Here is a 57,671-nt window from a genome sequence, read left to right as displayed (position 1 = left end):
ATTATCTATTTCGCGTATTCGTTCTTCACTGGTTTCGGGAGTTACGAGCATTATTGTTTTCAAATCATATTGCTCGGCTATAGAACGATAATATTCTTGATATTCTCTGAATGGGAGGTCGGGAATAATCATACCGTCTATTCCACAGGCTACACATTCGCTACAGAAACGGTCGAACCCGAATTGCAGAATAGGATTGAGGTATCCCATAAACACCAATGGTATCTTTACTTTTTGGCGTACATCGCGTAGTTGTTCAAAGAGTAGTTTCAATGACATACCATTACGCAGTGCTTGTGTGGCAGCTTTTTGAATAACTACGCCATCGGCCATCGGATCACTAAACGGTATTCCTATTTCAATCATACCTACCCCGTTCTGTTCGAGAGTCTTTATAACCTCCACTGTGTTATCAAGCGTGGGAGCACCCGCACAAAAATAAATAGAGAGTACATCTTGGGGGGTGCTACTGAATAATTGATTGATTCTGTTCATCTTTATTGTTTTTAGTTTATTATTTAGATAATTCATGCAGAAACTGCGCTACCATTTTGGAATCCTTTATGCCGGGTTCTGTTTCAAAGCGGCTATTTATATCATACCCCGCCAGTTTGGGGTGCCGAAACTCTTTTAGTGCGCAGATATGACTAAGATCTATGCCTCCGCTAAGCAAGAAAGGAGTGTTTCCTTTGTAACTGTTTAGAATACCCCAGTCGAACTGACTGCCCGAACCTCCATAGCCTTCACACTTTGTATCGAATAGAAGGTAATCGCATACGCCTTCGTATAGTGCTGCTTGTTCCAAGTCCTCTTCATGTGCTATAGGTAGTGCTTTTATCAACTGTAACCCTTCTCGCATCAGAGCCTTGCAGTATTGAGGTGACTCGCTTCCGTGTAGCTGTACCGCATTCAAGGAGAAACAATTGGTAAGTGTCAATACATTTTCTTGTTCTTCATTTACAAAAACGCCTACCCGTTTTGCTGTGCGTGGCAGATACGTCGGCTGCTCCCGAAGGTAACGTGGCGACTTAGGGTAGAAGATAAAACCCATAAAGTCCACACCCAAATTCTCTATGTCAAGGATATTTTGAGTTTCGCGCATCCCACATACTTTTATCAATTTATTATTAATCATTATGCCCTTATTGTATTTTCAGTTGTGTCACAAAATCAGCAAGAGCAATAGCTGGTTTATCGGTTTTCATAAATGTTTCGCCAATAAGAAACCCACGAAAACCATTTTTACGCAGTTGCTTAACAGTATCGGGCTGAGATATTCCGCTCTCCGAAACCAATACTATATCTTTGGGCAACAATGCTGCCAGGCGAAAAGAGTTCTCCACATCCGTATGGAATGTACTCAGGTTACGGTTGTTTACACCAACCATATCAATATGGGGGTTTACATACACAAGTTCCTTTTCGTTATGAATTTCCAGCAATGTTTCCAATCCGAGTCCGTGCGCTTTCTCTGCCAATGCATTACATTCTTCTTGCGTCAATGCCGAGGCTATAAGAAGCACTGCATCTGCACTTATTATTTTGGCTTGATATAGCTGATATTCATCCACAACAAAATCTTTTCTTAAAATAGGTATGTTAATCAAAGGACGAACAGAGCGAATATCTCTCAGATTGCCACCAAAATATTTTTCATCGGTCAGAATAGAAAGAGCGGCAGCGCCCGCTTCCTGATAAGAAGGAATTATATCGACAGGTTGCGCATCTCTGTTTATCCATCCTTTTGAAGGCGACCTCCTTTTAAACTCGGCTATAATGCCTGTATCAGAATTTATTAATGCAGCGCGCATTGAATGTTTTTTAGAAACGTCGGTAAGATTCTTTTCTAATTGAAGCGCAGAGACAGAGCGTTTTTGCAAGTCTATCTCAAAGCGTTTATTGGCAATGATTTCGGATAAGATGTCTTTATCTTTAGAATTCTTATTCATACTTCTTGTTATTGGTTTATTTCAATGAATTTCTTTAGTGCTAACTTTGCCTTTCCACTTTCAAGCGATTCTTTGGCTATTGCTATACACTCTTCTATGGTTTTTTCTGGTTGGACAACTCGAATAGCGAAAGCCGCATTCGCCACTACCACATCTTTCTGGGCTGAAGTAGCACAGTTGCTCAACACATTATCGAATATACAAGCTGCTTCCTCCGGAGTTGCCCCACCATCTAAATCGCTTTCTTTGTAGCGCGGAAAGCCCAAGCTCTCGGGCGAGTAAATCTTTTCACTGTCATTGGTAGCAGCCTTAAACGAGCTTGTAAGTGAAATCTCGTCATAGCCATCCAGACTGTGGATAACAGCAAACTTACTTTCTGTTTTCTGAAAAGTATAGCTGTATAGTCGCAGCAGAGGCAGATTATAAACACCCAGCAGTTGATATTTGGGCGAAACCGGATTGACTAACGGACCCAACATATTGAAGAACGTGCGAACGGCAAGCGACTTCCGCACAGGAGCAACCGCTTTCATAGCGGGGTTAAACAAAGGAGCGTGCAGGTAAGCTATATGACAGCTTTCCATGCTGCGACGAAGCACATCAATATCTGTCGTAAATTTCACACCATGTTGCTCTATCACATTACTGGCTCCGCTTACAGATGTAGAGCCATAATTCCCGTGTTTAACCACCGGGATTCCTGCTCCGGCAACAGTAAAACAGGCTGCGGTAGATATATTGAAGGTATTCTTTCCATCCCCTCCTGTACCCACAATATCAATTGGTTCGAATTCATTCAAATCTACCGTTGTGCGCATTTCCATCAGTGCATCACGAAATCCACACAACTCGTCTACGGTTATATTTCTCATTAGAAATACAGTAATAAGAGAAGCTACTTGTGCATCGTTGTACTTTCCTCCAGCTATATTTTGAAGTATCTCGCGTGCCTCTTCTCGCCCCAGATATTGGTGTTCAAATAATTTATATAATAGTTTTTTCATCGTTTCAAACATTTAAAAAGTTAGCAATTATTGTTCTCCCTTGTGGGGTTAGTATAGATTCCGGATGAAATTGGATGCCATGTACATCGTATGTCTGATGCCTGATAGCCATAATCTGCTTTTCTTTACTCTCGGCAGTAATTATCAATTCACCCGGAAGCGTCTCTCTGTTTATAACCCAAGAGTGATATCTACCCACAAGTAGCTGTTTATTCAAGTCCGAAAAAATGGTATCATTCTCTATGATATCAATGGGAGTTTGCACACCGTGATAGACATCTCGCAAGTTCTCTAATGTTGCGCCGAATGCTTCTCCAATGGCTTGATGCCCCAAACAAACGCCCAATATGCTTTTCGTTGGTGCATAACAACGAATAATAGATAGTAGCAGTCCGGCTTCTTGTGGTATTCCGGGACCGGGCGACAGTATTATTTTGTCAAACATCGCAACTTCATCCAAGGTTATTTTATCATTGCGATACACTTCTGTTTGAGCATTGCCTAACTCTTTTACCAAATGAAGCAAATTGTAGGTAAATGAGTCGTAATTATCGAGTATCAATACTTTTTTCATAATCTATCATTGTTAGTTTTTTAAGGATGAAGCCATATCAATTGCCTTTTTCAGTGCACCGAGTTTGTTGTTTACCTCTTGTAGTTCAGATTCATCTTGACTACCTGCTACAATCCCTCCTCCTGCCTGAAACCACAATTCGTTGTTGCGGCTAACAAACGTACGAATGGTTATAGCCTGATTTAATTCTCCATTTAGTCCGATGAACCCGATGCATCCTCCGTAAGCTCCTCTGTTATGTGGTTCTATTTCGCTGATGAGTTGCATAGCACGTACTTTGGGCGCGCCACTCAGTGTTCCTGCCGGAAATGTATCTATAAATGATTTTATAGAATCGGCTCCTTCGTTTAGAGTTCCGCTAACACGCGAAACAAGATGAATAACATGACTATAATATTGAGGTTCTTTGTAGAATGTTACACGTACATCGTGGCAGTTACGGCTTAGATCATTTCGTGCCAAATCTACCAACATTACATGTTCAGCATTTTCTTTTGGGTCATTGAGCAATATTTCGGTTAGTTCCTTGTCTTTCTTCATATCTCCGGTACGGTGGGTAGTTCCTGCAATGGGGTCGATATATGCAGTAGCACCCTCTATTTTGCAATGCGTTTCGGGCGAAGAACCGAAAATACGGTATCCGCCAAAGTCAAAATAGAACAAATAAGGAGATGGATTAATGCTACGCAAGGCACGATACACCTTAAAATCATCACCCTCGAATGGTTGAATAAACCGACGAGAGAGTACAATCTGGAACACATCGCCCCGCAAACAATGAGCAATACCTTTGCGTACATTTGCTTTATGCTGCTCATCAGTAATCGTACTGTATACTGCCCCTGTAACAGCGAAGTTGTAGGATGCGTAGTTACGATTGTCGATAACCGATTCAAGTTGGTTTAGCTGGCTCGCTTCGCCATCAGATAGCACTTCTACAAGTACCAATTCGTTCTTAAAATGATTGAAAATGATTACATACTTATATAAAATGTATAAGATATCGGGGGCATCATTTAGCTCGTCATGGCTCTCTTTTATCTTGATTTTCTCGAAGTATTTCACGGCATTGAAAGTGGTATAACCATATAATCCGCATACATCGGCATTGTCGCCGGTTATATTGAACTGCCCTATAAAGCTGTTAATTGCTATTTCTACGGTAAACTTATCTGTTAGCGCTGTTTCTTTACTGCTACCGTCGGGATAGGTAGTTGTCACCAAATCATTGTTGACGCCTATGCTTGCCAATGGGCAAAGAGCTATAAACGATAGGCTATTCTCGCCTGCATGATAATCCGAACTCTCCATAAGAACGGATTGCGGATATAAATCGCGCACTTTCAGATAAATACTGACCGGTGTATGTAAATCGCCTAATACCTGCTTGCTATTTGTGGCGTAATCGTATTTTTTTAGCTTGTATCTATTCATATTCTATCGAGATAAGTGTTAATATCTTTATCGCCTCTGCCGGATATGGTAAGAACAATTACCGCATCCGGGGTCAGAGAAAGTTTATTTAATACTCCTACGGCATGTGCCGATTCGAGTGCCGGGATAATCCCCTCCAGCTTGGTTAGTTCGTATGCAGCCTCTATCGCTTCGTCATCATTGACAGGTATCACTGTTGCACGATTCTTCACAGCCAGGTTAGCATGTATGGGGCCAATTCCCGGATAGTCTAACCCTGCCGAAATAGAATAGGGTTCTTCTATTTGTCCATCTTCGTTTTGAATAACGTATGTGCGTGTACCATGAATAATGCCGGTTTTCCCTAATGTGATAGTAGCTGCGGTCATGCCGGTTTCAACGCCTTTGCCTCCTGCTTCTGCCAATATAATCTGTGTGCGCATGTCGTCTATAAAGTGATAAATTGTTCCGGCAGCATTGCTTCCCCCACCCACACAAGCAATGAGATAGTCGGGATGTTCGCGCCCTTCTTGTTCTAACAATTGTTTCTTTATTTCTTGACTGATTACAGATTGTAGTTTCGACACCATATCTGGATATGGGTGTGGCCCAACCACTGAACCGATGATGTAAAACGTATCGGAAGGATGACAACACCAATCGCGAATAGCCTCGTTGGTAGCATCTTTTAGTGTCATATTGCCAGATGTTACAGGAATAACCGTTGCACCCAACATGTTCATCTTTTCCACATTTACCACTTGGCGTTCTACATCCGTTTGCCCCATATAAACGACACATTCCATATCCATCAGAGCGCACACAGTGGCTGTTGCTACGCCATGCTGTCCGGCTCCGGTTTCGGCAATAATACGTTTCTTACCCATTCGGCGTGCCAGTAATATTTGTCCGATGGTATTGTTTATCTTGTGAGAACCGGTATGGTTCAGGTCTTCTCTCTTCAGGTATATCTTATATCCGTATTTTTCAGAAAGACGCTTTGCATGATAGAGAGGTGAGGGACGCCCCACATAGTCGCGCAATAGTTGTTCGTACTCCTGCCTGAAGCTATCACTTTGCATTACTTTTAAGTAAGTATTTTGTAGTTCTTCAACACATTGATGGAGTATTTCCGGAATATAGGCACCACCGAACTCTCCATAATAGCCATTTTCATCGATTAGGAAACTTTTCATAAATTACTTGGTGTTTATTGATTTAAAAACGAAAGAGCCCCGTCGCAGGCGCGACAGGGCTCTTATAATATTATATTCTATTAGTATAGTATATACACGAGACTGCTACCTTACGACTTTCGAAGTTGTAAGTAGCGCCACCAACATGTATTTACTAATAACATTCTCATTTGTTCTTTTGTTACGTTTACGAGGCAAATGTAGACATAATGTTTGAAAAAGCAAGCGGAGAGTGATTTTTTATTAAAAAACGCCACAAACTATTTGATTCTTATCTTAGCAAAAACGGCTACCATCCACCACCTTAAACCCACGAAGCAACTCCCCGATACTCATCCGTTTTTTTCCGGCAACTTGCAAAGAGTTTACAGATAAAGCACCATCAATCGTAGCTACATGTAAAAAGGTCTTACCATCAGTTAGGAGTGTGCCAACAGGTAAGTGATGCTCCGGCTCTACCTTCTCACTTTCAAAGATTTTTACGGTAACACGTTTCCCATCGGGTGTTTCCATCTCTGTCCACGCCCCCGGATAGGGAGAAAGTCCTCGTATAAAGTCAAATATCTTTTTTGTAGGCTGGTTCCAATTTATCGCACAAGTCTCCTTAAAGATTTTTGGTGCCGGACGAAGTTCTCCTTCTACCTGCATCTCTTCTTGAGGTATTGATTTAATCGTGTTATTAATAATAGCATCGACCGTTTCTACTACTAATTCACCTCCCAACATCATGAGTTTATCGTGCACAACACCCACATTGTCTGTATCGGCAATAGGGATACGCACTTGTTGAATTACTTCGCCTGTATCTATTTCGTGCGTCAGGAAGAAAGTAGTAATTCCTGTTTCTGTTTCGCCATTGATTATGGCCCAATTTATGGGAGCAGCCCCACGATATTGAGGCAATAAAGAAGCATGCAAATTAAATGTTCCTAACCGTGGCATATCCCATACCACTTCGGGCAGCATACGAAAGGCAACAACTATCTGAAGATCGGCTTGCCAAGCACGCAAAGCATTCAGAAACTCTTCATCTTTCAATTTCACAGGTTGCAATACCGACAGTGCGTGAGCTTCTGCATATTGTTTTACCGGAGATGCTTGTAATTGATTATGATGGCGACCAACCGGTTTGTCGGGCATTGTAACAACGCCTACCACATTATACCCTCCTTCTACCAAACAGCGAAGAGGTTCCACCGCGAAATCCGGTGTACCCATATAAACAATCCTTAATTCTTTCTTATCCATAATTTATTCTGTCGAGAACTGAACCAGCACCTCACGATATGAACTAAATATTTTAGATTTGGACACAAAGCCCAAATACTTACCGTCTGTACTTACTACAGGAAGATTCCACGCTTTTGTTTCGTCAAAGGTACGCATCACTTGCTCCATATTATCGGTATCATAAAGACGGGCAGGTAATGCCGTCATTAATTTACCCACAGTAAACCGATGGTAAAGCTCCTGTCTGAACATGATGTTCCGAATATCATCCAGCAACACAATACCCAAAAGCACACCATCTTTATCTACCACAGGAAACATATTACGTTTGGAGTTAGAGATAACCTTTACCAAATCGCCCAAATCCATATCAGGGGCAATGACGGTAAAGTTATTCTCCACCACATTTTCCATCTTCATAAGTGTAAGTATGGCTTTATCTTTGTTGTGAGTAAGCAGTTCTCCTTTCTTCGCCAAACGCATGGAGTAGATACTATGCGGCTCAAAAACAATAATAGTAAGGTAAGAACAAACAGAAACAATAATAAGGGGAAGCAGCAGATCGTAGCCTCCGGTAAGTTCGGCAATCAGGAAAACACCGGTCAACGGAGCATGCATTACACCACTCATTACACCCGCCATTCCCATAAGAGCAAAGTTCTTTTCGGGCAAAGCAGGAATAAATTCGATTGTGTTACTCATGAAAGAAAAGATAAACCCCACGATGCAACCCAAGAACAAAGAAGGAGCGAATGTCCCACCCGTTCCACCTCCACCGTTGGTAGCACTGGTAGCAAACACTTTGAATATTACTATCAAGAGCAAGAACAGCACCAGCAAGCTACTGTGTCCATAAAAGAATGAATTGTTCAAGATGATATCCCACTCTACTGCAGAGTTTCCGTTAAGTAGCAGTTCAATCGTATCATAACCTTCGCCATAAAGTGGGGGAAAAAGGAAGATGAGTACACTCAACATAATAGCTCCTAACATAAATTTCTTATACGGATTCTTCAATTTACCAAAGATACCCTCTACCCAGATCATAGCGCGGGTAAAGTAGAGAGAGACCAAGCCACATACTATACCCAACAATATCACGTATGGGATGCGTTCCATCTCAAAAGCACTATCCTGATTAAAGCGGAACATGGCTTCGGTGCCCGTGAGCAAATAAGAAACTGTTGTTGCCGTAACCGAAGATATCAACAATGGAAGCAATGAGGTCATAGTTAGATCGAGCAACAGCACCTCAATGGTGAATACCAATCCGGCAATAGGTGCCTTAAAGATACCGCCAATAGCTCCTGCCGCTCCACAACCAACGAGTAGCATTAGTGTGCGGTGTTCCATTTTGAAAGCACTTCCTAAGTTAGAACCAATAGCCGAACCGGTAAGCACAATAGGTGCTTCGGCTCCTACCGACCCCCCGAAACCAATTGTTATAGAGCTGGCAAAGATAGACGACCACATGTTATGTCGCTTAATACGTCCTTTGCGACGAGATATGGCATAAAGTATTTTGGTTACCCCGTGACTGATATCATCCTTCACAATAAGCCTGACAAACAATCCGGCAATAAAGATACCCACAACCGGATAAACCAAATAGAGGTAGTTGGCACCTGTTGCACTAAAATTATCGGTTAAGAAATTCTGAATGGTATGTATGAGCATTTTAAGTACATACGTAGCGATAGCTGTAAATACGCCAACAAACAAGCTCAATATCAGAATGAACTGCTTTTCCTTTATCGTTCTCTCACGCCATAACAGAAAACGCTGAAACCAACTTGCACCTTTATTGTTCATGCTTCAAATTATATTCCTTTGCCGGAAAACACTTCGCGAATCGTTCCTATCAATATCCTAAAGTCCATCAGCAACGAGCAGTTATCTACATAATAAAGTTCGTATTGCGAACGTTCAATCATTGCGTCAATAGAACTTGCATATCCATACTTCACACTTCCAAGTGAGGTCACGCCGGGTTTTACCGTAAACAAGCGAACACACTCCGGTTTCCGCTCTATCAGTTGTTTGGAGAAATAAGCACGCTCGGGACGTGGACCTACCATCGACATTTCGCCACGCAACACATTCCACAACTGCGGAATTTCATCTAAATGATATTTACGGAGCACACGACCAAAGGGAGTAATCCGTTTATCGCCCAAGACTGCCAATTGCGGAGTGTCTTGCTCTGCTGCTTCGTACATCGTGCGAAACTTGATTAACTTAAACGGAACACTGTTTTTGCCCAGTCGTTCTTGTATATAGAATATGCTTCCTGTGTTTTCTAAACGAATACGAATGATAATATACAGCAATAGCGGCAGGCATACTACCAGTCCAAGAAAAGCAACAATATAATCCAACAAGCACTTTATCATTCTCTAATAACCTTTATCACTCCACCTTTTCCCAATTTAATAATACCCGAAGGTCTGGGGTGGCTCGTATCTTCTTGTTTATATGTTACAATGTAATCAACAGCGGCTTTTATCTCTTCGCTTATTTCACTAAAATTACTTGGAGAAGGCTGTCCGCTTACATTGGCAGAGGTAGAAACAATCGCTTTGCGAAAACGTTGACATAGTTTGCGCGAAAAGTCTTCGGATGTTACACGTATACCCACACTGCCATCTTCAGCCAATAAATTGGGTGCAAGATTTCGGGCACCGGAGTAAATAATAGTGAGTGGTTTATCCGTCAATTCTATTAAATCCCAAGCTACATCGGGCACTTCATCTACATAGAAATCTACTTTCACCGAACTGTCAACCAACACAAGCAGTGCTTTGCTATCTATTCTTTTCTTTATATCGTACACACGTCGAACGGCTTCTTCATTTGTAGCATCGCAGCCAATACCCCATATCGTATCGGTAGGATAGAGAATAACCCCTCCCTTATCCATTACTTCGCAGGCTTTTTTAATATCATCTTGCATACGTTTGTTTTTACCTTACATAGTATTGTCGCGCAAAAATAGTCATTTACAACGAGTGGAAAAACCAAAACAGTACATTTATTTGTTATACTTCCATTTTCATTAACAAGTTAAGAAGCTGTTTTGAATTTCCACAGAATAATTACTATAAGCTTCTTATTTGTTAAACAGCCAATAAAAAGTTACTTTTGCAGCCAATAAAATAAAACCCTATGGAAGATTTAAGATTTTATCATACGTTACCTATCCAATTACGTTTCAACGATTTCGATAAGTTTGGACATGTAAACAACACCGTTTACTTTATGTATTACGATTTAGGAAAAGCGGAGTACTTCAGCACGGTTTATCCTCTCTTGGACTTAGAGAAAAATGGTGTAGTTGTGGTAAACATAGAAGCTAATTTCCTTTCGCAAATTAAGGCAAGCAGCAATGTAGCAGTAGAGACAGCAGTAGTAGAGATAGGGAATAAAAGCATGACATTGGTACAACGCGTAATAGATACAGATAGTAAAGAGGTAAAATGTATCTGCAAATCAATACTTGTTGCGTTTGATTTAGAGAAGCACGACTCAAAAGAGATTCCCGAAGATTGGAAAGAAGCTATTTGCGCGTTTGAACGTAGGGACTTGAGAAAGAAGAAATAACCATCCAAACGGAGTTTATCGAAATAGGTCTTCACCTTCACAAAACGCTATAACTACATAGCTGTAAGTAGGTTATGTGTGAAGACCTCCTCTTTTATCCTTCACAAGGTCTTCACAACAAATTTTCTGACTGATTTTCGCATCATTTCTCAGTGTTTTTTGCACTAAAAACCAGTGAATTCAGCACCAAAAAACACTGAGAAATTAAGAGCACTTAAGTAGCTTATTTACAAGACTCCAGTACCTTTCTTGCCATCTTTCCGTCTACATTGCGTCCTTCTCCAACCTTTATACCACGTTCTGTAAAACGACGTTCAACTTCCGCGATGATATCTTCGCCAATGCCGGCTTCAGACAAGTGGGTAGCCAGTCCTAAGGATTTGAAGTAAGCCTCGGTTGCTTCGATTGCTTTATCAATACGTTCTTCTTCGCTACCGGTAGTTATTCCAAACACACGTTCGGCATATTGAAGTAGTTTGTCATGCTTCTGCTCTTTCAATACACGCAGCATAGCAGGATAAACAATAGCCAAAGATGCACCATGAGCAATACCGGTTAGCGCAGTCAACTCGTGTCCCAACATGTGTGTAGCCCAATCTTGAGTCACACCCATCTGGATCATATCGTTCAAAGCCAACGTTGCCGAAAGCATAAAATCGGCCATTACATCATAGTTTTTTGGGTCTTCTTTGATTTTCGGGGCGATATCCAACAACGTAAGCAAGATTCCTTCTGCCCAACGATCCATCACACGCGACTGTCCCGGAGTAGTCATATACTGTTCCACCACATGTACAAACACATCCGATAGTCCATTGGCTATTTGTGTAGATGGCAGCGAGTAGGTTGTTTCAGGATCCAAAATGGAGAACTCCGGATAATTTCCTCCGAAAGCATACTTTTCATTAGTCTCCTTGCGAGAAATAACCGCACCGCTATTCATTTCCGATCCGGTTGCCGGGAGTGTCATGACCGAGGCAAACGGAATAGCCTCGGGTGCAAAACCTTTCTGTACAATACTCCATGGGTCTATTTTTTCGCGTGCTCCCAACGTTGCAGCAATCAGTTTTGTGCCATCAAGCACAGAGCCGCCACCCACAGCGAGCAAAAAGTCAACACCATGCTCTCTGCCTAACGCTACTGCTTCGCGCACTGTTTCTACCGATGGATTGGGCTCTATTCCCCAAAATTCAATATACTGATGGCCGGCTAAAGCTGTCGCTACCTGATCATACACACCGTTTTTCTTAACACTACCGCCTCCAAAAGTAATCATGACCTTCTTCTCTTTTGGGATGAGTTCACTTAACTTGGCTATTTGTCCTTTTCCAAACACCAACTTGGTAGGGTTTTGATATACAAAATTCTTCATAATAGCTGTTTTTTAATAGAAACAAAACCACAGACGCTTGTTTCGCCCGGGGAAGCAAATATAAGTATTATTAATTATTCCACAGAATGAAAATCATATCTTCACAATTGCGAGCTGATTTTGATTGAATAAGGAGATTATCCAAAAAAACATTATCTTTACGCCCCTAAAACGGAATTAAAATGAATACAATCAACAGTTACAACGAGTTTGAACAATACGTAGGCAAAGAGCTGGGAGTATCAGAGTACATAACTATTTCTCAAGAGCAAATTAATCTATTTGCCGATGCAACACACGACCATCAATGGATACATGTTGATGTGGAACGCGCTAAGGAAGAAAGCCCCTTTAAGAGTACTATTGCGCACGGTTACCTCACGTTATCTTTGCTGCCACACTTGTGGGAACAAATCGTAGAAGTAAAAAATGTTAAGTCATTAATAAACTACGGTATTGACAAGCTTAAATTCAACCAAGCGGTAGTTGTTGGTAGCGAAATAAGGCTGCGTGCCAAACTCATGTCTATTGTCAATCTGCGTGGTGTAGCCAAAGCCGAGATGAAAGTAACCATGGAAATCAAAGATTCTCCAAAGAACGCATTCGAAGCGACAGTAATTTTCCTATACCACTTCGAAGAGGGTTTTAAAGGATAGATATCACCGTTATTAATTAAATCTTTTTAATTATATAGTCCGCTCCTATTATTCTATAGTTTTTTTCGTACTTTTACAAGCCCTCTTTAGAGGTTTGCCTTTACAGGCCTAAGAAAAGGAAAGAAAATACACTATATAATGAACCACAGATGGAATTATCTGCCCATTACACACGAACAAGAAGAGATAAGCCGGGAACTGGCATATGAGATAGGGGTCAGCCCTATCTTAGGAAAGTTATTGGTTCAACGTGGGATTACAACGCCCACTGAAGCCAAGAAGTTTTTCCGTCCGCAATTACCGGATCTGCATGACCCATTTCTGATGAAAGATATGGATATTGCAGTGGCTCGCCTGAACGAGGCTATGGGAAAGAAAGAACGAATTTTAGTTTATGGAGACTATGATGTAGATGGAACAACTTCGGTTGCTCTTGTTTACAAATTCTTGCAACAGTACTACTCAAACATTGATTACTACATACCCGATAGATATGAAGAGGGTTATGGAGTCTCTTACAAAGGCGTAGATTATGCGCTCGAAACAGGAGTAGGACTTATCATAGTACTTGATTGTGGCATTAAAGCAGTTAATGAAATTGCTTACGCAAAGGAAAAAGGAATCGATTTCATTATCTGCGACCACCACGTGCCCGACGATGTACTGCCTCCTGCAGTAGCTATCCTTAACCCCAAACGTTTTGACAACACCTACCCCTATCAACATCTTTCGGGATGTGGCGTAGGTTTTAAGTTTATGCAGGCCTTTGCCATGAACAATGGCATAGAGTTTCATCACCTTATCCCACTGCTCGACTTAGTGGCGGTAAGTGTGGCTTCGGACATTGTCCCAATTATGGGCGAGAACCGCATCCTCACCTATCATGGGTTGAAGCAGCTGAACAGCAACCCGAGTGTAGGACTGAAAGCTATTATAGATATTTGCGGACTAACCGACAAAGGTGACATTACCGTAAGCGACATCGTCTTCAAAATAGGTCCGCGCATCAATGCATCGGGACGTATTCAGAATGGGAAAGAAGCCGTAGACCTTCTTACCGAAAAAGATTTCTCCATTGCCTTGGAGAAAGCTGACCAGATAAACCTCTACAATGAAACACGCAAAGACCTCGACAAGAGCATGACCGAGGAAGCGAACAAGATTGTAGAAGAGCTGGAAGACTTGTCAGACCGCCGCTCCATTGTTATCTTTAATGAGACATGGCACAAAGGAGTTATTGGAATTGTGGCATCACGTCTTACCGAAATCTTTTATCGCCCAGCCGTAGTACTTACCCGCACAGACGATATGGCTACCGGTTCGGCACGCTCGGTATCGGGCTTTGACATCTACAAAGCCATAGAACATTGTCGCGACCTGTTAGAAAACTTTGGTGGACACACTTACGCCGCCGGGTTATCAATGAAAGCAGAAAATGTTCCCGCTTTTACCAAACGTTTCGAGGACTTTGTTGCCGAGCATATACTGCCCGAACAGACCAGTGCCGTGATTGACATTGACGCGCTGATTGACTTCAGAGATATAACACCCAAGTTCTTCAATGACCTGAGAAAGTTCAATCCATACGGGCCGGACAACAACAAGCCAATCTTCTCCACGCATCATGTATATGATTATGGAACGAGCAAAGTGGTAGGACGCGATCAGGAACATATCAAACTGGAGTTGGTCGACAATAAATCCAACAATGTGATGAATGGTATTGCCTTCGGACAAAGTTCGCACGTTAGATACATCAAAACCAAACGTTCCTTTGACATTTGCTATACCATCGAAGAGAACACCCACAAACGAGGCGAAGTACAATTACAAATAGAAGACATCAGACCAGCAGAATAGGAACCTCACCCCAACCCTCTCCAAAGAAGAGGGAGGAGAGACCTGTGGCATGAACTTCTTCTCAGGGTATATTAATTACGGTATGAGTAGTAATATAGATAAAGAGAACATCCCGAATGGTTCTTCCCCCTCTTCTTTGGAGAGGGATAGAATGAGGCTCATACTCAAACAATACTGGGGTTACGACACCTTTCGCGACCTGCAGGAAGAAATCATTGAGAGTATTGGTTTGGGTAAGGACACACTGGGCTTAATGCCTACGGGTGGCGGAAAATCCATCACTTTCCAAGTACCCGCGTTGGCAAAAGAAGGAATCTGTATTGTGGTAACTCCACTCATCGCCCTGATGAAGGACCAGGTACAGAACCTAAGAAATCGCGGAATCAAAGCCATTGCAGTTTATTCGGGCATGACACGGCAGGAAATCATCATAGCGTTAGAGAACTGCATCTTTGGAGATTATAAGTTTCTCTACGTTTCGCCCGAACGAATCAACACCGACATTTTTCGCGCCAAGCTACGCTCCATGAAGGTAAGCATGATTACCGTGGACGAAAGCCACTGCATTTCGCAATGGGGATACGACTTTCGCCCGGCGTACCTTAAAATAGCCGAACTAAGAGAACAACTCCCCGGCGTACCGGTGTTAGCACTAACTGCCACCGCCACCCCCGACGTCGTAAAAGATATACAGGACAAACTTCTTTTCGCACAAGAGAATGTGTTCCGCATGAGCTTTGAGCGAAAGAATCTGGCATACATCGTTCGCAACACGGACAATAAGCAAGGAGAGCTATTACATATTCTAAACAGCCTGCCCGGAAGCGCCATTGTATACGTACGAAACCGCAAGAAAACCAAAGAGATTACCGAACTGCTACAGCGCGAAGGGATATCCGCCGATTTTTATCATGCAGGTGTAAACAACGACGCTAAAGACCTTCGGCAAAAGAGATGGCAAAGTGGCGAAAGTCGTGTAATGGTTGCCACAAACGCCTTTGGTATGGGAATAGACAAACCAGATGTACGTTTAGTGGTTCATATGGATTTGCCCGATTCTATCGAAGCATACTTCCAGGAAGCAGGGCGGGCAGGACGTGACGGACAAAAAGCATACGCGGTTATTCTGTATGCCAAGTCGGACAAGACCACCCTCAGCAAGCGTATTCCCGACACTTTCCCCGACAGAGAATACATTAAGAACGTGTACGAACACCTCAACTATTATTTTGAAATGGCAATGGGCGACGGACGAGGCTGTACGTTTGAGTTTAGCTTGGAAGACTTCTGTCGCAAGTATAAGCACTTCCCCGTTCCGGCAGATAGCGCGTTGAAGATTCTAACGCAGGCAGGATATATTGAATACACCGAAGAGCAGGACAATGCTTCGCGGCTTATCTTCGTCATTGCTCGCGAAGAGTTATATCGTCTACGAGAGATGGACAAGGAGGTAGACCTGCTTATTCAAACCATTCTACGTTCCTATACGGGAGTATTTACCGACTATGCCTACATCAACGAAGAGTCTCTTTGCATACGCACAGGCATCAAGCGCGAACGTATTTACGAAATACTTAAGTCGCTCTCTAAACAAGGCATTATTGATTACATTCCACACAAGAAAACTCCTTTTATTATCTATACGTGCGAACGTATGGAATTAAAATACCTCTCCATAAGTAAAACAGTTTACGAAGAGCGCAAAGAGCGATACGAAACACGCATTAAAGCCATGATTGAATATGTTTCTTCCGAAACCAATTGCCGCAGCCGTATGTTACTGCGCTACTTTGGCGAGAAAAACGAAAACGATTGCGGACAGTGCGACGTTTGCATATCCAAAAGAAAAGCAGGCAACCTATCGCAAACGGAGTTTGATCTTGTCAGAAAACAGGTACTGGCTCTATTACAAGAGAGTCCGCGTACCCCGGCAGAGATGGGTTTACACATTGAATCGGACAAAGAGATTCTTGCCAAAGTATTAAGTTTCTTGCTGGAGAGCGGAGAGGTGGAAAACGTCAACGGAAAATTACAACGAAAATCATAATCAAACAATAGAACAAACATGGGAAACTTTTTCAAGAACCTTTTTAAAGGCAAAGAGAACGAAAACAACGAAGAGAAAAGCAACAAAAAGAACTTTGACATCCTCAAGTACGATGGGCTTCGCGCACAACGCATAGGTCAAATAGCGTATGCGAAAAAATGCTTCGAAAGCGCCTTGGAGCTTGAAGAGGACTTCGAGACAATGGGCTACCTCGCACAGCTCTACCTGCAACAAGAGGAGTTCGAAAAGTGCGAATCACTCCTCACCCGCATGATTGAGATGGAACCCCACATGCTAAGTAGCTACCTCACGCTTGCACAGGTTTATTTCATACAAGAAGCTTACCAAGAGATGGCGAACATTAGCACCAAAGCGTTGGAAGTTGATGCCGAAAGTGCTGCCGCCCACTTCTTATCCGCCAAAGCCCTGCACGGATTAACGAAAGAATCCGAAGCCATTGCCCAACTCACAAAAGCCATTGCCTTAAAAGAAGAGTTTGTGGAAGCGCACCTGATGCGTGCCGAAATACTTGCGGATACACAACACTACGATGATGCTATGGAAGATATAAAAATCATTCTCGATATTGTTCCCGAAGAAGAAACCGCTTTGTTACTCTCTGCTAAAATAAAAGAAAACACAGGTGCCACCGAAGAGGCCGAACAGTGCTACCGGCAAATAACCGAGATGAACCCTTTCAACGACAAGGCATTCATTGCTTTGGGGCAACTCTACATAATACAAAACAGGCTAGCAGAAGCTATTGAGCTCTTTGACGAAGCCATCGAGTTAAACCCCAGTTCTGAACAGGCATACCATCAGCGTAGCCGGGCGAAGTTGCTAAACGGAGATAAGGACGGTTCCGAAGAAGACGAAAAGAAAGCCATGGAGCTAAGCCCCATTAAAGGTAGCCATGCACAGGCAAAGGACTTGATTCATGATGCAGGAAATACGTTAGGCTTGCCGTTCAACTAAGTACAAATTTAATCTTCACTCACGCTAAAACCTATCATTATGAAAAGAAATAGGCTCACTCCTACCCGGCTATTAAAAGCAGCGACACTGCTGTCCATTCCTCTTCTATTTTGCTTAGGCTGCAAGAGCAAGCCCAATAGCAACAAGTTTGAAGAGACTCTTGATAAGAACATAGAGTTATGTGCCAATATTTTTATCGAGCAGGGATTAGATTCTACAGGAGCTATCGCTATATGTGCCTGCTTCCTGGAAGAACTTTATCAGAAGGACTCTACATTTGCAGCCATGAACGAGTTGGATTTGCATGCTTTCGTAGAAGAAAATATGGAAGAAATAACCAACACCTGCATTGAAAAACTAAAAGAACAAAAGAAAGAAGAATAGCTAAAAACAAATCTTTTTAATACTTATTCCTCATCGAAAGAAGCGTTTTGATATTTTCAACGCTTCTTTTTTTTGATTACCAACCTTAACCACCCCCTTCATACGACGTATAAAAGGGATTGGCTCCTCATTGAAATTGAATTCCTCTTATTTTTCTTCACGATAGCTTCGAAAATGGAGTCATTTTTTCGAAAAACTCACTTCAAAAGCAGGAGAAACTGACTGCAAACCCATATGAAACTGACTGCATTCTTATGAGAAATAGGCTCAAAAGGTAAATGCTTATGGAAGAAAGGGTGTTTGCTTATGGCTGAAGACTCAAATGCCATAAGCAAACAGTAAAAGAAGTACTAGCTCATCTACCAAGAGTGAATAACTTTGCAGGAACAATGCAAAAGAACACATTTTAACGCCTTGCCTTTCGCAAATCAAAAACAAGCACATCGACAGCAATAGCAAGCAAACAACATCGATATGACGTTATTATCAATATATACTACCGTTATGTTTATTATATAGAGAAATCATCATCTTTCTGCATACGCAAAACCGCAATGGTTGCGTTTTTTTGAGCACACGCGGATCGTTGGCTATATTTTCTCAGTAGTGAGCAAGTAACATTTTGTCATTTTGACAATCGTTCGTTTATTATTCAAGAGAGTTAAGAAAGCGGAACAGACAAGGTTTTTTGCCTTTTTCTAAATAATTATCACAAAATTCTTGCATTTATCAAAATTATATTACCTTTGCCCACGAATAACAAACAAAACGTTATCCAGATGAATACATTTTCTTTTACATACAACTTCTTTTATTACTTTTACTTTAGCCAACAAGTGAGAGCGGGGGTTCGTATGTAACAGTAGTCATACAGCATTAAATAAGAAACAGAAATAAATACAAGTCCCGCTCCAATTATGGAAGCGGGATTTTTTTTGCAAATAATTATGAAGAGAGTAGCTATACAAGGAACATTGGGGTCGTATCATGATATTGCCGCACACAACTATTTCGGAGAGGAAGAAATCGAACTCGTTTGCTGCAATACGTTCGAAGACATCTTTGCGGAAATCAAGAAGGATGCCCGGACACTGGGGATGCTGGCAATAGAAAATACCATTGCCGGTAGCTTGCTGCACAACAATGAGTTACTCAAAGAGAGCAATACGCAGATTATTGGAGAATATAAACTGCGCATTTCGCACTGTTTCGTATGTCTGCCCAATGAAGATTGGGAAGATATTACCGAAGTAAACTCCCACCCTATTGCCTTGATGCAGTGCCGCGATTTCTTGAACCAACATCCGCAATTAAAAGTAGTAGAAGGCGAAGACACTGCGCGAAGCGCCGAGAAAATAAAGCTCAATAACCTGAAAGGTCATGCAGCCATCTGCTCAAAAGCCGCTGCCGAGCTATATGATATGAAGATTCTGCAAGAGGGAATTGAAACCAACAAACGAAATTTCACCCGTTTCCTCGTTGTAGCCGACCCTTGGATGGCAGATGAGTGCGGATGCAAACAAGCGGTAAATAAGTCGAGCATTGTCTTCTCACTTCCACACACAGAGGGTAGCTTATCGCAAGTGCTTTCTATCTTTTCGTTCTACAACATCAACCTCACCAAAATACAATCGCTTCCTATCATCGGTCGCGAATGGGAGTATTTGTTTTATGTAGACCTGGCTTTTAGCGATTTGCTACGCTACAAACAAGCGCTTAGCGCCATCACACCACTGATTAAAGAATTAAAAATACTGGGCGAATATGCAGAAGGAAAATCAAACGTATAACATTACACCGGCAGAACGATTGTCGGGAGTAAGCGAATACTACTTCTCGAAGAAATTGAAAGAAGTAGCACAAATGAATGTTGAAGGAAAAGACGTTATAAGTCTGGGTGTAGGAAGCCCCGACTTGCCACCTTCTGCCGAAGCAATCGAAACACTTTGCACCGATGCGCACAAAGCCAATACACACGGCTATCAGCCCTACGTAGGGATACCCGAGCTGCGCAAAGCTTTTGCCGGGTGGTACAAAAAATGGTATGGCGTAGAGCTTAACCCTGCCAACGAAGTTCAGCCGCTTATTGGTTCAAAGGAAGGTATATTGCACATTACATTGGCATTCGTTAATCCGGGCGAGCAGGTATTGGTACCCAATCCGGGTTATCCTACCTATACTTCGCTCAGCAAACTGCTGGGTGCGGAAGTTATCAACTACAACCTGAAAGAGGAAAACGGCTGGATGCCCAACTTCGATGAGCTTGAACAAATGGATCTGAGCCGCGTGAAACTGATGTGGACCAACTATCCCAATATGCCTACCGGTGCCAACGCTACGCCCGAACTCTATAAACAATTGGTGGACTTCGCAAAGCGCAAAGGTATTGTTATTGTCAACGACAACCCATACAGTTTTATCTTGAACAACCACCCGTTGAGCATTCTATCTGTCCCCGGAGCCAAGGAATGTTGCATCGAACTGAACTCTATGAGCAAAAGTCACAATATGCCCGGTTGGCGAATTGGTATGTTAGCAACGAATGCTACCTTTGTGGAATGGATTCTTAAAGTAAAGAGCAATATTGATAGCGGCATGTTCCGTTCTATGCAACTGGCGGCTGCCAAAGCTCTTGAAGCAGATGACTCTTGGTACGAAGGCAACAACACCAACTACCGTTTGCGCCGCAACTTAGCCGGACAAATCATGGAGGAACTTGGTTGCAGATACGACGAGAAACAGGTTGGCATGTTCCTATGGGGACGCATCCCCGAGGAGTGCGCAAACGTAGAAGAGCTAACCGAAGAAGTATTGCACAAAGCAAGGGTGTTTCTTACACCGGGCTTTATCTTCGGGAGCAATGGTGCTCGCTACATACGCATATCCCTCTGTTGCAATGAAGCGAGGTTGGAAGAAGCTTTATTGCGAATAAAAAAACTAAAGAAATCAAATCATTAAAATACAAAACATACAGATATGGAACTCGAATCAATCTTATTACCGGGCGTAGAAGCCCAAAGACCACTCATCATAGCCGGTCCCTGTAGTGCGGAAACGCCCGAACAAGTATTAGATACCGCCAAACAGTTGGCAGGAAAAGGAATCAAAATTTTCCGTGCCGGTATATGGAAACCCCGCACTAAGCCGGGAGGTTTCGAAGGTGTAGGCGTAGAAGGGCTATCGTGGCTGAAACAAGTAAAGAAAGAGACAGGCATGTACGTAGCTACCGAAGTTGCCACCCCGCAACATGTGTACGAATGTCTGAAAGCAGGTATTGATATGCTCTGGGTAGGTGCCCGTACCACGGCAAATCCTTTCGCCGTGCAAGAAATTGCCGACGCACTGAAAGGTGTGGATATACCCATCTTGCTTAAAAACCCTGTAAATCCTGACCTGGAACTATGGATTGGCGAACTGGAGCGCATCTACAACGCAGGGCTGAAACGCTTAGGTGTTATTCATCGCGGATTTAGCAGCTACGACAAAAAATTGTATCGCAACCTGCCGCAATGGCATATACCGATTGAGCTTCGTCGTCGTATTCCGAACCTGCCTATTATATGCGACCCAAGCCATATTGGTGGAAAGAGAGAGCTGATTGCTTCTATCAGTCAACAAGCTATGGATTTAGGATTTGACGGACTTATTGTAGAATCGCACTGCAATCCCGATGCCGCATGGAGTGATGCCTCACAACAAATTACGCCGGAGGTATTGGAATACATTCTTGGTTTGTTGGTTATTCGTAACGAAAAGCAATCTACCGAAAGCCTCTCGGAACTACGTAAACAAATAGATGAGTGCGACAATAGCCTGATGGAGATACTAGCTAAACGTATGCGTGTGGCACGCGAAATCGGTTTGTTCAAAAAGGAGCACAACATGACAGTGTTGCAAGCCGGACGCTACAACGAGATATTGGATAAATATGCCGAACAGGCCATACAGTGTGAACTGGAACCGGAATTTATAAAGAAGGTATTCGAAGCCATTCACGAAGAGAGTGTTCGCCAACAAGTTGAAATTATAAATAAATAGAAGCGCCATGAGGATATTAATTCTTGGAGCCGGCAAAATGGGCTCTTTCTTTACCGATGTACTTAGCTTTCAACACGAAACAGCGGTATATGACATCAATCCACAACAGTTGCGCTTTGTGTACAACACCTACCGGTTTACTACACTCGAAGAGATTAAGGAGTTTGAGCCCGAGTTGGTTATCAATGCCGTAACGGTAAAATACACCATCCAAGCGTTTCGCAACATCTTGCCTGTATTGCCCAAAGATTGCATTCTTAGCGATATAGCCTCAGTAAAGAACGGATTAAAGTCTTTTTATAAGGAGAGCGGATTTCGTTACGTCTCAACACATCCCATGTTCGGACCGACCTTTGCCAGCCTCAACAACCTGAGCAGCGAAAGTGCAATCATCATCAGCGAAAGCGACCATTTGGGAAAAGTTTTCTTCAAAGACCTGTACAGCACGCTACACCTGAACATCTTTGAATATACATTCGATGGGCATGACGATACGGTTGCTTACTCATTGTCTATTCCGTTTGTTTCTACATTTGTGTTTGCTGCTGTTATGAAACATCAGGAAGCACCGGGAACAACATTCAAAAAACACATGGCTATTGCCAAAGGACTACTCAATGAAGATGATTATTTGCTACAGGAAATTTTATTCAACCCACGAACGCCTTCACAAGTAGAGAACATCCGCACAGAGCTCAAAAACCTGTTGGAGATAATAACCGAAAAGGACGCGGACGGAATGAAGAAGTATCTCAGCAAGATTAGAAAAAACATCTTATAGAGGAAGGGTAAACCAGAAGGTACTGCCCTTTCCTTCTTCGGACTCAACCCCGATATCGCCCCCTAAGCGATCGGCTATGCTCTTAGACAGAGCGAGTCCCAGACCGGTACCTTGTATGTATGAGTTTACTTTATCAAACCGTTTGAATATACGTCTTTGATTTGCTTTCGAGATACCACAACCGGTATCTTTCACATAGAAGAGAAGCATATTCTGTTCTCTGCGACAGCCAAGGGTTATGGTTCCTCCTTCTTCGGTGAATTTTATAGCATTGGAGAAGAGGTTCGTAAGCAGATGTTCCAAGTAAGTTTGGTCAGTGCGTAACTCTATATCTTCTTCAATCATTTCGATGACATAATTCAGCTGCTTTTTATAGACATTGGCATGCCCTTGTTCTAATAAACTATTGAAGAGTTTTTCAATATCAATCGGGGTATATTCAAAGTTAAACTGCCCGGACTCCAATCTGGATAGTTGAATAATATCATCAACCAACATCGTTATTAGCTGGTTGTTCTTTAAGATGATTGAAATAAACTCTTGTCTTTCGGTAACCTTTTCTTTGGGTGTAGCTGCTAAGATAGCCGAGAATCCCACGATGGCATTTAATGGAGTTCTTACCTCATGGTTAATACTATTGAGGAATTCGATTGTTTCAAGATTAGCTTTTTCGGCTTCTTCTTTTGCCAGTTGCAACAGTTCTTCGTGCTCCTTCTGTTTGTCTACGTTGATATTAAACTCTACCAACATTCTGTCATCATCATCCGACACATAAAGGCGCTCGTCAATCCAATGTTTTGTATTTTCTGTGGCTACACGTATCTCCTTTGAGAATGTTTCCCGTTCACCACCTTCTATCCTTTTGCGGTAAGCAAGCAGTTCTTTCTGATACTCAGGAAGCACACTGGTATATTGAGGAAGGGTTCCCGGCACAAACTGCTCATTCATATTGACCGACCACGAATTTGTAGCCGTACCATTTCCTGAATCTATATTATAAAAAGCAATACCTATCTGCGATAAATCGGAAGCAAAAGTCAGCAAGTTCTCAAAGCGTTCTTTTTCCTTGCGCTCGCGCATGATTGGCGTCAGGTCAATAGCAGTGGCAATGTATCTGGCCAAGTGGTAATCAATCTCATCAATTGGTTTGATAAGAAGCTGATACACATTCTTATCCAAGAAACCGGGTGCATATTTACCATCATCGCCCGTAAGAACTTCAATATTTATCGACTCACCATTACGGATACGATCCATGCGCCGGTCACTAATATATTGGTTTTCAAAAATATTCTGCGATAACAAATCGTTCGCTTTGGCTGTTCCATTTAATTCTTTTCCGTTGGAAATTCTATATATACAAGCACCCTTCGCATCATATAGAGCCAAATCTATAGCAGTTTGCCCATATATCATCTGCAACCTATCATACAAGCGTTTGTAACGCAAGTATTCCTTATGAGCTCTATTGTTATATAAAAGTTTAGTAAGCCAATACACGACCAACCCTATAATAACAATACCAAAGATTATATAGACAAGAATCATCCTTTCATTCTCCTTGAAGTAGCTTAGTGGAACGTTCCGAAGTTTAACATTCTCCAACCCAGCCGCACGGTCAAGAAGTCCATATTTATCAAGAAGTTGATAATCGAGCTGAATTTCTCCTGCTGTTACTTCTATAAATGGAACAGCATTGGCAGGTTCTCCGGATAAAATTCGTTGAACCTGCTCCACTACATTACCGGCAGAGAATATGCGGTAATATCCTCCAACCCAGAATCCATCATTCTCTTTACGTGGAGTAAGCGAGAAGCAGGGCACAGTGGAATAATTAGTAAAAAGCGAGCGTAGTTGTTCATCAGAACGCTTACTAAACATACAATCAAACTCCCAGGCATACGTTATGTAAGCTCTATGAGATGCCGGTCTAAGCATTTCATTGTAGATGGAGTCGATTTTGGATGTTTCTAAAGGGATAGTAGAAAGCGTTATTTCGGGGTAATGCTCATTAATCTCTTTTTCCAATTGCCAATAAGCATACTCAGAGGCATAGTATTTATCGTCAATCCAAATAAGTTCTTGCAAGTTTGGCAATAGGTTAACAATCATATCCAGATTTTCTTTTACTGGAATTGTCGATTTCACACCGGTAACATTATACTGCAAACTATCTGAAGTAGAATTACTATCTGCCATAGGCGGAAAGAAAATACTTCTCTTCTCTTCGGCAGGCACCAACTTATCAAAGTCGGGAGGTGCTAGTTCACAAAACTGTGGATTCCAAGCATATGCCGGATACTTATCGTTTACATCCAACAAAACTACAGGAACTTCACGCCAGGCAACACTCATTTTCTCGCCCAAGAACTGATAGTACAGAAAAGCATCCGCACCTATTAATATTATCACATCCGGAGCAAATTCATCGGGAGGGCATATCATGCCCGAAGATGTGTTTATTGAGTAAGAGGTATCCAAATGATGATCTACAAGTGACCACAAGATAGAACGAAACGAACTGCCAATGGAAACAGGAAACACATCCGCCCTTAGGTATTCTGTGGTAATCCGCGCTGCCGGATATTTCTGTAACAGCTTCTTTTCAATAGGCAGAGTCATATCCTCAACCCAATATTTTTTCTGATCAAATGAATTTATAATCAACACATTGGGCGAGTCGCTCACACTCGCTGAAGCGGAGATAGATAGAAAAACACAACATATACTGATAATATTTAATAGAATCCGTTTCATATGCCTGCCCTTTCTTCCGACTCGCCTCTCGACAAATCAATTATGTTAGCAATATACTCCAATAAGATATCGTTGTTATGTTCAATGCGGGTAATTAAAGCTTGTTTTTCATCTTCATCATCACATTCGGTCAACTGTTTAGAACAACTAACCAACTCTTCCAACGAAGGACGTATATCATTACTCATGTTAGCAATGAAAGCGTTTTTCAATCGATCCGACTCCTGAATAGTGACCAATGCATCTGCAAGCTCTTGCTCCCTACTCTTCTGCTTATCTATATTTAGAGCCAGTTCAAGAACTATGATTTTCCCTTTTTCAGGGGCATACTCCAACAACTGAATAATATAGTGTAACCAATGCTTACCGCCTTCTGTCTCTACACAAACAATATCAGAAAAGCGATTTTTATCTTTCTCGCCAATATGCTCTAAAAAGTTATTAATCTTTTCGCGGTCGGCGTCAACAATATACCGATGAATATCTTCCTTACCTATGTTTTTTATTGCGAGATTTTCATACCATGCTTCGGTGGCATAACCGGTATTATCTAAGTAATTATACTCTGCAACACCCAGCGCAGAAGCATTCATAGCGAAATTAAACAGCTTAAATATCCGTTCTTTTGCTTCGCGTTCCCGTTGTATGTCAGTGTTATCAATAACCAGCATAAGGATACTTTCTCTATTTAACTCTTCGTCTAAGATTCTCCTTATAAACAAACGATAACATTTTTCCTGATAGGTTATCGTGGTATTTACATTCTGCTTATTAGCAACTTTCTGACGAATGAAATCATTCAGAAAATCCATCTGGAATAGATTAGCATCATCTTTCCCTAAGCGCAGTTGCTTTATCAAGTTCCCAGAAGCAGCATTGGAATTTTTCAAATTTCCGGAAACATCAAAGATAAACAACGCCATCGGCATGTTATCATATAGAATTTGGTATTCCGCATTCAATTTTTTATACTGAACATACGACTGAGCGATACTTTTCTTATATCTATTGTCTCTTATATTAAAGACTATAATAATAATCAGTATTACAAGCACCAATAGCGATAAAAGAATAATACGTATATGCCGTACGTGGAAAGGAAGAGGTACGTTAGTATAAACCACATCATGAATTTGCGACGCATTCTTAGCCATATTAAACTTAGCAAGAACAGTTTTATTCAAATAAGGATGTTTGTTTATAACAGTAACCAATGAGGAGTAATCCGAAGCTTCATTATTAAAGGACTTCAATACAAAGTCTGCAGCTTGAACAGCATAATCTTTACCTTTGGAGTAATATCCCCCAACTAATACATTATTATTGTCTGGTTTATCTTTTAATGTAAAAAGCGGAGCAAAAGTAGCTTCAGGCAATTCGATTGAGTTTATTAGAACTGCGGATTTCCCGTTCGCCAATGATTTATCGCTAAGTATTACATTTTGATTCTTTACATCGACCACCGTGAGTTTTAGTTCCGGATATAACCGAAGATACTCTTCTAAAATCAATAAAGAATATACATCCTGGTAACTATTGTTGGAAACAAAGTAAATTTGCTGTAAGCTAGGGAGTAGTTGCCTCATTAACTCTATTGTATTTGCTTCGTCTTCACCTTTAGTTATAGCTGAAAACCGGCGACAAATACCATTATGCGACTCTTCCAATAACTCCAATGACTCTTCGGAGATTCTTCTTGCTGTATAAAAGTCAGAGACATCACCCATAATAGACGGATGAACACCAACCAATACTACAGGCACTTCGCTCCAAGCCTCATTACGCTCCATCAGACGGTAATACATCCAAGCTTCATCGCCTATTAAAACAAGTACTTTGGGGATAACTCGTTCATCTGCCTCAGAAACAACCGGAGGCAATAATAAGCCACTGGTAAAAGCCGATTGCATTCCAAATCTACCAGACAGATATGTCTTTCTTTCGGGAATACCTGCATATGATATATTCACTATAAGTTGTGAATTCTGCTTTTCGACTTCCTGGTTTATTGATTTTGCAATAGATGTTCCCCATTCATCTGCATAGCTATAAGAGCTTATAATAAGCACATATTCAAGCTTGTCATCAGCCAGTCGCCATTGCGCAGTCACTACTGATGGGATTAAAAAAGAGAGAAACGATACTAAAACAAAAAGCTGATGCTTCATAAAACGTGTTATTTCAACTACAAAGGTAAACATATATTTGACATATTCGTCAAATACTTGTAAATTATGAGCGAAATATTTAATGTTTTTCCCAAATAAACAAGTTTTTTGCAACAAAGAGCCCATAATCGCATTACTTTTCCCTCTATCCACTAGAAAAAAAGAGTAATGTATATCAAGCACACATCAAGGTTTATAGACATAAATTGCCATAAATCTTAGACTAGCTAAGAATAACATTCTAACAAACATTATTCATTCTACAAAAAAACATTGTGTCTGGGACAGACATTTTCCTCAATTACAATCACAAAATAAACAATTAATTCTCAAATTATAAAATAAATCGGCAATTCCCTTCATATTCTTTTCGAGGCACTTACTTGGCAATCCACTCACTCTTTTGATTTTCTAAGAAATAAAACGTAAATTTGCTTGCAATAATCCATGATAGATCAAGCAACTATAGACCGCATACTGGATGCCGCACAGATTGTAGATGTTGTGTCCGACTTCGTTACCCTACGTCGAAGAGGAGTAAACTATGTAGGGCTATGCCCCTTCCATAATGAAAAGACCCCTTCTTTTAGTGTTTCTCCTGCCAAAGGGTTATGTAAGTGTTTCAGTTGTGGGAAGGGAGGAAACTCCGTGCATTTCATCATGGAGCACGAACAACTTTCGTACTACGAGGCCCTGAAGCACCTAGCAAAGAAATATAACATAGAGGTAAAAGAGCGCGAACTCAGCAACGAAGAAAAACAAGCTCAGAACATCAGAGAGAGTATGTTCATTGTAAACCAATTCGCAAAAGACTATTTTCAGCAAATACTAAAAAACCACGTGGAGGGAAAAAGCATGGGCATGGCATACTTTAGACAGAGAGGATTTCGTGATGATATTATAGAGAAGTTCCAATTGGGATTTAGCACTAACGAACGAGATGCATTAGTCAAAGAGGCCAACAAAAAAGGTTTCAAAAAAGAATTCCTGATAAAGACAGGCTTGTGTTACGAGACCGAAGAGGGCGGGCTTCGAGATCGCTTTAGAGGACGTGTCATATTCCCTGTTCATACATTATCTGGAAAAGTAGTTGCTTTCGGTGGGCGTATATTAAATACCGATAATAAGAAACTTGCTAAATATGTAAACTCACCCGAATCAGAAATTTATCATAAAAGTAATGAACTGTATGGTATATATTTTGCTAAACAGGCCATAGTAAAACAAGACAGATGTTTCTTGGTAGAGGGATATACCGATGTTATTTCTATGCATCAATCAGGAGTTGAGAATGTAGTTTCCTCTTCGGGAACCTCACTGACTCCCGGACAGATACGACTAATACATCGTTTTACAAATAACATTACAGTATTGTACGATGGTGACATAGCAGGGATCAAGGCTTCTATTCGCGGTATTGATATGTTACTGGAAGAAGGGATGAATATTAAAGTAGTGCTACTGCCCGATGGAGATGACCCGGACTCTTTTGCACGAAAACACAATGCGACCGATTTTCAGGCATACATCGCATCGCATGAATTGGACTTCATACGTTTCAAGACTAATCTACTACTGGAAGAAGCAGGAAAAGACCCCTTAAAAAGAGCAGAGCTCATCACTGAAATTGTCAGAAGTATAGCTATCATACCCGAGGCTATTGTACGCTCGGTATACATCAAAGAATGTAGCCAATTGCTTCATGTGGAAGAAAAATTATTGGTTAACGAGGTAGCCAAACGAAGAGAAAAGCAATTAGAAAAAGAGAATAAACCACAAAGTCAGGAACAAGCTACTATACCTCTTCCTACTGAAGATAATCAAAGTTTAACTTTTCAAGAGAACAGTAGCGAGGAACAAAAATTTCATAAATTTGAAACTCCCATCATCCGAATGATAATTCGTCATGGAGAGAAAATAGTGTGCAGCGTAGCCGATGATAGTGGAAACGAAGTTCCCTTATCTGTGGCAGAACTTATAGAGAACAGTCTCCGTATAGATGAGACTCCTTTGCATAACCTTTTGTACAAAGAGATACTTGCCGAAACATTGGCAAACGTTAGAAGTAACAAGCAATTCGTAGCCGAGCGTTTCTTTTTATCACACCCCAAAGCGGAGATAAGTAAATTAGCTGTTGAGCTCATCAGTAGCCGTTATCAGCTACGCAAAAGTCAAAGCATTAATACAACCAAAGATGAAGACCGTTTGCTGGAGTTAGTTTCATACTACGTCAACAACTACAAAGCTGCCATTGTAAAGGAAGAGCTCAGTCTTCTTTCACAACAATTGCTCGACCCGGAAATCGCCAAAGACGCAGATAGGTATAAATCAATTATGAATAGGTACAAAGAAGCTCTTGATGCCCAGCGAATGCTAACCAAAGAAGATCGCGTCGTATTATAGTTTAACTATGCTTTATTAAATTCATAAATTCTTCACGGGTTTTAGCTTGATTGAAAGCTCCCGTAAAATCGGAAGTCGTAGTAACCGCATTCTGTTTTTCCACACCACGCATCTGCATACACATATGTTTAGCTTCTACCACCACCATAACACCTAATGGATTCAGTGTGTTTTGAATGCATTCTTTTATTTGCAGTGTCATACGCTCTTGCACTTGCAAACGATGAGAAAAGATATCTACTACACGAGCAATTTTACTCAAGCCCGTAATGTATCCGTTGGGAATATACGCCACATGCGCTTTGCCATAAAACGGCAACATGTGATGTTCGCACAAGGAAAAGAAGTCTATATCTTTAACAATAACCATCTGACTGTACTCTTCTTTAAATTTAGCTGACGAAAGCACCTCATGCGGATCCAAACGATAACCTTCAGTTAGCGTAAGCATCGCTTTTGTTGTACGTTCAGGAGTCTTCAACAACCCTTCCCGTTCTACATCTTCACCTAGTAAAGAAATTATGCTTTTATAATGATACATCAACTTATCCATCCCGGGAAAGTCTACCTCTTCTTTATGCAACATGATATTATAAATAGATTACAATTTGACCTTTCATTATCGACACCTCTTCGAAACCACCTGTACGTTGCAATTTACGCATCATTGCATCTGCCTCTTCAATGGTTCGGTAATCGCCAACTTCGCACACCCAGCGTGGTGTTTTGAAATGCGCATACACTTTCAAGTCAGGGAAGAATGCTTTCGCTTTCTCTGCCATTTCATACGCTTCATTACGCGACTTGCTTGAGTTTTTCCCTGCATACAATTGCACACGATAACCCAAAACCTTAAAAGTATTGTCTTGTTTATCAACATCCAACTTATTGCCTATTAATGCAGCAACTTGCGGATCTTGATAAATTGTAACTTTCCCTTCACCGGGAAGAGGAGTTTCAATACGCTTAACAATACTGTTGTTCTCCTGCGCCTGCGCAAAGTTTACAAACATCAGCGTCAACAACAACCAACTGTAAATCAAATAAGTTCTCATCTTAATATCTATAAAACGAAGAGTGCATCAAAACTTTTTTGACACACTCTTCTATATACATTAATTAAAACCGGCAATTACTCCTTTGAAGTCTGCTATTTTTAAGCAAGCACCACCTATCAATCCACCATCCACATCAGGATTGCTGAACAATTCTTTTGCATTTGACGGATTGCAACTACCACCATATAATATAGAGGTATTATCTGCAACCTCTTTACCATATTGTTCAGCAATTACACCACGAATATAGGCATGCATATCTTGTGCCTGTTGAGCTGTAGCCGTTTTTCCTGTTCCGATAGCCCACACCGGCTCATAAGCCAATACTATTTTCGAGAAATCAGCAGCTGAAAGTTCAAACAGCGAACCTGCTAATTGAGCATATACTACTTCATTTTGTTTTTCAGCCTCACGCTCAGCAAGCACTTCGCCGATGCAGAAGATTGGAGTCAAGTTATTAGCAAGTGCCAATTTCACTTTTTCTTTCAGGATTTCTGCTGTTTCGCCATAGTAAGCGCGACGCTCAGAGTGTCCGAGTATTACATATTTTGCTCCTGTAGAAGCAACCATAGCCGCTGACACCTCGCCGGTATACGCACCCGCTTCTTTGTCTGCACAATTTTCGGCACCCACACCTACAGCAGATACTTCGAGAATAGTAGCAGCCGCTGCCAAGTGAATGTATGGAGTACAAATTACTACATCACAATTTGTTTTTTCATTCTCCAGCGCAAGCTTTAATTCTTTTACAAACTCTACACCTTCAGGGAAGGTTTTGTTCATTTTCCAGTTACCTGCAACAATGTTCTTTCTCATTTTTGTCTAATTAAAAGGGTTAATTAATTTATCTCTTTTTGTCTTTTTCGATGGAATATTTTCTTCCTTACAACGGCGAAATCAAGTAGCATTACTATCAACAAAGGAACAAAATACCACATAAATATTATACCTATTGTATTGAATGTACCTATTTCTTTCTGCTTGCCCAATTCTATATTCTCCAATGCGTCAGTCAGCTCATATTCATCGGGCAAAGCCTCATGACTCCATTTGTTTAGTATTACAGCATCCTTCATCAGCAGCAAGCCGGGATTAGAACGCACAATGGTTTTCAGTGCTATCTCATCTGCAAAGCAAAAAGGATACTGCGCTCCTGTTCTATCCCTCCATTGCTCTATTTGAAAATCAGAAGAAGAAGTCATCGCATAAAAAGAATAACCTCTATCCACACTGTAATCATAAATTTCATTTATTAAGTCAATGTTATTATCACTTGCCTCTTCAATGCGTGGAGATAACAACAGGAAGGTATAAGAAGGATTGGAAAGCACTTCGGCAGAGATGTCGGCACCAGTTTCCAAACTCAGCATGTAAAAATCTTGAATTGTAGGTTCATATCCCTTTTCTTTCAACACCAAGCGAGTATCTACAAACTTCCATGTGCTATCAGGGTAATTCTCTAAGTTGAATTCTTTTTTCTTCCCGTCCTTTTGCAAAACAAAAACAGTTTCATACACACTAGGACTTTCTCCTTCGGGTATGGACATTTCTTTAAGAATATTGTTTCCGATTTTGTATGGACGAAAATCCAATATAGGTAAATACTGTAAACTATAAATAGAAATACCCACGATAAAAAGAATAGAATAGAGCATTATCAGCCACTGGCTTGTTACGCTGACAAAACGAATCATTTTGTTTTGCCAAACAAATATCGAAACTGCTGCAATCAGTAAGAATATGTTTTTCCAGAATGTTTGCCAGTTAGTCAGCACCCACGCATCACCAAAACAGCCACAATCCGAAACCGGGTTGGCTATTGCCAGATAGAGCGTCAATGGAGTCATCACAAGCATAAACGCCAAAGTTAGTATGGATGTTGATATTTGTTTTGTACCAAACAGCAACATAATTCCAAGAACAAACTCAAGTGTAGAAAGCCCCACTGCAATAATTAGAACAATGAAGAATGGAAACCATGACGCCATACCGAAAGCTTCCAGGTAGTCTTGTATCTTATAGACAGAGCCTAACGGATCTACCGCTTTTACAAATCCAGAGAAGACAAACACAACAGCCAGCACAAACCGACAAATGTTTGTCCACACTTTCGTGATCATATGTAGGTTTTCACTCTCCAAACTCCAATTTTATTAGCCCAAAGACTGCATAATTGATCATATCCATGTAGTTTGCATCGACCCCTTCGGAGACAAGAGTGTTACCATCCAAACTCTCAATCTGTTTTGTTCGGTAAATCTTCATTAAGATAAGATCTGTATAAGAACTTATTCTCATGCCACGCCATGCTTCGTCATAATCATGGTTTTTTGCTAACATTAAATCAAGTGCTACTTTGGCATACTTGTCGTATAACATCATAGCCTCGTCGTTAGTCATATCGGCAGTGTCGGAACATCCGCGTTCCAGTTGAATTAAACCCACAATACCATAATTTACAATGGCTATAAATTCTGAACGAATACCTTCATCGACCAGCGAAACGCCTTTGATTTCAATACTACGAATACGATTTGCTTTAATGTAGATTTGATCTGTAAGCGAAGAAGGCCGCAGTATGCGCCAGGAAGGACCGTAATCATGTAGCTTCTTGAAGAACAATTCGCGACAAAGGCTTACTACATGTTCAAATTGCTGTTTGGTATCTTTCATTTTCATACAAATAGGATGTGCAAAGATAGTAATTAATAAAGAACAATGAAAAAGGGGTACTCTAAATATCATTAAAGTACCCCTTGTTTATTACCTTTTATTATTAAGAACAGCGCAATACCTGACCGGGTCTGAGTATTGTTTTGCGTGTTATGCGATTCAATTCACAAAGAGTATCGATAGAAACACCGCGCTGCGAAGCAATTCTAGACAAAGTATCGCCCGAACGTACTTTGTGATAACGAATAACTCCGTCACCATCGGCAACCAATGTAGTTGAAGAAGAGGTTGAACCTTTGCGGCTACGGAAAGTAAAGTTATCGGCTACAATATCTTGTTTGGTAAAATCAAAAATCAGAGCCGGATTAATGGCAACACCCAGAAAACGGGTTTCGAAGTGTAGATGTGAACCTGTGGAACGACCCGTATTACCACCAAGTCCAATCAACTCTCCCGCTTTTACATAGTCATCTTCTTTTACCAGTTGTTTAGAGAGATGTCCATAAACAGTTTCCAGCCCGTTGTTATGACGTATTACTACATACAAACCATAGCCCACTCTACGCCCCTGATTCCTCACAATACGCACTTTGCCGTCAAACGCTGCATAAATACTATCGCCAACCTGCACTTTCACGTCTATACCATTGTGCATTCTCCGGCGACGCGGTCCGAATTTTGAAGTTATACGTGTATTGGTTGTAGGCATACAAAATCCCGTCAAATCTATTTGATGCTCCAAAGGAAGTTTCACACCGGCATAGTTATGCACAGATGTTTTATTCCAATCAGGATAGAGATCAAATGCAGGATACGGATAAGTTTCTTCAAGTTTCAGTTGCTTCTGGATTAATAAAGAATCCACGCTTTTTAATTTTCTGTCGACTGGTGCTTGACGGGCGATGAGGTCTTGCGAAAAAGCATTCGCACTTAGAAGTATTGCCACAGCCGACAGCCATATTTTCATTCCTGTAAAACTCATAAGCTTTTCATAGCCAACTTAATATTCATCACTCCCATATAGGTAGTCGAATGTTGACTGTTTATAATTAAAAATTTCTTCGTCGTTAAAAAATCGTTTAAGTTCTATCACCGCTGCCTCAGGAGAATCTGATGAATGGACAATGTTTTCCTGACTGCTAACACAGTAATTGCCCCGTACTGTTCCCGGAGCTGCAAGGCGTCCATTTGTCACCCCCGACAGCGCTCTAACTACACGCACAGCTTCTACTCCTTCATAACAGCATGCTATAACGGGTGTAGCTTTCATTGAATCCTTTACGTATTTGAAGAATGGCTTCTCACGCAAATGAGCATAATGCACATTAAGGATTTCATCCGTGAGCTGTATCATTTTCATGCCACAAAGCTTCAACCCCTTCTTCTCAAAGATTTGGATTATTTCGCCTACAAGCCCTCTTTGAAGGGCGCTCGGCTTTAGTAAAACCAATGTTTTCTCGAGCATATTTTAAGTGATTTAGCTATTAGCTTCTGACTTTATTCAAAAAAAGTCTTCCAAATATAATACTTCTAATTAATAAATCGACTATTTCATTAACTTTTTTTCGCTTGAGGGGATGAACAAAAGACAAAGTTGTGATTAGTAGAGCTTTTTTTGCGTTATTTAAAGAATTCAAATAGCGTAAAACATCACTCTATACTGTATTTAGGGAATAGGTCTTCACATTCACAAAACGCTGTAACTAAATGGGAGTAAGCGGGTTACTTGTGAAGACCCCCTCTTTTTGCCTTCACAAAGTATTCACAAAGAGTTTTGCTCTAATTTTCTCACTGCTTTTTGCAGAAAACTCAGTGAGAAACAGAACAAAAATCAGTCAGAAGTGAAGTAAAAATCAGTCAGAAAAAAACGTAATATCAAAGAGTAATACAAGTAAAACTTGTTCATACAAAAAGAGCCATAAACATCAACTGTCTATGGCTCTTATTTCTAACTTATGAGGTTCTGGTATTTGTCAGAATGAAGCCTCTGCCTGTTGTAGAATATTATCTACTGCCTGAGCGAGTCCATCCGGATTTTTGCCGCCTGCAGTTGCAAAATGCGCTTGTCCACCGCCGCCACCTTGAATCAATTTAGCTGCTTCGCGTACTAACTGTCCTGCGTTTAATCCGTTAGCTACCAAATTATCGCTAATCATTACTGTTAACATCGGCTTCTCTCCATCATAGCTACCTACAACAAAGAATAGGTTTTCGGGGTATTCGCCACGCAGTTGGAAAGCAATATTCTTCACCACATCTGCTTGCATTGGGCCTACATATTTAATAATCTGCACACCTTTTACTTCGGTGCTGTTTTGTACCATTCGCTTCTTCAGCAAAATTTGTTTCTCCTTAACAAAGTCCTCTAATTGCTTTTTCAGTCCGGCATTTTCGTCAATATATTTGCGAATAGCCACAGATAGGTCGGGGGCATTATTAAAGAGTGTGCGCAAATCGGCCAACGTATCTTGTATTGTATAAAACAGTTGCTCCACACGTTCGCCAGTCATAGCTTCTATACGACGAACACCTGCAGCAATAGAGCTTTCGGTTGTTATTTTAAAGAAACCTATTTTCCCTGTAGCCGACACGTGTGTTCCACCACAGAATTCTATTGAATCGTCAAATTTAATAACGCGAACTTCATCACCGTATTTTTCGCCAAACAAAGCAATAGCTCCTAAATCTTTAGCTTGTGCAATAGGAATATTGCGATATTCTACCAATTGAATATCTTCGCGGATACGAGCATTTACCAACTGTTCTACTTTGCGAATCTCTTCGTCGGTCATTTTTTGAAAATGAGAGAAGTCAAAACGTAAGCCTTCAGATGACACAAGCGAACCTTTTTGTTCTACGTGTGTACCCAACACCTGACGCAAAGCAGCATCGAGCAAGTGTGTAGCCGAGTGGTTTGCCATGGTAGCCATGCGCTTTTTAATATCCACAGCAGCTTTAAATACACGTTCGGGATGTTGCGGCATCTTCTTAGTGATGTGCACAGCAAGATTATTTTCTTTCTTTGTATCAACAATTTCTATTGTTTCCTCTTCATTTGTCAAAGTACCTGTGTCGCCTACCTGTCCGCCACTTTCTGCATAGAACGGGGTATTGTCAAGTACTATTTGGTAGAGCTTCTTTCCCTTTTGTGTTATTTCGCGATAACGAAGAATAGAGACTTCGCACTCGGTATGGTCATAACCCACAAATTCAGAATTGCCTTCACGCAGAGTAACCCAGTCGCCTGTTTCGACTACGGCAGCATTGCGCGCGCGTTCCTTTTGCATTTGCATTTCCTTGTCAAACTCATCAAGTTTAACAGTCATGTTATTCTCGCGGAGAATGAGTTCGGTAAGGTCCAGCGGAAAACCGAAAGTGTCATATAGTGTAAAAGCATCTTTACCGCTTATTACTGTGCCTCCGGCAGCTTTTACATCTGCCATGGTCTTCTCCAACAAACGAATACCAGTCTCCAATGTATGCAGGAAAGCATCTTCTTCTTCCTTCATCACCTTTTCAATAAGTACTTTCTGTGCTACCAATTCAGGATAAGCATCCCCCATGCTTTCAATCAATACGGGAAGTAATTTATACATAAATGCCTGCTTCTGCCCAAGGAAAGTGTAACCATAACGAACCGCGCGACGAAGGATACGACGAATAACATAACCAGCCTTAGCGTTGGAAGGTAGCTGACCATCGGTTATCGAAAAAGCAATTGTACGCACATGGTCGGCAATAACACGCATAGCTATATCTTGTTGCGCATCTTTACCATAAACTGTGTTGCCAAGTTTGGCTATTTCTTTCAATATGGGTTGAAACACATCGGTATCGTAGTTGGATGTTTTTCCTTGCAACGCCATACAAAGACGCTCGAAACCCATACCAGTATCAATAACCTTAGCAGGAAGTTCACCGAGTGTTCCATCTGCTTTGCGGTTGTATTGCATGAATACCAGATTCCATATTTCTACCACCTGTGGGTGGCTTTGGTTTACAAGTGTCAATCCGTCCACTTCTTTGCGTTCGGTTTCGGGGCGTAAGTCAATGTGTATTTCGGAACAAGGGCCGCAAGGACCTGTATCACCCATTTCCCAGAAGTTATCTTTCCGGTTTCCATTAATAATACGTTCTTCGGGAAGGAACTGCGCCCAAAGAGCGGCAGCCTCATTGTCGCGTTCCAGATTCTCGGCAGGACTTCCTTCGAAAACCGTAGCATATAAACGGTTGGGATCGAGCTTCAGAACACTAACCAGATACTCCCACGACCATTCGATAGCTTCTTTCTTGAAGTAATCGCCAAACGACCAGTTGCCCAACATCTCGAACATCGTATGGTGGTATGTATCGTGTCCTACCTCTTCCAAGTCATTGTGTTTTCCACTTACACGTAAACATTTTTGAGAGTCTGCCACACGGGCATATTTAATGGGTTGATTTCCTAAAATAATATCTTTGAACTGATTCATTCCCGCATTGGTAAACATCAACGTTGGGTCGTCCTTTATTACCATGGGTGCCGAAGGTACAATCTTATGTCCTTTGGATTCAAAAAAACTCTTGAAAGATTCTCTGGTCTCTTTTGCAGTCAACATAATTTGCGTTTTGAATTATTCCTTTTTGAAGTTATATCGGTGTAAGCAGATGCGGGTTTTAGCCTAAAAAACGTAAAACTTATCCACTTAAAATTGTTAAACTGCGCAAAGATAGGTTGTTTTTATTACTTTTGTCACATTAACGGGCGATTATTTCGACTTTTATGCGTAAAGTATACTACATCTACAACCCTCAAACACAGACCTATGACAGGATATATCCCACTATCCGGCAACGGATTATGGGTATTCTGCGTCGTACATTTATTGGCATGGGCTTTGGTGTGGTTACTTTTCTTATTTTCCTTGTCATATTCGGTACACCTTCCGAAAAAGAGTTACGTAAAGCCAACAGCGAGCTCGAAGCGCAATACAATGTTCTATCCAAACGACTTGATGATGCACTCGAAGTATTGCAAGCCGTTCAACAACGTGATGATAACCTGTATCGCGCTATTTTCATGGCAGACCCAGTTCCCACCGCTATTCGCAAAGCCGGCTACGGTGGCACTAACCGCTATGAGAACCTGATGAACATGGCAAACGCAGAGTTGGTAGTAAACACCACTCAAAAACTAGATTTACTCTACAAACAGTTATACATACAATCTCTATCTTTTGACAACGTACTTGATCTGGCAAAAAACCACGAAGAGATGCTCCGAAGTGTCCCCGCTATTCAACCAGTGTCTAATAAAGATTTACGCCGCACCGCTTCAGGTTATGGTATGCGTATAGACCCCATTTATAAAACGCGTAAATTTCACCAAGGTATGGACTTTGCCGCACCACTTGGCACCAATATATATGCTACCGGAAATGGTATCGTAACAAAAACAGGATGGCAATCGGGATATGGCAATACAATTGTCATCGACCATGGCTTTGGCTATCAAACGGTTTATGCCCACTTGCAGGATATACGCGTCAAGCGTGGTAAAAAAGTAATCAGGGGCGAAGTTATAGGAGGTGTAGGAAACACAGGTAAGAGTACCGGCTCGCACCTACACTACGAAGTACATGTAAAGGGCAAACCCGTTAATCCTATCAACTACTATTTCATGGACTTAAGCCTCGAAGATTATAACAAGATGATTGAATTTGCCGCCAACAACGGGCAAGTACTTGATTAACCTGCTAAAAGAACTGAGATGGAAAAAGACTTCAAATTGTATTACTCCATTAGCGAAGTAGCCAAAATGTTCAACCTAAACGTAGCAACATTGCGTTTCTGGGAGAAGGAGTTTCCACAGCTATCACCCAAAAAGAAAGAGCGTGGCAAACGACATTATAATAAAGAGGACATCGAAACAATCAAGTTAATTTATCATTTAGTAAAAGTAGAGGGGATGACTCTTCCCGGAGCACGCACGCGCCTTGCTACCAAAGGAGATGAAACAACCAAGCGCATTGAAGTCATAGAACGTTTGCAGAGACTTCGCGAAGAATTACTAGCCATAAAAAAAGAGTTGGATCACTACCCCAACTCTTCTTTACCGCAGCCCTAAAGCGCTATATTATTCCTCTACCCTAGATACTGATTTGATATTGGGTAGTTTCAACAAATGACTCATGATGTTTTTCACATCATTCACATCACGTACGGAGAGTTGCAATTTACTCTCAAAAAGCCCTTCGTTAGATTCCATTTGCAGCTTCTTGATGTTTACATTGAGTTTGCGCGAAATCACATTCGTCACATCACTCATAATTCCCAATCCGTCTATTCCTTTTATATATATAATCACGGTAAATGGCAACATTTCATGAACGTCCCACTCTGTAGCCAAGATGCGGTTGCCGTAACTACTTTTCAGTTTTACCGCTACAGGACATTGACGTTTGTGCAGAATCACCCGTCTGTCATTATCAAGATATCCCAACACATCATCTCCGGGAATAGGCAAACAACACGAAGCCAACGTAAGCACATCGCTTTTCAATGCGCTATCGGTTATTTTAAGTACTTTTTTAAGATTAATCTTCTCCTTTTCGGCAGCAATCTCTTCTGCCGTTACTTTGTGTTCTTTGTTATCCTTTGAACTTTGACCGAGAGAGAATCCAAGGAACTTTTTCCAGTTGTTGGTTTGCTTCTCCTTTAACAGGCGTTTGTCATCGTCGCCCAACACTATCGTACCATTTCCAAGCGCCACCAAAAACTCTTCGCGTGTCTGGAGGTTGTTTGCTTGCAACAATCGATCTATTTTAGATGTTTCGGGACGCAATCCTTCTTTCAGCAAAAACTCATTCAGTATTGTTTCGCCCTTCTTTAGGCTTACTCGTTGCTCCTTCTTTAAGATAGCCGATATTTTTGAGTGCGCCTTTGCTGTGGTAGTAAAAATAAGCCATTGCGGTTGTACACGTTGCGATTTGGAGGTAAGTACCTCTACCTGATCGCCACTCTCCAGTTTATGACTTATCGGCACCAATTTATGATTTACTTTTGCACCAATACAATGCCTTCCCACATCGGTATGCAATGAAAAAGCAAAATCGAGCACGGTAGAATCTTGTGGCATTGTTCTGATTTCACCTTTGGGTGTAAAAACAAATATCTCCGAAGCAAAAAGATTCATCTTAATGGTATCAAGAAAATCCATAGCATCAGGTTGTGGATCGTCCAAGATTTCCTTAATCGTCTTTAACCATTTCTCCAGCTCGCCCTCGTCTTCGCCACCACCTCCTTCTTTGTATTTCCAGTGGGCGGCAAAACCTTGTTCGGCAACGTCGTTCATACGATTACTACGTATCTGAACTTCCACCCACTGCCCGTTAGTCCCCATAAGGGTGACGTGCAGCGCTTGATAACCATTCGATTTTGGGTGGCTTACCCAGTCGCGCAAACGGTCGGGATGTGGTTTATATATTTTAGAAATGGAAACGTAAATATCAAAACAATCGTTCAGTTCTTCTTCCGGGTTCTGTGGATCGAAAATAATACGCACAGCAAGCAAATCGTATATCTCTTCAAACGGAACATGCTTAGTTTGCATCTTATTCCAAATGGAATAGATCGATTTAACACGTGCCAGAATACGGTATTTCATACCCATCTTATCCAGTTCCACACGAATAGGCGCCGTAAAAGTTTTATAAGCATCTTCACGTTCGGCAGCAGTAGCAAGTAGTTTTAATTCTATCTGCCTGTACTCTTCGGGATGCTCATATTTAAAACTAAGGTTTTCTAATTCGGTCTTTATCTTGTGCAATCCCAACCTATTGGCAAGCGGTGCATAAATATAGATAGTTTCGCCGGCTATTTTGTATTGCTTATTAGGTGCCAACGACCCCAGCGTACGCATATTATGTAGCCTATCGGCAATCTTAATAAGTATCACGCGAATATCGCTCGACATGGTAAGCAGCAGCTTTTTGAAGTTCTCCGCTTGTCCCGACGAGGCTTTATCCGCAAAGATGCCACCCGATATCTTTGTTAGTCCATCTACGATTTGTGCAATCTTCGGACCAAAGATGTTTTCAATATCTTCGACTGTGTAGTCGGTGTCTTCGACTACATCGTGCAGCAGCGCCGAACAGATGGAAGTGGAGCCCAACCCCACTTCATCGCAAACAATGCGTGCCACCGCCAGCGGATGCATAATGTAAGGCTCGCCCGACTGTCGCTTAATACCTCTATGAGCCTGATTGGCAAAGTTAAAAGCCTTTGTTATAATATCAACTTTCTTGCGATGCTTCGTTGCCAAATAACTGTCTAGCAGATCCTGAAATGCCTTTTCAATCATTTCTTCGTCTGCCTTTTCTTTTTTTATCGTGTCGTCAATCATCTCACTTGACATATATCTTCAGCGTCTTACCCGCTATAATTTTATTGTTTCGCATATTATTCCAAGCCATAATATCACTTACTCTTACCTTATACTTGGCGGCAATAGCTCCGAGATTATCACCGGAACGTATCTTATGATTTACAAGTGTTCTGCCCGCAGGTGCTGCAGCAGCTCTCCTTGGCGTATCTTTCACCTCCACTGTGCGTCGTTGCGTAAAGAGTTCCTTCGCTTTATAGGCATACACACTATCTTGTTGATCAATAAACTGTGAGATATTGGCTTGTGGCATACGTAGTGTATAGGGTTTAATATCACCCGGAATAATATCTCTTTTGTATTGTGGATTCAAGCTCTTCAGTTGTTCCATTTCCACACCGGCAACAGCTGCAATCTGCTCAAAGTGCACACGACGGTTTATCTGAATGGTATCGGTATCGCCCGGCATATTGGTTTCCAGCGGACAAATATTATGATCGCAATAGTAGTTCATCACATAGTTGGCTGCAATAAAAGCAGGAACATAACCACGTGTTTCGCGCGGAAGGTTGTTATAAATAGCCCAATAATCGGTAGTTCCACCTGCGCGACGAATAGCTTTGTTTACATTGCCCGGCCCACAGTTATAAGCGGCAATCACCAGATTCCAATCTTTATAAATGCCATACAAATCCTTCAGATAGCGGGCAGCAGCCCATGTGGCTTTAATAGGATCGCGGCGATCGTCGACCAGGCTATTTGATTCCAAACCGTATATCTTCCCTGTATTGATCATAAACTGCCAAAGTCCCGAAGCTCCCACACGCGATACTGCCGAAGGGTTCAACGCTGATTCAATAATAGGCAGGTATTTCAATTCCAACGGAAGGTCGTACGCATCGAGTGCTTCTTCAAAGATGGGGATATAGAAGTTGTTTGCACTAATCATAAAAGCAACCTGATTGCGCAATCTACCGGTATATACATCAATAAAACGACGAACAATACTATTGTAAGGCATCTCCATGATGGAGGGTATTCTCGACAAACGATCTATATAAACCGAATCAAGAAAAGTGGGGTTTTCGGTGGTAGTACTGCAATCTTCGGGCATGTCTACGACAAAAGTTCGCAATTTCCAATCTACCAACAAACTATCGAGGGGATAGGTCATGCTCACCGGCAAATCTATAACTTCCAACCGCTCGGTACCATTTTCGTTGATTACAACATCTACGCTTTGCGCCTTTACTTGCATAGCTAAAAATGCCATAAAGAGCAGCATCAGCACATTGGTCTTATTATTTCTTTTGTTTTTCATCCGTACTACCTTTTTAATATTACTGCTTTAGAATCGAAAGCTGCACTGCATACCTACCGCCTTTCTTGACGATTGCATCGGATTGTCGAGCACAGCGGGCTCCAGTCGCATACTCAAATCCGGTCCGATATCAAAATTAGAGAGTTCCGCATCTACGTAAGCGTCAATAATAGAGATTAGATAAACGCCCACAAAGGCAAAGATACTTATATCCCTGTATCGCCTGTAGAAGTCGCGGTTTTTCTTCGATACTGTTTCCATGCGCGACTTTGGCACATTGTCACCAAAGATATCCAAATAGCTTGTCCGTGTAGGATCATCGCTTTTCAGGTCGGCATAGGCGCGCGCGTAATCTTTATACATCTTATCATTCCACGTCAGCGCGTAGGCACAACCGGCAAATCCACCATAAATAATGGGTAACTTCCAGTACTTACGGTTATAAATTTGTCCGCCTCCCGGAAAAACCACTGCCAACCATGTTGCCTTGGTTGGATTGGGTACCCAAAGTTTCTTTGGTTCAAAAACTTTCAGGCTATCGGCAGGAAGTGGCGCGAGCAAGGGGATTGTATCTTGATCGAGTTTCGCCATGTTCTGCATATTAACTTCCTCCAAGCTGTCGGCAAGCATAATCGAAACCGGCTCTACTCTGTCAAGCAGTAGCGTATCTGCAATGAGTGGTTTGTTTATGCGTAACGAATCGTCGACCAACAAACGCTCCTGTGCAAACACACTAATCCCTGCTACCTGTAAGATACAGAGAAGCAGGGCTGCATAGATTCTATTTATGTTTCTTTTCTCTATCATTTATTCTCTTTCAACGAATCAAAAAGTTCCATGATCCGTTCCAGTTCTTCTTCATTATTAAACGGGATACTTATCTTTCCTTTTCCTTTGTCAGAGCAGGTAAACTGCACCTTGGTTTGAAAGAATCCCGATAGTTGTTTCTTCAATAGCTCAAACTCCACTGATTGTTTTACGCGCTTCGGTGCAATTTTCTTATCGCCACACTGAACGGACTCTCCTTCGCCGAGCGACTTTACCAACTCCTCGACCTTGCGTACCGAATAATGATGTGTTTGAATTTCATTAAAGAGCTTCATCTGCATTTTAGGATCTCCAAGCGACAATAATGCGCGTGCATGCCCCATATCTACCTCTTTGTTTTGAAGCGCCATCTGGATTTGCGCAGGCAGCTTCAGCAATCGCAAGTAGTTGGCAATGGTGGTTCTTTTCTTACCCACACGTTCGCTCAGGCGCTCTTGCGTCAAATTGTATTGCTCCAACAGGTGTTGATACGCCAAGGCTATTTCCATGGAGTTCAGGTCTTCTCGCTGAATATTCTCAATAAGCGCCATCTCCATTACCTTCTCGTCATCGGCAGTAACGATGTAGGCAGGAATACGCACTAACCCCGCGCGCAGTGAAGCACGATAGCGACGTTCTCCTGCTATGATTTGGTACTCGTCTTCGGAGAGTTTACGTAAAGTAATGGGCTGAATGATTCCTATTTCGGCAATAGAATCGGAAAGCTCCTGCAAAGCAGTCTCGTCAAACTCATGGCGAGGTTGCTTAGGATTTACCTTTATCTTCGCTAACTCTATTTCGTTGATTGTAGAAGAGCCTTCGGTTTTTACATCGTCCATAGAGAGCAATGCGTCCAAACCTCTTCCCAGTGCGTTTCGTTTCTGTACCATATCTCTGTTTTATTTGCTGCGTTCTACTAATTCTTTCGCCAGCGCCATGTAGTTCTTGGCTCCATTAGACTCCGCATCGTAAAGAATAGCAGGCACACCATAGCTGGGTGCTTCGCTCAACTTCACATTACGCTGAATCACCGTATTGAACACTAACTCCTGGAAGTGTCTCTTTACTTCGTCGAAGATCTGATTGGCTTGGCGCAAACGCGAATCGTACATTGTCAGCAAGAAGCCTTCAATCTCTAACTGCGGATTGAGTTTGGATTTGATTATCTTAATCGTATTCAGTAGTTTGCTGATACCTTCGAGGGCAAAGTATTCTGCCTGTACGGGGATGATAACCGAATCGGCAGCAGTAAGCGAGTTCACGGTAATCAACCCTAAAGAGGGTGAGCAATCTATGAGAATGTAGTCAAATTCCTCCTTTAGCGGGTCGAGTACCTCTTTGAGTATCTTCTCGCGATTGGGCAGGTTCAGCATCTCTATCTCAGCACCTACCAAATTAATGTGCGAAGGAATTACCTTGAGCGACTCAAGGTCTGTATCGAGCAGTGCTTTTCGCACGTCTATCCTATTGATAAGGCATTCGTAAATACTACTTGCGGCTTGTTTAATGTCAATACCGAGCCCCGACGAAGCATTTGCCTGTGGATCGGCATCTACTACCAACACTTTCTTTTCGAGTGTAGCCAACGAAGCTGCCAGATTTATTGTTGTAGTAGTTTTTCCTACTCCACCTTTCTGATTTGCTAAAGCGATTATCTTTCCCATAAATTATTTTTAAATCGTGCGAAATAAGCAATAATCATTCAAAACAAGGGCAATCAAAGGAAATTCTTTACCAATCTTGTTGAAAAGTCAAGCGTTTTGTTAATAACTAATTCACTCAATGGGCAAAGATTGCTTTCACTTAATGGGCAAATATAGGGATTTTCGTTGAATTAAACTGTTAGGTTATATAAGATTAACGTGTAGAGACAATTTGCAACCGACAATTTTTCTGTAAGTTTGCGCCAACAATAACACACACATGTTTAATACGATGAAACACTACAAACCAATTATCTTGCTCCTATTTACCTGTATCTTCGGTTCACTATGCCGCGCCGGCGAACCTTATTCAAAATGGATGGCAGATTCCGAAATGGCACGCCGGGGCACTATCACTACGTGGGACTACCCTGCCGGATTGTTTATGGAATCACTCTTGAAAGTGCATGAACTCTACAAAGAAGATAAATATTACACTTACACGCTAAACCATGCCAAAGCCACCGTTAACTCTAACGGGAAGATTGGCAGTAAATTCAGCTTCACGGCATACAACCTCGACTATGTAAACCCCGGAATGTTCTTGCTGAAAGTGCACGAAAGAGAGGAAGCGGCTAACTATAAAGTAGCGTTGGACACGTTGCGCAAGCAGCTCGACCATCAACCGCGCAATGAGCACGGTGGGTTCTGGCACAAAAAAGTATATCCGCACCAAATGTGGCTCGATGGCTTGTTCATGGGTGCGCGTTATTACGCTGCCTACGAAAAGAAGTTCAACAACGGTAATAAATGGAGCGATGTGGTAGATCAGTTTGTTTTGATTCACTCTAAAACCTATGATGCCGATTATCAACTGAATTACCATGCGTGGGCAGCCGTTCCTACCGAAGTCAATTGCAACTTCTGGGCAAACCAAACAGCGCCTTTCCTTGGATGTTCCAAAGAATTTTGGGCACGCGGATTGGGATGGTACGCCGCGGCATTGGTCGATGTGATCGAAATACTCCCCGACACGTATGAGCGCAAAGCGGAACTCAAGCAGATATTCGCACAGGTAATGGCGGGGGTAAAGCGCTGGCAAGACAACGAAAGTGGCTGCTGGTATCAATTACTGCGCTACGACAACACGTTTACCTCCAAACAAGGCAACAAAAACTACCTCGAATCTTCCGCCTCGTCCATGTTTACGTATGTATTATTTAAAGCATTACGGTTAGGATTGGTTGACGAAGCAACGTACGAGCAAAGCGCTGTTAAAGCCTACAAGGGATTAATCGCTAACTTCATCAGCGAGAGTAGCGGTAGTATTTCACTAAACAACATCTGCTCTTCGGCAGGGTTGGGACCTTCGAGCAGCAAAAGTAGAGATGGAAGCGCCGACTATTACCTCGATGGTTCGGATGCCGGGAAAAAGGTATCGAACGATATGAAAGGCGTTGGTCCGTTTATCATGGCAAGCGTGGAGTACGAAATGTATCAAGAAAGAAAAGCAACCTCTATTCGTGAAATAAAAGAACCGAACGCGAACGACATCCGCCACGAAGGAAATTTCCTGCGAAGTGCTACAAATCAAACACTGAAATTGTACGACCTCAACGGGCGGTTCATTGCCACAGGCAAAGTCATTGACACTACAGGGTTACCAATGGGAATGTATGTAGTCACCACCGACAAGAAGAGTTATAAGATTGCGATAGGTAAGTAAATCGAAATAGCAAAATAACAATTTGTCAAAACGTCAAACGACTCATGGTTGCCAAAAAACAGCCCACGCTCCGCGCAACCTGAGAAAAGCGCAGCCATTGCGATTTTCCAAATTCAAAAAGACAACTATTTCAATAAATAGCAGCCAAAAGGCACGCTAAAACTAAAAACAGAAGCACATTAAAGCCAATTATTCGAAAACAATTTTAATATGATTATATTGACACCAACTCGAATAAGGAGTTAAAAAGTGTGCTTTTGCATTGTTTCTGCAAAGTTATTCACTCTTGATAGATGAGCCAGTACTTCTTTTACTGTTTGCTTATGGCATTTGGGTCTTCAGCCATAAGCAAACACCCTTTCTTCTATAAGCATTTACCTTTTGAGCCTATTTCTCATAAGAATGCAGTCAGTTTCATTTGAGTTTGCAGTCAGTTTCTCTTGCTTTTGGAGTGAGTTTTTCGAAAAAATGAGTCCATTTTCGGAGTTTTTGTGAAGAAGAACAAGAAAGATTCAAGTTTACAGGTAGAGTAACCTCACTCAAGAGCATTCTGAAAGGGGGTAAATTGGGATAAGGAGTAAAAAGCGGAAGAACAGAAAGAGCAGAATAATAGCAAATAGGATAAATACAATTCAAAAAGGAATTAAATTAAATAATTTTATTTCTTTTTGAAAATAGCAAAGAAACTTTTCACATCGAATGCTTATGGCTCCATAGTTTCTATGTTTCTCAACACATCTGTTAATATTTCTTGCATTTTATTCGTTAATACAAAAAACGATTGTTAAGTTTGTAGCATATTATTGTTGCAAACAAAAAAGCTGTAACATACCAGGACACATTCTTAGTATTAACTAAAACATAAAAAGTTATGAAAATTAAAAGACTTAAATTATTAATGCTGCTACCCATGTTGGTATTGGGTATGGTGGCGTGCGATGACAGCAAAAAAGACGATTACAAAAATACAATTCTCGGGAAATGGCATCTGGTAGAACAAGGAAGTATAAACGACATGGAAACCATTACCCCCAATGGTAGTTACATTGAATTTATTTCTGATGCAACTTTTTTATTTTATAATGCCAAAGAAGACACCTATCTGCAAGGACAATATAGTATTGACTCTAGTTTGCTTGTCTTTAATAACAGTTACTACTGTAAGTGTTTAATTAGCAATGAATTACTCAAAATATTTGAGGTACGAGGACCGGAATATAACCTAAGTAACTTAGTCTATGTTTATAAACGTTCAAACTAAAGAAGTTACACATTGAAACATATTCTTAGTATAAACTAAAACATAAAAAGTCATGAAAAACAAAAGGCTTAAATTATTAATGCTGCTACCCATGCTGGTATTGGGTGTTGTGGCGTGCGATGACAGCAATGGCAATATTGACTACGAAAACAAGATCATTGGTAAGTGGCAATTAGTAGAAGAAGGTCCCGATGGAGGTAGCTTAAAAGCAGTAGGAAATGGAGTGATTCTTGAGTTCTCATCAAATGGAGAGGGTATTGAAGTATATTCAAGTGAGGAAACCTCAACTGAACGATTTTCTTACACAATTAGCTCAGACTTTCTTTGTTTCTATTCAATACTTAACGATGAATCTATAAATACTTATGAATACAGATTTTATGGAAATAAATTAGAAACAAAATTATTATCTGGAGCTATTGAGTTCACGCTTCCGATTGTTAAACGATATAAAAAGATGACACCATGAAAAAGACCATTCTTTTAATTAGTTTATTTTATTGTGCCAATTTATCAGCACAAGTCTCTTCTTCCTTCTTTACAAACAAAAATGATTTTGACAGCCTCCCCTTTCGTAAGGAAGCTTTAACAATTCAGCACAAAGCAGCAATACCGACAAAAAAAATGCCTCTTGTTGATGTTCAGAGAGTTAGAAAAGAAGACGAAATTCAAAAAAGGCAAGGCAGCGTTTTGCCTTTAAAATTTGGGCATGCATTCAACACAAAATATACGCTTGCAGATGGTACATGGAGTTCAAATGCTATTTCAAACATTTGGAGTATGACAATATCGTCCACTGGAGCTTATTCTTTGAACTTTATTTTTGACCATCTATTTTTGCCTGCTGGAGCTTGCCTATACATATATAACACAGACAAATCAATGGTATATGGACCAGTCACAGAAAAGCAAAATACGGAAAAAGACATGTTGTTCCTTACAGATTTAATAAAAGGTGATGAGGTTATTATCCAACTCCTCGAACCTATTAACTCAAAAGAAAAATCATCATTAAGTATTTCTCGCGTTGTACATGGATACATAAATATGTTTAGTGAACCTGGAATAGGGAATGCATCTTCTTGCCACAATGATATTACATGTCACTCAAGTTGGAGCAGGGAGTCAGATGCTATCGCAATGATTTTGTTATCTGGAGGAGATGCGTGGTGTTCCGGTTCTTTATTAAATAACACAAGCCAGGACTTTAAGCCATACTTCCTTACTGCTTATCACTGTCTAGATGGTAGTGAACAAAATTGGGCTTTTCGTTTTCAATACAAAAAAGCTATGTGCAATGGAACAACTTCAACAAGCTATATCACTCTTAATGGGGCAAATTTAAGGTCATCTTGGCAAACTAGTGATTTTGCTTTATTAGAATTAACGACACCAGCATTAAACCAACAATTCACGTTTTTAGGTTGGGATAAGAGCAACAACACTCCTACTTCAGGCACAGGCATTCACCATCCTGCAGGAGATGTAATGAAAATCTCTTTTGAAAATAATAGTTTTCAAAAAAGCACTTGGTTTGTTAATAATAGCCATTGGTTAGTATACTTTGATTCAGGTATTGTTGAACATGGTTCCTCTGGGTCACCAATATTAAATCAAGATCATAAAGTAGTGGGACAGTTACATGGCAACCAAAATTATAATCCATTTAAATCATATTGTGAACAACCGCGAGCTGAGTATGGACGCTTTGACTTATCATGGACCGGCGGAGGTACAAACTCTACTAGATTAAGCAATTGGTTAGACCCAATAGGCAGTGGGGTAAATACAGTCGAAACAGTTAAGCCTGACTTTTCCATCTCCGGCCCCGACCAAATCTGTGACCAAGCCACCTACACCATCAGCAACCTCCCTACAGGTGCAACAATAACGTGGGGCAGCAATGTTGTATTTCACACTTCTACCCTGCAATTAGTATCAGGTCAAGGAACAGATACTGCTGTTTTCAGAAAGAAAGTCGCTGGGCAGCATGATATCTATGCGGATGTAACCTTCTCTGGACAAACAATCAGGTTAGAGAAAAATAACATTGCGGTGGGCACTCCCTCGCTCCCTGTAACTTGGATGGATGGAACTCCATACTCAACGTCCGACATGGTAACTTATTCCATTACTTACGACTACCAGATTCCCGGTCGCTATTACTTTATCTATTTCGACGATCAGGGATATACCGAGATGCCTTATCTTACGTATGATATAGAAGAGGTATCGGGCAGTTGTGTGAACATAACTCGTGGGCTAAACTGCGTAAAGATAACACCAAGAGGCATCGGAACGCAAATATTCAAGGTACGTGCCATAAATGGCTGCGGCACAAGCAGCGCTGTGCAAATACGACTCGAAGTTCGGCAAGGAACATCTCTTCCTCCCGGACCGGGTGAAGACCCTATTACTTTTAGTTGCTACCCAAATCCGGCAGATGATATTATTACAGTCTCCATATCGGAAAATGCCGAAACAAAGAGCATTGCCAGCAAATCTCAACTTGCAGGAACTGCCAACAAGAGATATACCATTCAGGTATGGCATGAGTTACTGGGCATGGTAAGAGAAGTAGAGTGTGAATCGGAACGTACACAAATATCCTTAAGTGGCTTGTCAGCCGGAATGTATTTTGTTCATTTAGTGGTTGACGGGAAAGCAGTAGTTAAGCAGATACTATATAAAAAATAGACTCATCAACAAAAGTGTGGTGTGAAGAGTTGGTATTCTACCGGCTTTTCACACCACATTTCATTTACAACAACTGCCTACTCTTCATCTCCAAATACTTATTTATCACATCGACGCTCAAATTGGCGGGTGTGGTAAGTAGGGAATATATGGCTCCATAACTTCTATGTTTCTCAACACATCTGTTAATATTTCTTGCTTTTTATTCGTTAAAACAAAAAACGATTGTTAAGTTTGTAGAATATTATTGTTGCAAACAAAAAAGCTGTAACACATCAAGACACATTCTTAGTATTAACTAAAACATAAAAAAGCATGAAAATTAGAAGACTTAAATTATTAATGATGCTACCCATGTTGGTATTGGGTATGGTAGCGTGTGATGACAATGACGAGAAGGACCCGCAAAAGGTTATCTTGGGGAAGTGGGAAATATTTGCAATAGGAGATTGGCCTAATGTTAATGAAGTTGCAGCACCTCGTTATTACAAAGAGTACTTTTCTGATGGCACAGTTGGTTTGTATTATTATGAATCAAAAGAATATGAAATGAAAGGCTATAAGTATTCTTTTGATTCTAAGAAATCATTTCTATATTATCATTGGTTTCTAGATGGCGAAGAGATAAACGCTATTCAATATTCGTACAAGTTCTATGATGATAAATTGCGTATAAAACACATAAACCAAGGGCTGCATGGGATTACTACTCATATTTATAAACGAATAAAATAATCCAACACATTCTTAGTATTAACTAAAACATAGAAAGTCATGAAAATTAAAAGACTTAGATTATTAGTATTGCTCCCCATACTGCTATTGGGTGTTGTGGCGTGCGATGACAGCAATGACAGTATTGACTACGAAAACAAGATTATTGGTAAGTGGCAACTGGTGGAACAAGGTTATGATGAAAGCAGCTTAAAAGCTGTAGAGAATGGAGTTGTGGTGGAGTATTTACCAAACGGGAATGTGGTCGAACAGTACTTTAACGAAGGTTCTGCAAGAGAGAATTTCACGTACACTATTGATTCCAAAACTCTTTATTATCATCTTATTTACACAGAAGGGCAACCGATTGACACTTGGACGTATGAGTACAAATTTCACAACAAGTACCTAATGACAAAACTCATCCAAGGGCTTATTGATGATTCAATGGGAGCACCTTGGGTAAAAATATACAAACTAATAAATTAGCTATGAAGCTAAAAAGAATTAAATTATTAATGCTGCTCCCCCTGTTGGTATTGGGTGTTGTGGCGTGCGATGACAGCAATGGCAGTATTGACTACGAAAACAAGATTATTGGTAAGTGGCAACTGGTGGAAGAAGGTCCCGATGAAGGTAACTTAAAAGCAGTAAAGAATAAAGTAATCCTTGAATATTTCTCTAACGGGACATTTAAGAGAGATGTTGCGGATGAAGATGTAGCAAAAGAAGGCTATAATTACACTATTGATTCAAAACATCTTTATCACTATTGGGGTAATGATGAAAACCCTATTGGAATCCATAGCTATCATTTTTTTAATAACAAACTGAGAACAAAGCTTATATATGGACAAGTTCCAATGTACATGGGATATCCTTATGTTAAAATATACACACGAATTAAATAACCATGAAGCTAAAAAGAATCAAATCTTTAATGCTACTCCCCATATTGGTATTGGGTGTTGTGGCGTGCGATGACAATAAAAAAGACGATTACAAAAATACAATTCTCGGGAAATGGCATCTGGTAGAACAAGGAAGTATAAACGACATGGAAACCATTACCCCCAATGGTAGTTACATTGAATTTATTTCTGATGCAACTTTTTTATTTTATAATGCCAAAGAAGACACCTATCTGCAAGGACAATATAGTATTGATTTCAGTTTGCTTGTCTTTAATAACAGTTACTACTGTAAGTGTTTAATTAACAATGAACTACTCAAAATATTTGAGGTACGAGGACCGGAATATAACCTAAGTAACTTAGTCTATGTTTATAAACGTTCAAACTGAAGAAGTTACACATTGAAACACATTATTAGTATTAACTAGAACATAAAAAGTTATGAAAATTAGAAGACTTAAATTATTAATGCTGCTACCCATACTGGTATTGGGCATAGCGGCGTGCGATGACAATGACGAGAAGGACCCACAAAAGACTATCTTGGGGAAGTGGGAAATGATTAAAAGAGGAGATATAGAAGTTATACCTAAATACCATGAGGAGTATCTCCCTGATGGTACCATTTGTAGGTATTATTATGAATCAAAAGAATACGAAATACAACCTTACATGTATAAAATTGATTCCGAAAAGAAAATTCTACACCATTATTATGTTGAGAATGGCGAGGAAATAATTGCCTTTAGCTATTCGTATGAATTTTATGATGATAAATTACACTTGGGATGGCTCTATGTGACTCCGCAATTTTCTTCTTTTATCTATAAACGAATAAAATAATCCAACACATTCTTAGTGTTAACTAAAACATAAAAATCATGAAAAATAAAAGACTTAGATTATTAATGCTGCTACCCATACTGGTATTGGGTGTTGTGGCGTGCGATGAGAGTAATGATGAAAAGATCATTTACCCTATCACACCAGAACAAGAGATTCTTCATTTCTTTGAAGAGCATTTACCGGTTCAGACAGCAACCAAGTCAGATTGTTTCTTTCTGGGAAACAACGATGAATTATCCTACTTAATAAATAGTTTTGCAGAGTTGCAAAGCATTTGTGATTGTAATAATCTTCCGAATATTGATTTTTCGCAATATTCTTTAATTGTAGGACAAAAGAAAGTACCTAACACATCGTGCTTTGTTAGCGAACAGAGAATTATCGAAACAAATATAATCGTATTAGAATTAACAGTTGATTCGAATGAAAATAATTACCCAGCAGTAAGCAATATGTATTATTGGGGGATTTATCCAAAGGTTGCAAACAAAAAATTAAACACAATACTTAAAGAATAACACTTATAAAGAGTACTGCTAAAAACTCTGAGCAGAACTTTTTGTATTAACAAAAACATAAAAAAGCATGAAAATTAAAAAGCTCAAATTATTAATATTGCTGCCCATATTGATATTGGGCATAGCGGCGTGCGATGACAATGACGGTAACATGGATTACCCTGATGCAGTTATCGTGAAAGAATTGCCAAAACTACTTCCAAACAGTTCACGAGAATCACTTGTCATTCAATCTCAGAAAGAATTGGAAGCAGTGTACTCAAAAGAAGAATTGGCTAGGTTTGAAGAGTTACAACAAATTGATTTTGAAAGCCACACATTGCTCTTGGGTTATGGAACATATAGCAATGAGGTAAGCTATATGAAACATTCTTTTCTAAAAAAGTCCAGCAACAGTTATGTTTATCTGTTAGTAATAAGTGGACTTGCCACTCGTCCGGATGTCTTTGGTTATGGTATTCTTGTTGAGAAACTGCAAGGAAAAGAAAGAATCACATTTATAATTAAAAAAGGATGAATTATGAGAACAGATACAAAACACCTGTTTTTATGTTTTATTGGATTATTCACAATCCTATCATTGAGTAACTGTTCGGATAGCAATGATGGTCCAATAATATCCGAGGAGCTTATCGGGTCATGGAAAATTGTAGGTTTAGGAGAAGTTGGAAGCACGATTATAACAACTGTAGAACCGACCGATTGTGAGAATTGTTATGTGCTAAACTTGAAAAAAGAGGGAATATTCTATACTACCACAACTCTTAATTCAATAACAGGAACCTGTACAGTTCAAGAGCATAACACAATTAAATTTGAAATTACCCTTCAAACAACAGCAGGAGAACTTGGCAATGGATATTTGTATTCACAATGTCTAATAAATGCCACTACTTATATTTGTTCGGGAACTAGTTTACAACTCTTTTACGATAACGATAAATATATACTTTTCAAAAAAACGCACTATGAATATATATAATATTCTTAGTAGTAATTAAAAACATAAAAAGTCATGAAAAATAAAAGGCTTAAATTATTAGTATTGCTCCCCATACTGTTATTGGGTGTTGTGGCGTGCGATGACAATGATGAGAATTATCCTACTGAAAAATTTGGTGCAGTAGAAGTTGTTCGTGTATTCGACACTGCAGTTACAACAGGCATTACTTTTGCTAACAAAAACGTAGGTTATATTTCCGGATTTGATCCGGAAACTCAGGAACCGGTTATAGCTAAAACTACTAAAGGAGGAGTATCTTGGAAAAAGCAATCATTTAACAGTGGAGATAAGACTGGCTTATCTATATTAGATATTGCTGCATATAGCACAGATAAGCTGTGTGCAATAGTGAAGTTGAAAGACAAACCCAATTTATCTCCCCTTTTCTATTCTGATGATGCAGGAAAACAATGGACTTTTGAAGCAAGTGGAGGTTTTTCCTACAATAACGTTATTTTCAAAGATGATAAATTTGGTTTTTTAGTTGATGAGGTTGGCAATTTAGATCGTATTGTAGTTCATGATTGGCGCTCTAATAATTCTACTCGATTAGCTTTACCATTGTACTATAGATTCAGCATAGACAAAGTTTATTGCAACGACTCCTTTGGTGGTTTTAACAACATTCTATTTGCTGATTTTTCTCCTGTTGGTTATGCTTTAGGGAGCAACAAGAAACACCTCGCTAAAACAGAAAACAACGGTGAAAACTGGTATCAATTAGTAACCACCCCCGAAGAAGAAATAACCTCCTTCTGTGTTCGTGACGAATGGACAGTTTATCTTTTCACTTCCGAGAATAATGTGTATCGAACCACAGACGGAGGGAGCACATGGATGTTGCTTAACTCCTCAAGCACCAACCCGGTTCTATCATCAATAGTTTGTAACAACCATGTTTATTTTGCAACTGATAATGCACTTTACAAAACGGGAGATGAATTTAATACCATCGAAGAGTTGGTAAACACAAAATCCAGCCAAAATGTAGAAGGAATACATAAAACATTTTTAATAGCCCCAAGAATAGTTGCTTTTCTTTCGAAACACTCGATAATTATTGTGCATGATTATCTATATTAATAACATATAGTTAAACAAGTTCAAGTTGTAGGGTTTTTAAAATAGCTATACAGTTGTTACACATTGAAACACATTCTTAGTATTAACTAAAACATAAAAAGTCATGAAAAATAAAAGGCTTAAATTATTAGTATTGCTCCCCATACTGTTGTTAGGTGTTGTGGCGTGCGATGACAACAATGACAACGTTGACTACGAAAACAAGATCATTGGTAAGTGGCAATTAGTAGAAGAAGGTCCCGATGAAGGTAACTTAAGAGCAGTAGGAAATGGTGTGATTCTTGAGTTCTCATCAAATGGAGAGGGTATTGAAATATATTCAAGTGAGGAAACCTCAACTGAACGATTTTCTTACACAATTAACTCAGACTTTCTTTGTTTCTATTCAATACTTAACGATGAATCTATAAATACTTATGAATACAGATTCTATGGAAATAAATTAGAAACAAAATTATTATCTGGAGCTATTGAGTTCACACTTCCGATTGTCAAACGATATAAAAAGATGACACCATAAAAGTCAAAAGACTTAACTGCTCCCCATTTACAACAACTGCCTACTCTTCATCTCCAAATACTTATTTATCACATCAACGCTCAAATTGGCGGGTGTGGTAAGTATGGAATATATGCCG

The 57,671-nt window shown here is 40.6% G+C and carries 55 protein-coding genes and 1 pseudogene (2 of these 56 running past the window's edge); 27 read left to right on the top strand and 29 right to left on the bottom strand.

Annotated elements, in window-relative coordinates:
* The 11 genes from trpA to D0T50_RS05415 all read right to left on the bottom strand — a co-directional run.
* Positions 1-495: the 5' portion of a tryptophan synthase subunit alpha gene (gene trpA, locus D0T50_RS05465; protein WP_163222496.1), read on the bottom strand. Its footprint begins 279 nt before the window's first position; the window shows 495 of its 774 coding nt (coding positions 1-495); its start codon is at positions 493-495; its stop codon lies beyond the left edge, outside the window.
* Between the two features lie 19 nt (positions 496-514).
* A complete protein-coding gene (locus tag D0T50_RS05460; RefSeq protein WP_163222495.1) occupies positions 515-1,135 on the bottom strand; it encodes a phosphoribosylanthranilate isomerase in 621 nt (206 codons plus the stop codon).
* Between the two features lie 7 nt (positions 1,136-1,142).
* Positions 1,143-1,949: an indole-3-glycerol phosphate synthase TrpC gene (gene trpC / locus D0T50_RS05455; RefSeq protein ID WP_163222494.1), complete on the bottom strand. Its 807-nt coding sequence runs from the start codon at positions 1,947-1,949 to the stop codon at positions 1,143-1,145.
* Positions 1,950-1,957: 8 nt separating this feature from the next.
* Complete coding sequence (gene trpD, locus D0T50_RS05450) at positions 1,958-2,953, bottom strand: anthranilate phosphoribosyltransferase (protein WP_163222493.1); 996 nt, start codon at positions 2,951-2,953, stop codon at positions 1,958-1,960.
* A 4-nt stretch (positions 2,954-2,957) separates the two neighbouring features.
* Entirely contained in the window at positions 2,958-3,527 is a 570-nt protein-coding gene (locus D0T50_RS05445; RefSeq protein WP_163222492.1) for an aminodeoxychorismate/anthranilate synthase component II, read from the bottom strand.
* Between the two features lie 12 nt (positions 3,528-3,539).
* Entirely contained in the window at positions 3,540-4,961 is a 1,422-nt protein-coding gene (locus tag D0T50_RS05440; protein ID WP_163222491.1) for an anthranilate synthase component I family protein, read from the bottom strand.
* Entirely contained in the window at positions 4,958-6,136 is a 1,179-nt protein-coding gene (gene trpB, locus D0T50_RS05435; RefSeq protein WP_163222490.1) for a tryptophan synthase subunit beta, read from the bottom strand. Before trpB ends, D0T50_RS05440 begins: the two co-directional genes overlap by 4 nt.
* 276 nt (positions 6,137-6,412) lie before the next feature.
* Positions 6,413-7,387 (bottom strand): methionyl-tRNA formyltransferase, encoded by a 975-nt coding sequence (gene fmt / locus D0T50_RS05430; protein ID WP_163222511.1) that lies wholly within the window; start codon positions 7,385-7,387, stop codon positions 6,413-6,415.
* Positions 7,388-9,178, bottom strand: coding sequence for a chloride channel protein (locus tag D0T50_RS05425; RefSeq protein WP_163222489.1), 1,791 nt, complete (start codon positions 9,176-9,178; stop codon positions 7,388-7,390).
* Between the two features lie 8 nt (positions 9,179-9,186).
* On the bottom strand, positions 9,187-9,759 hold the full coding sequence (locus D0T50_RS05420) for a sugar transferase (RefSeq protein ID WP_203558186.1): 573 nt from the start codon (positions 9,757-9,759) through the stop codon (positions 9,187-9,189).
* A complete protein-coding gene (locus D0T50_RS05415) occupies positions 9,756-10,319 on the bottom strand; it encodes an L-threonylcarbamoyladenylate synthase (protein ID WP_163222488.1) in 564 nt (187 codons plus the stop codon). The genes D0T50_RS05420 and D0T50_RS05415 overlap by 4 nt, the downstream gene beginning before the upstream one ends.
* Positions 10,320-10,531: 212 nt before the next feature.
* On the opposite strand from D0T50_RS05415, the gene D0T50_RS05410 reads away from it, so the two are divergent.
* Entirely contained in the window at positions 10,532-10,966 is a 435-nt protein-coding gene (locus tag D0T50_RS05410) for a thioesterase family protein (protein ID WP_163222487.1), read from the top strand.
* Positions 10,967-11,189: 223 nt separating this feature from the next.
* Here the strand turns inward: D0T50_RS05410 and D0T50_RS05405 are convergent, their stop codons facing one another.
* Complete coding sequence (locus D0T50_RS05405) at positions 11,190-12,338, bottom strand: iron-containing alcohol dehydrogenase (RefSeq protein ID WP_163222486.1); 1,149 nt, start codon at positions 12,336-12,338, stop codon at positions 11,190-11,192.
* Positions 12,339-12,520: 182 nt separating this feature from the next.
* On the opposite strand from D0T50_RS05405, the gene D0T50_RS05400 reads away from it, so the two are divergent.
* The 9 genes from D0T50_RS05400 (at position 12,521) to D0T50_RS05360 (ending at position 23,079) form a co-directional block, all read left to right on the top strand.
* Complete coding sequence (locus D0T50_RS05400) at positions 12,521-12,994, top strand: MaoC family dehydratase (protein ID WP_163222485.1); 474 nt, start codon at positions 12,521-12,523, stop codon at positions 12,992-12,994.
* 138 nt (positions 12,995-13,132) lie between these two features.
* Positions 13,133-14,854 (top strand): single-stranded-DNA-specific exonuclease RecJ, encoded by a 1,722-nt coding sequence (gene recJ / locus D0T50_RS05395; RefSeq protein WP_163222484.1) that lies wholly within the window; start codon positions 13,133-13,135, stop codon positions 14,852-14,854.
* A 151-nt stretch (positions 14,855-15,005) separates the two neighbouring features.
* Positions 15,006-16,901, top strand: coding sequence for an ATP-dependent DNA helicase RecQ (locus D0T50_RS05390; RefSeq protein WP_239058218.1), 1,896 nt, complete (start codon positions 15,006-15,008; stop codon positions 16,899-16,901).
* An 18-nt stretch (positions 16,902-16,919) separates the two neighbouring features.
* Positions 16,920-17,876 carry a lipopolysaccharide assembly protein LapB gene (locus D0T50_RS05385; protein ID WP_163222482.1) on the top strand — a complete coding sequence of 319 codons (957 nt, stop codon included), beginning with the start codon at positions 16,920-16,922 and terminating at the stop codon, positions 17,874-17,876.
* A gap of 39 nt (positions 17,877-17,915) precedes the next feature.
* Positions 17,916-18,260: a hypothetical protein gene (locus tag D0T50_RS05380; protein ID WP_163222481.1), complete on the top strand. Its 345-nt coding sequence runs from the start codon at positions 17,916-17,918 to the stop codon at positions 18,258-18,260.
* Between the two features lie 947 nt (positions 18,261-19,207).
* A complete protein-coding gene (locus D0T50_RS05375) occupies positions 19,208-20,050 on the top strand; it encodes a prephenate dehydratase (RefSeq protein WP_163222480.1) in 843 nt (280 codons plus the stop codon).
* The gene (locus D0T50_RS05370) at positions 20,025-21,218 is read left to right on the top strand and encodes a pyridoxal phosphate-dependent aminotransferase (RefSeq protein ID WP_163222479.1); all 1,194 of its coding nucleotides are present in this window, start codon (positions 20,025-20,027) and stop codon (positions 21,216-21,218) included. Before D0T50_RS05375 ends, D0T50_RS05370 begins: the two co-directional genes overlap by 26 nt.
* A gap of 18 nt (positions 21,219-21,236) precedes the next feature.
* The gene (locus D0T50_RS05365) at positions 21,237-22,298 is read left to right on the top strand and encodes a bifunctional 3-deoxy-7-phosphoheptulonate synthase/chorismate mutase type II (protein ID WP_163222478.1); all 1,062 of its coding nucleotides are present in this window, start codon (positions 21,237-21,239) and stop codon (positions 22,296-22,298) included.
* Between the two features lie 7 nt (positions 22,299-22,305).
* Complete coding sequence (locus D0T50_RS05360) at positions 22,306-23,079, top strand: prephenate dehydrogenase/arogenate dehydrogenase family protein (protein WP_163222477.1); 774 nt, start codon at positions 22,306-22,308, stop codon at positions 23,077-23,079.
* Here D0T50_RS05360 and D0T50_RS05355 read toward each other — a convergent pair.
* A complete protein-coding gene (locus D0T50_RS05355) occupies positions 23,074-25,836 on the bottom strand; it encodes a HAMP domain-containing sensor histidine kinase (protein WP_163222476.1) in 2,763 nt (920 codons plus the stop codon). The genes D0T50_RS05360 and D0T50_RS05355 overlap by 6 nt on opposite strands.
* Positions 25,833-28,004: a hypothetical protein gene (locus D0T50_RS05350; RefSeq protein WP_163222475.1), complete on the bottom strand. Its 2,172-nt coding sequence runs from the start codon at positions 28,002-28,004 to the stop codon at positions 25,833-25,835. The genes D0T50_RS05355 and D0T50_RS05350 overlap by 4 nt, the downstream gene beginning before the upstream one ends.
* 447 nt (positions 28,005-28,451) lie before the next feature.
* Here D0T50_RS05350 and dnaG point away from each other — a divergent pair, with 447 nt between their 5' ends.
* Positions 28,452-30,407, top strand: coding sequence for a DNA primase (gene dnaG / locus D0T50_RS05345; RefSeq protein ID WP_163222474.1), 1,956 nt, complete (start codon positions 28,452-28,454; stop codon positions 30,405-30,407).
* 1 nt (position 30,408) lies between these two features.
* Here the strand turns inward: dnaG and folE are convergent, their stop codons facing one another.
* The 8 genes from folE to alaS form a co-directional block, all read right to left on the bottom strand.
* Positions 30,409-30,993, bottom strand: coding sequence for a GTP cyclohydrolase I FolE (folE, locus tag D0T50_RS05340; RefSeq protein WP_163222473.1), 585 nt, complete (start codon positions 30,991-30,993; stop codon positions 30,409-30,411).
* Positions 30,994-30,997: 4 nt separating this feature from the next.
* Entirely contained in the window at positions 30,998-31,462 is a 465-nt protein-coding gene (locus tag D0T50_RS05335; RefSeq protein WP_370520884.1) for an SPOR domain-containing protein, read from the bottom strand.
* A 60-nt stretch (positions 31,463-31,522) separates the two neighbouring features.
* Positions 31,523-32,281 carry a triose-phosphate isomerase gene (gene tpiA, locus D0T50_RS05330; protein ID WP_163222472.1) on the bottom strand — a complete coding sequence of 253 codons (759 nt, stop codon included), beginning with the start codon at positions 32,279-32,281 and terminating at the stop codon, positions 31,523-31,525.
* Between the two features lie 23 nt (positions 32,282-32,304).
* Complete coding sequence (locus D0T50_RS05325) at positions 32,305-33,606, bottom strand: BT_3928 family protein (RefSeq protein ID WP_163222471.1); 1,302 nt, start codon at positions 33,604-33,606, stop codon at positions 32,305-32,307.
* Positions 33,596-34,138 (bottom strand): DUF1599 domain-containing protein, encoded by a 543-nt coding sequence (locus D0T50_RS05320; RefSeq protein ID WP_163222508.1) that lies wholly within the window; start codon positions 34,136-34,138, stop codon positions 33,596-33,598. Before D0T50_RS05320 ends, D0T50_RS05325 begins: the two co-directional genes overlap by 11 nt.
* Before the next feature lie 103 nt (positions 34,139-34,241).
* Positions 34,242-35,120 carry a peptidoglycan DD-metalloendopeptidase family protein gene (locus D0T50_RS05315; protein ID WP_163222470.1) on the bottom strand — a complete coding sequence of 293 codons (879 nt, stop codon included), beginning with the start codon at positions 35,118-35,120 and terminating at the stop codon, positions 34,242-34,244.
* An 18-nt stretch (positions 35,121-35,138) separates the two neighbouring features.
* Positions 35,139-35,603 (bottom strand): nucleoside-diphosphate kinase, encoded by a 465-nt coding sequence (gene ndk, locus D0T50_RS05310; protein ID WP_163222469.1) that lies wholly within the window; start codon positions 35,601-35,603, stop codon positions 35,139-35,141.
* Positions 35,604-36,111: 508 nt separating this feature from the next.
* Positions 36,112-38,736 carry an alanine--tRNA ligase gene (alaS, locus tag D0T50_RS05305; protein ID WP_163222468.1) on the bottom strand — a complete coding sequence of 875 codons (2,625 nt, stop codon included), beginning with the start codon at positions 38,734-38,736 and terminating at the stop codon, positions 36,112-36,114.
* 164 nt (positions 38,737-38,900) lie between these two features.
* Here alaS and D0T50_RS05300 point away from each other — a divergent pair, with 164 nt between their 5' ends.
* Both D0T50_RS05300 and D0T50_RS05295 read left to right on the top strand, forming a co-directional pair.
* On the top strand, positions 38,901-39,869 hold the full coding sequence (locus D0T50_RS05300) for a M23 family metallopeptidase (protein ID WP_163222467.1): 969 nt from the start codon (positions 38,901-38,903) through the stop codon (positions 39,867-39,869).
* An 18-nt stretch (positions 39,870-39,887) separates the two neighbouring features.
* Complete coding sequence (locus D0T50_RS05295; protein ID WP_163222466.1) at positions 39,888-40,244, top strand: MerR family transcriptional regulator; 357 nt, start codon at positions 39,888-39,890, stop codon at positions 40,242-40,244.
* A gap of 9 nt (positions 40,245-40,253) precedes the next feature.
* Here D0T50_RS05295 and D0T50_RS05290 read toward each other — a convergent pair whose 3' ends face one another.
* From D0T50_RS05290 to D0T50_RS05270, 5 genes are read right to left on the bottom strand one after another with little or no spacing between them, the layout of a single operon-like run.
* Positions 40,254-42,533 carry a bifunctional (p)ppGpp synthetase/guanosine-3',5'-bis(diphosphate) 3'-pyrophosphohydrolase gene (locus D0T50_RS05290; protein ID WP_239058212.1) on the bottom strand — a complete coding sequence of 760 codons (2,280 nt, stop codon included), beginning with the start codon at positions 42,531-42,533 and terminating at the stop codon, positions 40,254-40,256.
* On the bottom strand, positions 42,523-43,821 hold the full coding sequence (locus D0T50_RS05285; protein ID WP_163222465.1) for a lytic transglycosylase domain-containing protein: 1,299 nt from the start codon (positions 43,819-43,821) through the stop codon (positions 42,523-42,525). Before D0T50_RS05285 ends, D0T50_RS05290 begins: the two co-directional genes overlap by 11 nt.
* 27 nt (positions 43,822-43,848) lie before the next feature.
* On the bottom strand, positions 43,849-44,628 hold the full coding sequence (locus D0T50_RS05280; RefSeq protein WP_163222464.1) for a DUF5683 domain-containing protein: 780 nt from the start codon (positions 44,626-44,628) through the stop codon (positions 43,849-43,851).
* A complete protein-coding gene (locus D0T50_RS05275) occupies positions 44,625-45,518 on the bottom strand; it encodes a ParB/RepB/Spo0J family partition protein (protein WP_163222463.1) in 894 nt (297 codons plus the stop codon). The genes D0T50_RS05280 and D0T50_RS05275 overlap by 4 nt, the downstream gene beginning before the upstream one ends.
* 9 nt (positions 45,519-45,527) lie before the next feature.
* Positions 45,528-46,292 (bottom strand): ParA family protein, encoded by a 765-nt coding sequence (locus D0T50_RS05270; RefSeq protein WP_163222462.1) that lies wholly within the window; start codon positions 46,290-46,292, stop codon positions 45,528-45,530.
* Between the two features lie 271 nt (positions 46,293-46,563).
* Here D0T50_RS05270 and D0T50_RS05265 point away from each other — a divergent pair, with 271 nt between their 5' ends.
* The 4 genes from D0T50_RS05265 to D0T50_RS05250 all read left to right on the top strand — a co-directional run bounded on the left by D0T50_RS05265 (position 46,564) and on the right by D0T50_RS05250 (position 51,955).
* Entirely contained in the window at positions 46,564-47,997 is a 1,434-nt protein-coding gene (locus tag D0T50_RS05265; protein ID WP_163222461.1) for a glycoside hydrolase family 88 protein, read from the top strand.
* A gap of 871 nt (positions 47,998-48,868) precedes the next feature.
* On the top strand, positions 48,869-49,258 hold the full coding sequence (locus D0T50_RS05260; protein ID WP_163222460.1) for a hypothetical protein: 390 nt from the start codon (positions 48,869-48,871) through the stop codon (positions 49,256-49,258).
* Between the two features lie 52 nt (positions 49,259-49,310).
* A complete protein-coding gene (locus tag D0T50_RS05255) occupies positions 49,311-49,727 on the top strand; it encodes a hypothetical protein (RefSeq protein WP_163222459.1) in 417 nt (138 codons plus the stop codon).
* A complete protein-coding gene (locus D0T50_RS05250; protein WP_163222458.1) occupies positions 49,724-51,955 on the top strand; it encodes a trypsin-like peptidase domain-containing protein in 2,232 nt (743 codons plus the stop codon). Before D0T50_RS05255 ends, D0T50_RS05250 begins: the two co-directional genes overlap by 4 nt.
* A 64-nt stretch (positions 51,956-52,019) precedes the next feature.
* Here the strand turns inward: D0T50_RS05250 and D0T50_RS13950 are convergent.
* Positions 52,020-52,106, bottom strand: a pseudogene (locus D0T50_RS13950) (DUF58 domain-containing protein); the annotation flags it as partial.
* Positions 52,107-52,270: 164 nt separating this feature from the next.
* Here D0T50_RS13950 and D0T50_RS05240 point away from each other — a divergent pair.
* From D0T50_RS05240 to D0T50_RS05195, 10 genes are all read left to right on the top strand, one after another.
* Positions 52,271-52,690, top strand: a complete 420-nt coding sequence (locus tag D0T50_RS05240; protein ID WP_163222457.1) for a hypothetical protein — start codon at positions 52,271-52,273, stop codon at positions 52,688-52,690.
* 39 nt (positions 52,691-52,729) lie between these two features.
* Complete coding sequence (locus tag D0T50_RS05235; protein WP_163222456.1) at positions 52,730-53,158, top strand: lipocalin family protein; 429 nt, start codon at positions 52,730-52,732, stop codon at positions 53,156-53,158.
* Between the two features lie 2 nt (positions 53,159-53,160).
* Complete coding sequence (locus D0T50_RS05230; protein WP_163222455.1) at positions 53,161-53,580, top strand: hypothetical protein; 420 nt, start codon at positions 53,161-53,163, stop codon at positions 53,578-53,580.
* 2 nt (positions 53,581-53,582) lie between these two features.
* Complete coding sequence (locus D0T50_RS05225; protein ID WP_163222454.1) at positions 53,583-53,972, top strand: hypothetical protein; 390 nt, start codon at positions 53,583-53,585, stop codon at positions 53,970-53,972.
* A 52-nt stretch (positions 53,973-54,024) separates the two neighbouring features.
* Positions 54,025-54,426 carry a hypothetical protein gene (locus D0T50_RS05220; protein ID WP_163222453.1) on the top strand — a complete coding sequence of 134 codons (402 nt, stop codon included), beginning with the start codon at positions 54,025-54,027 and terminating at the stop codon, positions 54,424-54,426.
* Positions 54,427-54,464: 38 nt separating this feature from the next.
* Complete coding sequence (locus D0T50_RS05215; protein ID WP_163222452.1) at positions 54,465-54,947, top strand: hypothetical protein; 483 nt, start codon at positions 54,465-54,467, stop codon at positions 54,945-54,947.
* Positions 54,948-55,014: 67 nt separating this feature from the next.
* Positions 55,015-55,464: a hypothetical protein gene (locus D0T50_RS05210; protein ID WP_163222451.1), complete on the top strand. Its 450-nt coding sequence runs from the start codon at positions 55,015-55,017 to the stop codon at positions 55,462-55,464.
* Between the two features lie 3 nt (positions 55,465-55,467).
* Complete coding sequence (locus D0T50_RS05205; protein ID WP_163222450.1) at positions 55,468-55,929, top strand: hypothetical protein; 462 nt, start codon at positions 55,468-55,470, stop codon at positions 55,927-55,929.
* 33 nt (positions 55,930-55,962) lie between these two features.
* Complete coding sequence (locus tag D0T50_RS05200; protein ID WP_163222449.1) at positions 55,963-57,033, top strand: hypothetical protein; 1,071 nt, start codon at positions 55,963-55,965, stop codon at positions 57,031-57,033.
* Between the two features lie 103 nt (positions 57,034-57,136).
* Positions 57,137-57,553, top strand: coding sequence for a hypothetical protein (locus D0T50_RS05195; protein ID WP_163222448.1), 417 nt, complete (start codon positions 57,137-57,139; stop codon positions 57,551-57,553).
* A 27-nt stretch (positions 57,554-57,580) separates the two neighbouring features.
* Here D0T50_RS05195 and D0T50_RS05190 read toward each other — a convergent pair whose 3' ends face one another.
* On the bottom strand, positions 57,581-57,671 hold the 3' end of the coding sequence (locus D0T50_RS05190) for a DUF58 domain-containing protein (RefSeq protein WP_163222447.1). Its footprint extends 1,220 nt past the window's final position; only the last 91 of its 1,311 coding nucleotides appear in the window; the start codon falls outside the window, past its right edge — the gene reads right to left on this strand; the stop codon is at positions 57,581-57,583.

The sequence above is a fragment of the Bacteroides sp. 214 genome, from assembly GCF_010501015.1.
Classification (GTDB): Bacteria; Bacteroidota; Bacteroidia; order Bacteroidales; family Bacteroidaceae; genus Bacteroides.
The sequence above is the reverse complement of the archived record's forward strand: the minus strand, read 5'-3'. Positions and strand labels throughout refer to the sequence as shown.

Excerpts from the sequence above, each read along its gene's own strand:
- D0T50_RS05230 (WP_163222455.1), top strand. The coding sequence starts at position 53,161 with ATGAAGCTAAAAAGAATTAAATTATTAATGCTGCTCCCCCTGTTGGTA.
- D0T50_RS05255 (WP_163222459.1), top strand. The coding sequence starts at position 49,311 with ATGAAAAACAAAAGGCTTAAATTATTAATGCTGCTACCCATGCTGGTA.
- D0T50_RS05380 (WP_163222481.1), top strand. The coding sequence starts at position 17,916 with ATGAAAAGAAATAGGCTCACTCCTACCCGGCTATTAAAAGCAGCGACA.
- D0T50_RS05270 (WP_163222462.1), bottom strand. The coding sequence starts at position 46,292 with ATGGGAAAGATAATCGCTTTAGCAAATCAGAAAGGTGGAGTAGGAAAA.
- D0T50_RS05290 (WP_239058212.1), bottom strand. The coding sequence starts at position 42,533 with ATGTCAAGTGAGATGATTGACGACACGATAAAAAAAGAAAAGGCAGAC.
- D0T50_RS05280 (WP_163222464.1), bottom strand. The coding sequence starts at position 44,628 with ATGATAGAGAAAAGAAACATAAATAGAATCTATGCAGCCCTGCTTCTC.
- D0T50_RS05335 (WP_370520884.1), bottom strand. The coding sequence starts at position 31,462 with ATGAGAACTTATTTGATTTACAGTTGGTTGTTGTTGACGCTGATGTTT.
- D0T50_RS05260 (WP_163222460.1), top strand. The coding sequence starts at position 48,869 with ATGAAAATTAAAAGACTTAAATTATTAATGCTGCTACCCATGTTGGTA.
- D0T50_RS05295 (WP_163222466.1), top strand. The coding sequence starts at position 39,888 with ATGGAAAAAGACTTCAAATTGTATTACTCCATTAGCGAAGTAGCCAAA.
- D0T50_RS05405 (WP_163222486.1), bottom strand. The coding sequence starts at position 12,338 with ATGAAGAATTTTGTATATCAAAACCCTACCAAGTTGGTGTTTGGAAAA.
- trpD (WP_163222493.1), bottom strand. The coding sequence starts at position 2,953 with ATGAAAAAACTATTATATAAATTATTTGAACACCAATATCTGGGGCGA.
- D0T50_RS05265 (WP_163222461.1), top strand. The coding sequence starts at position 46,564 with ATGAAACACTACAAACCAATTATCTTGCTCCTATTTACCTGTATCTTC.
- D0T50_RS05320 (WP_163222508.1), bottom strand. The coding sequence starts at position 34,138 with ATGAAAGATACCAAACAGCAATTTGAACATGTAGTAAGCCTTTGTCGC.
- D0T50_RS05205 (WP_163222450.1), top strand. The coding sequence starts at position 55,468 with ATGAGAACAGATACAAAACACCTGTTTTTATGTTTTATTGGATTATTC.
- D0T50_RS05385 (WP_163222482.1), top strand. The coding sequence starts at position 16,920 with ATGGGAAACTTTTTCAAGAACCTTTTTAAAGGCAAAGAGAACGAAAAC.
- D0T50_RS05370 (WP_163222479.1), top strand. The coding sequence starts at position 20,025 with ATGCAGAAGGAAAATCAAACGTATAACATTACACCGGCAGAACGATTG.
- D0T50_RS05365 (WP_163222478.1), top strand. The coding sequence starts at position 21,237 with ATGGAACTCGAATCAATCTTATTACCGGGCGTAGAAGCCCAAAGACCA.
- D0T50_RS05360 (WP_163222477.1), top strand. The coding sequence starts at position 22,306 with ATGAGGATATTAATTCTTGGAGCCGGCAAAATGGGCTCTTTCTTTACC.
- D0T50_RS05445 (WP_163222492.1), bottom strand. The coding sequence starts at position 3,527 with ATGAAAAAAGTATTGATACTCGATAATTACGACTCATTTACCTACAAT.
- dnaG (WP_163222474.1), top strand. The coding sequence starts at position 28,452 with ATGATAGATCAAGCAACTATAGACCGCATACTGGATGCCGCACAGATT.
- D0T50_RS05300 (WP_163222467.1), top strand. The coding sequence starts at position 38,901 with ATGCGTAAAGTATACTACATCTACAACCCTCAAACACAGACCTATGAC.
- D0T50_RS05415 (WP_163222488.1), bottom strand. The coding sequence starts at position 10,319 with ATGCAAGATGATATTAAAAAAGCCTGCGAAGTAATGGATAAGGGAGGG.
- D0T50_RS05400 (WP_163222485.1), top strand. The coding sequence starts at position 12,521 with ATGAATACAATCAACAGTTACAACGAGTTTGAACAATACGTAGGCAAA.
- D0T50_RS05440 (WP_163222491.1), bottom strand. The coding sequence starts at position 4,961 with ATGAATAGATACAAGCTAAAAAAATACGATTACGCCACAAATAGCAAG.
- folE (WP_163222473.1), bottom strand. The coding sequence starts at position 30,993 with ATGTTGCATAAAGAAGAGGTAGACTTTCCCGGGATGGATAAGTTGATG.
- trpC (WP_163222494.1), bottom strand. The coding sequence starts at position 1,949 with ATGAATAAGAATTCTAAAGATAAAGACATCTTATCCGAAATCATTGCC.
- D0T50_RS05235 (WP_163222456.1), top strand. The coding sequence starts at position 52,730 with ATGAAAATTAAAAGACTTAGATTATTAGTATTGCTCCCCATACTGCTA.
- D0T50_RS05425 (WP_163222489.1), bottom strand. The coding sequence starts at position 9,178 with ATGAACAATAAAGGTGCAAGTTGGTTTCAGCGTTTTCTGTTATGGCGT.
- D0T50_RS05350 (WP_163222475.1), bottom strand. The coding sequence starts at position 28,004 with ATGAAGCATCAGCTTTTTGTTTTAGTATCGTTTCTCTCTTTTTTAATC.
- tpiA (WP_163222472.1), bottom strand. The coding sequence starts at position 32,281 with ATGAGAAAGAACATTGTTGCAGGTAACTGGAAAATGAACAAAACCTTC.
- D0T50_RS05210 (WP_163222451.1), top strand. The coding sequence starts at position 55,015 with ATGAAAATTAAAAAGCTCAAATTATTAATATTGCTGCCCATATTGATA.
- D0T50_RS05355 (WP_163222476.1), bottom strand. The coding sequence starts at position 25,836 with ATGAAACGGATTCTATTAAATATTATCAGTATATGTTGTGTTTTTCTA.
- D0T50_RS05240 (WP_163222457.1), top strand. The coding sequence starts at position 52,271 with ATGAAAATTAGAAGACTTAAATTATTAATGATGCTACCCATGTTGGTA.
- trpB (WP_163222490.1), bottom strand. The coding sequence starts at position 6,136 with ATGAAAAGTTTCCTAATCGATGAAAATGGCTATTATGGAGAGTTCGGT.
- D0T50_RS05225 (WP_163222454.1), top strand. The coding sequence starts at position 53,583 with ATGAAGCTAAAAAGAATCAAATCTTTAATGCTACTCCCCATATTGGTA.
- D0T50_RS05195 (WP_163222448.1), top strand. The coding sequence starts at position 57,137 with ATGAAAAATAAAAGGCTTAAATTATTAGTATTGCTCCCCATACTGTTG.
- D0T50_RS05420 (WP_203558186.1), bottom strand. The coding sequence starts at position 9,759 with ATGATAAAGTGCTTGTTGGATTATATTGTTGCTTTTCTTGGACTGGTA.
- ndk (WP_163222469.1), bottom strand. The coding sequence starts at position 35,603 with ATGCTCGAGAAAACATTGGTTTTACTAAAGCCGAGCGCCCTTCAAAGA.
- alaS (WP_163222468.1), bottom strand. The coding sequence starts at position 38,736 with ATGTTGACTGCAAAAGAGACCAGAGAATCTTTCAAGAGTTTTTTTGAA.
- recJ (WP_163222484.1), top strand. The coding sequence starts at position 13,133 with ATGAACCACAGATGGAATTATCTGCCCATTACACACGAACAAGAAGAG.
- D0T50_RS05410 (WP_163222487.1), top strand. The coding sequence starts at position 10,532 with ATGGAAGATTTAAGATTTTATCATACGTTACCTATCCAATTACGTTTC.
- D0T50_RS05375 (WP_163222480.1), top strand. The coding sequence starts at position 19,208 with ATGAAGAGAGTAGCTATACAAGGAACATTGGGGTCGTATCATGATATT.
- D0T50_RS05250 (WP_163222458.1), top strand. The coding sequence starts at position 49,724 with ATGAAAAAGACCATTCTTTTAATTAGTTTATTTTATTGTGCCAATTTA.
- D0T50_RS05220 (WP_163222453.1), top strand. The coding sequence starts at position 54,025 with ATGAAAATTAGAAGACTTAAATTATTAATGCTGCTACCCATACTGGTA.
- D0T50_RS05275 (WP_163222463.1), bottom strand. The coding sequence starts at position 45,518 with ATGGTACAGAAACGAAACGCACTGGGAAGAGGTTTGGACGCATTGCTC.
- D0T50_RS05460 (WP_163222495.1), bottom strand. The coding sequence starts at position 1,135 with ATGATTAATAATAAATTGATAAAAGTATGTGGGATGCGCGAAACTCAA.
- D0T50_RS05200 (WP_163222449.1), top strand. The coding sequence starts at position 55,963 with ATGAAAAATAAAAGGCTTAAATTATTAGTATTGCTCCCCATACTGTTA.
- D0T50_RS05390 (WP_239058218.1), top strand. The coding sequence starts at position 15,006 with ATGAGGCTCATACTCAAACAATACTGGGGTTACGACACCTTTCGCGAC.
- D0T50_RS05215 (WP_163222452.1), top strand. The coding sequence starts at position 54,465 with ATGAAAAATAAAAGACTTAGATTATTAATGCTGCTACCCATACTGGTA.
- D0T50_RS05315 (WP_163222470.1), bottom strand. The coding sequence starts at position 35,120 with ATGAGTTTTACAGGAATGAAAATATGGCTGTCGGCTGTGGCAATACTT.
- D0T50_RS05285 (WP_163222465.1), bottom strand. The coding sequence starts at position 43,821 with ATGAAAAACAAAAGAAATAATAAGACCAATGTGCTGATGCTGCTCTTT.